Consider the following 57,136-nt stretch of genomic DNA (forward strand, 5'->3'; position numbering starts at 1 on the left):
CACACACCGAGGGCACCAGCAAGGGCATTTCGTCGTGAAATCATACGTTGATAATTTTTGTCAAAGCATAATAAAACACTCGCTCATACCGATTTCTATGCATTGAGAGCACCAGTCTCAACTTCTGGTGTACTGGAAGTTGAGACTACACCCAGTATAGAGAGCCCAGAATGCGCGATATTAGCCAATTCACCTGCTGCAAGCGCTTCAAATTGAGGTCCAGGGATCGATTTTGATTACTACTCTAACTTTTCCCCGGGTTAGTGACCGGCCGGATCAGCGCTGCCGCTGATCACCTGGCGTTCATTGGCTCAAAATCTGTTCTAGCCGATCCCAGTTTGCTTCAACAGTGTAAGGACCGTGTTTGCGGTCACAACTGGTGACCGCTTGTATTCGCCAGTCACTTCGACCTGCACAAGGAGATCGACTGTTCGCCAAATTGAGTACAGCAAGCACGCGAATGCAAAGTAGAAGAATCGAAGGACGAAATTCTTCGAGGTTGTGGCGGCCATGAACCGTTTGACGCTCTTGTAGCCACTCTCGATCTCCCACCGATATCCATACTCTCGCAACAGACTGGGATCACCATTCGTCATGAACACCGAATACTGCCGATAATCCGTACAATTGGAGTTGTTCCTTCGTCGGTACACTAGCGTCGTTTCGTGCCGCTCATCATTATTCAAGAGAAGATTGCGATTCGTCACATACCGATCCTGATCCCACTGAAGTAGCCGCCGTGCTTGGGCTTGTTCACTCGTCTGCATCCGTTTCGGCACAACATACCGGAGCCCACGCTGGTCAATTTCCTCCAGGATTTGTTGACTGTCGAACTCTCGATCCATTAGGACATTATCGACGAGGACCTGCTCTTGGGCGGAATCTAAGAGATCTCGGACAATCTCTAACCGAGAATCACCCTTCCGAACTGGCCGAGCGTCCAAGACGATGGGTACTGCATTACCGACAATCTGGATTGTTGCCCACTGGTAAGCGTACTCACCGTCTTTCGTACCAATGATTTTGTCTTCCTGCCCCGTTCGATCCCCGGTGAATGGATCGTCTTCGGTCGTATCGATTGCGACAATTCCTGCCCGATGGAACGCGTCTGTTTCGGCAACTCGGTCAAGTAACCGACCAACCGCCTCGCGATACATTTCACGGATTTCGGGGATAGAGAGATCACGAAGGTGCGTGCGGTGGGTATGTCCGAGTGGCGTCCGCTCCCGTTGTGATTCGAGTGTGAAACTTCGTGCACCTTCATTTGCGGCCAAGTTCTCGCGAAGTCCAAGATACGTCTGCAAATCCCAAAACGCGTTGGCGTGAATTTCATGGTATGAGTTACGGTTGAGCGAGAAAGCGGGATAGACGATTCGCCCAATTTGGTTGGTAAGTTTGTCAGCACGAGCTAGGAATGTTTGTTCATCAGGGTTAGTCTCGTCATCCTTTCGATAAGGGTATGATGGATGCGATAGCGTTAGCGGAGTATCGATGTTTCTTCGTTCCGCTTGTTTGAGGATGATTCGTGCACTCTCAGCAACTGTCTCCTGAAGCTCAGTTGAAAATCGATAATGCCATGTTCGCCACAACGTTGACTGGTCAGGCACAGTCTCGAAGTCTAGGTACTCGCAAAGTAACGGATGCTGGTGAAGATACTCAGCGAGGGAGGTTTCATGCTCCCAACCATGGAGTTCTTTAAGCACGAAGGTACGCATCAACTGCTCCATCTCGTAGTATGATGAGCCAGTATACCGATCATAAGGCTGGAGATCAAGATAGGCAAGTGGAAGGTTAACAACGAAGAATTCAATGGATTCGTGAACATCGTGATCGAACCAGACAGACGCAATCGTTCGAACATCTTCTTCAAGTGCATCGAGTGAACTTCGGTCGTACAACGCTGTTGTGTTGTATGCTGGCCAGTGAAAGTGTTCTTTTCTTGCAATCGTTTGGAAGACATCGCGATGGGATTCTCTTACTGTTGGCATTTTCCGAGTAGGTACATCCAGGGTTGGAAAGCCGCGCCAGTTTTGCAATTTGACTAGCCTCTAACCAATGTACTTAGACGAGATTTGTTTTAGTATCCATTCTGGAGATATTATCCATCGGAATATACTACCGACAGAGAACCCAATAAGCAAGATTGGCAGGCCGAGAATGAGAGCACTTTCCATGCCCCAGACAATCGCATCTGAGAGCGGCATCGGCCCGAAGTGCAGTCCCGGTTTATGTGGGGTCACAACAAGTACTGGGTTCCCCACCCGGTTCACGAAGAGGCCGAATATCGGCCCCATTACGAGGCCAGCAGTCGGGAATAGCCCACTGTTCAAGTATGAACTTACAGTTGCTCCAAGTAGTAATACAATTGCTCCCGAGACGAGAATCGGATGGAAAGAACCCTGGTATAAGCTCTTCCCCCAGTCGGTGAGTCGGGAATACGAAGGGGGGTGAAGAACAACATTGCTTCCGGCGGTCACTCCAGTTGGAGCGTATTGGATCTCCGTAACCGCCACGAGCCCACAAACCATAGCAGTGCTTCCCAGAGTAAGAATCCAGATCCACCGAGAGAGTCGGGAATACCGCCCTAGAAGTAGGACTCGTCTTGCAGCTAGAATTGACCACAGCCATCCCAGTCTACTCCCGCTTAATCGATTCTGAATTGATTTGGACATTGTTTTGTGTTTGTATTGATTGGGTACGTTTTAATTTTTCAACGACTCGTGTTATGCTTGTGTGAATCCATACAGGATGAGAACAAGTCCAACCACGTTCAGCAGTTGGGACGCGAGGATATTGTACGATGGGATGAGCGTTCCCGACAACTGAATTATAACTTCTATAACAAACGGAACGGTTGTCAGAAACAGAGTCCCGATAGTTAGGCAAAGAAGCCGTTGACTCTTGTTTCGGACATATCCCCGAAATCCGTGGTATGCAACAATGAGACCGACAACTGCAACGACTCCCGCAACAGCTAGTGCGACAAACTCCCACGAAAGTGCGACACGGCCCAAAGCGAGTATGATTTGATTCACCATCACTCAGTGCTCCCTCGCTCGATGAGCGAACCACACGATAGTCTCTGCTTGCTGCAACGATCGGATTTCGGTGAGTTCGCGTGTTTATGTGTCATAAATTGTAACGAGGATGACGACGAGGCCAACAAGTCGAATGAGATCGACAAACGCTGCTATTGCTGGTCCGGGCAAAGCAGTGGCCGTTACTAACACGACGTCGATACCAATGGGAGCTCCACTCAGAAGCACTATACCGATTGTGAGTAACAGGATACCTTGCTCTCGCGTTTCTACATATCGGCGGATTCCACGGTGTCCAATGACGAGTGAGAGAACAATCGAGATGAACAGACTGACAAACAGCATCAGTACCGCTCCCGCTGTCCTGGTCATCACCTGGAGGAAAAAGTGTACAATCATAGTATGCTAGATCTCCTCCACAAGGGTCGAGAACCGGTCAGCAACGCTCTTTTCTGTTCGAGTAATTTCGACAGTATACGTTCCGTCTTCGAGACGGATATTCACTGCTTCAAGCCGAGTCTCATACGTTTTGTAATGGTGACCATCCGGGTCAAGTTGCTGCTCAACCACGAGCAGGTCGTTCTCTTCGAGACGTTCGATCCGGCGGTACACCGTCGGAAGTGATGCATCGCACTGGTTGCTCAATTCATTTGCAGACATCGGTTCAATGCTGGCGGTTGCGAGGATGTCACGTGCGTACGCGTCATCGAGGAGATCAGCGATCTCTGTAAGGTCACTGTCCTCGCTCATCTGTTAATATCCAGTCGGTTGTATCCGAGTATACGAGTGGTCGTCGTGAATACACGTCTATTTGAAACACGAACAGGGGATTATAAAACCCAGTGGACGGGTTTCTGGCCGAGAAAGTGTGCAGTCCAAGTTAATGAATCATCGACAGAATCACTGTTTGATACCAGATAATGATCGAATGCAGTACAAGTAAATCATCACGGCACTACGCAGTCTCGGAAATCGCTACTGGAGAATTGTTATCTCAGACCAACTGTACCAACCATCCAGAGTGGAATTGCCTGAAGGACACCCCAATGAAAGTAACCGCACAAAATACCGGTGGGGGTTATTAATATGGCAGTTCTTGAATTACAGAACCTCACAAAACAATTCGGAGGAACCACCGTCGTAGATAACATCAATCTCCATGTCGAGCAGGGTGAAGTGTTTGGATTCCTTGGGCCAAACGGTGCAGGCAAATCAACGACCATCAACATGCTGCTCGATTTCGTTCGGCCAACAAGCGGAGACATTGCTGTGTTTGGCCAGAACCCAACACTCAGCTCTCGTGCTGTACGCGAGCGTATCGGTGTTCTCCCGGAAGGCTACAATCTATATGATCGACTGAGCGCGCGAAAGCACATCACTCTCGCCATCGAAATGAAACGAAGTAACGAAAATCCGGACGAAATTCTACAACGAGTTGGTCTCACTGCCAACGCAGAACAACCAGTCGGCAACTTCTCAAAGGGAATGCAACAGCGCCTTGCCCTCGGAATGGCCCTCGTCGGTCGTCCCGATCTTCTCATTCTTGACGAACCAACGTCTGGATTAGATCCGAATTGGGTTCACCAACTTCGAGAGATCATTAGAGACGAAGCCGATCGGGGAGCAACCATTTTCTTTTCCAGTCACGTTCTCGAGCAGGTTGAAGCGGTCTGTGACCGGATCGCGATCATGCAGAGCGGAGAAATCGTTGCTCTCGATTCTCTTGAAGGTCTTCGAGAAACGACCGGACAGAATCCCACTCTCGTACTCTCGGTTGAATCAGTTCCAAAAACCCACACCATTGACACAATCGAAGGTGTTGAAGACGTGATGGCGACCGATGATACGTTTCACATTGTTTACTCTGATTCACGAGCGAAAGCTGCGGCCATTAGTACAATTGAGGAGGCAGGGATAACTATCACGGATATTGGCGTGAAAGAAGCGTCTTTAGAGCAGATTTTCACCAAACACACACTGAATGGTGAGACGGCATGAGTCATAGTGGAAGTCGACTCCAGTCCATAATTAAAAAGGAATTTCAAAATGTTGTACGATCACGACTCCTTTGGGGGCTCGTCGGAATACTGACCATCTATGGTTGTGTGCAGTCAATTGAATTCAATCGCCAGTTAGCACAGGGAACCATGAGCGGTCCGAACCGTCTTGCGACAACGGCAATTGCCGCTAATCTTCGACCAATCATTCCGATCGTGGCACTGATCATCGGCTACAATGCAATCACCGGCGAGCGAGAATCGGGTAGTCTTCGGGTTCTTTTGAGTCTCCCAACAACCCGCCGGGAAATCGTTTTGGGAGCATATTTGAGCCGAGTTGGGGTATTAGCTCTCACGATCCCCATTGTGATACTCCTCTCTGTCGCTGTCATTGTGTATCAGATTGGGAGCTTCGCAATTGGACCACTCGTTGTTATTGTAGGGTTGGTACTGCTATATGGGTTAGCGTGGACTGGGATCGCGATTGGGATTTCAGCGGGCGTTAGTACTCGATTTCGGGCGGTTGCAGGTGTCTTCGGGATTTTTGCTGTTTTCCACATGTTTTGGAGGACAGTGATACTCCCAGTCTTCGCTCTGCTGTTTACAGGAAGTACAAGGACAGGTGGGCTAGAATTGATCGAGATTGCGAATGGACCGACGTGGTATGTGTATATACAACGGCTGAATCCGGTGAAAGCATTCGACGGTGCACGAGTCTATTTCCCGTCGCTGATGTCGAACGGGAGCATATCACTTGAAGGTCACAGTCCGGACGTGTTTGGGATCTGTATGCTGATTGGTTATGCCATACTTCCTGTTATGATCGGATATTATCGATTCAATCGTGTTGACTTGGAGTGAGTTAATGAACGACATCTCCCCCACAGGTAGGAAGTTTTGTAATCGACGGTTGGCAATCACGATAGTGGTGATTGGCGCTATTATTGGCGGAGGCTATCTAACAGTTGTTGCCCCTGATGCAACGGCAAAAGGATCGACCCACCCGGAGAATCTCGCTGGTGACTCGACGTTTGAAGTAACAGTGAAAAACACAGGATTACAGTCATGCACGTTGCAATTAGAGCTCGAACTGTATTCAGCCTCATTAGCGAGCGGATCAATGGTCGATCGTAAAATGGTTCGGAAAACGGTACTCGCTGGGGGTGAGAAGCGAACATATACAGTACGGATGCAGAACGTGCCGACATCTGCTGAGTCCGTCTTGTATCGGATTCAATGTGCCAATGCACTAGTTTGACTCGTATGTGAACCACCAGGAATGATGATTGGAGGTTCGACCAAGCGAGATTGCCGATGCAGTGAGAGAGTCAGTCTCAACTTCTGGCGCCAGTTGACTGATCGACCCAGAGCTGTGGCTCATCGACTGGCATTTATTGTATCGTACCGCAGTTCTAGCCGAATCTTGTCTGCTCCAGCAGCGTGAGAACCATGTTTGCCGTTATAAGTTTCTTTAATCTTCGTCGATCGTTAAATAGTGTCGGACAATAATGCTGTGTATGAAGTACCGCACACGGTCGCGTATCCGTATCCTTATCGGTCTTGTTGTAGCTCTCCCTATTTTTACCAACTATTGGTTTGGTTGGCCAGAGATCAAACCATATCTCGAAATGGCAGTAGTAACGATAGCTGCTTTACTTTTAGTTTTAGGATGGGCATACTACGATGTCTTCGCCCAGAGAAACTCGCAAAACACGTAGTTTGCGTCCCCCACATCGTGAACGAATTCATCGAGAACACTAATCCCAACTATTGTCCAAGGTGCATATTTGCCCCAATGATCTTGATTTTATGGCCTGCTCGATCGCCGATGAACGGATTGTCCTCCGTCAGATCAATCGCGATGATTCCAGCGTTCTAGTCATACGAGGATCCCGGAGTTAATATATGCCAAAATACTGGTTGTTATAGTATGGTTGAAGAACGGACACGGCGACTAGGTGGCTTCGCCACCCGATATGGAATCTTCTACCCGGGCCTTGCGACTGGGTGTTCCTACCTCACGAGCACGATTCTCGCGGCAAGTTTCGAAATCACCCTATTCATCGTATTCGCGATAGCCGCCGTCTTGACCGGGTTCAGCGCGATGAGTGGCCCGTCGTCGAACGATCCAGTTCATGCTCAAGGCGGGTTCTTCGGCACGGTTGACGCTGGGGAAAACTGGGGAATTACTGCTATTGTCAAACTGGTCCTGTTCGACATAGGAATGGCGGTGGTGCTCACCATCTACACTTTCGCATGAGCTAAGCCCTGGGTGAGTACTGTCGCAAGATCCTCCTCTCAACGTATTCTATATATTGAGATTGCCAACCTCAACAGTAGATCCTAAGGAAATTTCTAAAATAATGAGTCGGCTATCTGTTGTCCAATTTCGGCGTCAAACTGCAATGCTAGCGTTCGACACCGGATGGAGGGGAATACGTCGGCAAGTGATGATGGATACCTCTCGCATGCAAGCTCGGCAATCACCATACTACACTCATGTTCTGACTGTCGATTAACCGGCAATACAAGACGATCGGTACTGCACTGCCAACAAGTTGGATTGTCGTCTACTAGTAGGTATGCTCACAGCCTCTCGTCTCGATAATTTTGGCTTCATACTCGTGAGAGTGTAAATAGGACGAACGCCCTCCGTACGCAGTGCGCATTGCTCAGAGATTGAGGAATGGAAAATAATACAAACCAGACATGATAATAAAGGAGTGTATGCCATTCACCCCCTTTCACTTCGGTCCAACCCTCCTATTTGGCTATCCTCTTCGACGACGGCTCGATTTCGGAACATTTCTTATTGCAAGTGTGATCCTCGATGTTCGCGCCATACTGGTGTTCTTCGGAATTGTTTCAGGACCTAACCATGGACCGTTACATAATACCCTTCTTGGAGCATTCGCTGTTGCGCTTGTGTTTGCAGGGATTGTCGTTCTATGTTCCCGTCAGTTTCCATGGGTTGCCCAACATGTGAGTTCACGACCAGAATCAATATCATGCGTCGTCCTCGCGAGCGTGGCAGGGACATGGTCGCACGTCATCCTCGATGCCTTCACCCATCCCAACCTGCAACCGTTCTATCCACTCGCTGGAAATCCACTGTATGGCCTAGTCGACCCATTCACCATTTATGCACTTTGCGCCCTCAGTTTTGTTCTGTTTATCGGCTTGGTTGGGGTCACTTTGATCCGAACAATGCGGAAACATGGTCTCAGCTATTACAAATCCCAAGATCAAATATGGAAAGTAAGTATCACATTAGGGATTGTGATCGGGATGGTAGTGGGAGCGGCCGCCGCTGCAGGGGCAGCCTCTACAATAAGTGCGGTATCGGGGATCGGATCGCCCGACGTAACGGTCGAACGCGTTAATGAGACACATGCAGCAGTTTCATGGACGACTGACAGGCCAACGTCTGGCTACCTCAAGACAGAGGTGTCTCATCAATGCGGACCAGCATGGGGGAATAGAATATCAACGAAGAGATTTAACGACACCTCCGTGGCACGAACCCATCTTGTTGTCGCACCGATTTACGATCTCAAATCACAAGTGAACCAAACAACTATTGGTGGAGAAACACCGCTAAAATGGTACCAAGTAGAGGCAGTATCAGTTGATGGAGAAGAGGTGGTTGGAACACCTGTCGTGAGTCGCAATCTCAGTCAAACCTGCCGATGACGGCCATTCACCGTATGAAGTCAAACGTAAAACTAGTGTGGGCAAAGACACCCCGGGACACCTGCACCCGGCATGGACGGGAGCTTTTCATGTCCTCGAACGAATATTGGTTTGCCTCATAGCCGAGGGGCACCATGAGATTCTCGGAGCAGGTGACGTGCATACGAGGATAGGCTCTCGTAATCATTGTTTAGCTGCCAAGGATTGCGGGTTATGCTTTATCGATCACAACTCGTCCCAAGATTCTCGCACAGTCTCCCGAGGATTCTTGACTAGTTTTGTGAACACTCCACGCATGGCCGCTCTGGGATTTTTAGTCAATTTCACGAGGAATGGGAGAATATTATATTTTAGTGATTGCGCTGTAGTAATCAGCACCCAGCATATCGCACTTACAAACAAAACGAAACTAAGTACGATAAAAATAAGCGTGAAAGCGGGATGAGATAGTGAGATAGGGGTTGCAGAAGGGATGACTAAGCCCAAGACTATCGGAATGAACACGCTCACGCCCAGTTTCATCAATCCATTTGCACGTTTATCCCAGCGCCCCGTCTCAAATTGCTCGGCAATATTATCTTCTGTTTGTTGTTGAATCTCCGCCACCGTTCGCAAATCGATCTGTTTGAGCGTCTTCGTATCTTCTGTCCCGTCACTATATCCCTCAATGTGAGTACGGACTTCTTCAACCAACGCCTCTCGTTCAATCTCAGACTGCTCACGGAGTCGTTCAACAACAATAGTAGTGTCTGCAAGTGCTGCTCGCACCTCATCGTCGGGAATATCCTCGAGCATTACCGCAAACTGTCGGTCTGGATAGTTCGCAAGAAGTTGAAAGTCGTGGAGCCCTGATTTCACTCGATCCCGAATTCGTTGTTGATCGCGATGTCGCTTCTCTTCGTCGAGGTCCTCAAAGTCGTTACGAATCCGGTTTCGCTGTGTCTTTGTGAGTAGCGATGCCGATTTTCCGCTCATTACCCGAATATTTGTCACTCAATCCTTATTTCTGCTGATTTGAACAGGCTCAAAAGCCGACCTGTAGCGGGCTATCACGGTTTTGAGCCCTACATCCACTAAATACACAACAAAATCATCGGCAATCACTCAGCTCCAAAAATACCGGTGTAGCGGCCTATACTGGCTGAATTCGACACAAACGATATTCTGGGTTTATTACGAGCTGCAGAATAGCCATTCCACATGCCAACACTTGGTCTCCTACCGCGGTATGGACAGCTCTTCACCAGTCACCTCAGGCATCCACTCCTCAACGAAATCATGATCTTCGCAGCGGAAGGTCTCGTTTATTTGATTCCACTCGTCCTGCTCTACCTCTGGTTTACTCCCGAAGGGAAACGGACAAACTCAGCATTCCAGATGACACTCACTCTTCCCCAAGTCACGACCGAGGATGGAAAGGCAAAATCGGTGTTCATATTCATCACGATCGTCGTAAGTCTCGTCATATCATATGTGCTGGGGCAACTCTATTCCCATCCTGCGCCCTACATGGTCGGCTATGATACGCTCCTCGTAGATGCGCCGGAGAATTCATTCCCGAGCCAACACACGACTGTCGTGTTTGCGTTCGCGTGGGCGGTATGCTATGTTCAGAATCGATGGCGCGATGGACTTATTGCGGTGATGCTCGCTTCACTGGTCGGGATTAGCCGCGTTTATGTCGGTGTTCACTTTCCTATCGACATCATCGGTGCGGTCGGAGCGTCACTGCTGGGATTCATAATCGTTTATGCTGCCAGAAAGCCTGTTAGAGCCTTCGCAAATCAGTGTATTCGCATTGAGGAATACATCACAGAGATGGTGATTTAATCATGTCAGTGATTAGTCTCACAAACGTAACCAAGACGTACGGGCGAGTCACGGCGGTTGAGAACCTGGGCCTCACGGTAGAGAAAGGAGAGATCTATGGCTTCCTTGGTCCGAACGGTGCGGGTAAGTCCACAACGATTCGTATGTTGCTGGATTTCGCTCGGCCATCGAAGGGGACAGTGCAGGTGCTCGGTCACGATACCCAACATGAAATCCTCCAGATTCGCCAGCGAATCGGCGTGCTTCCAGAGGGATTCAGTGTGTATAACCGGCTAACTGGCCGCCAGCATCTGGCGTTTGCTATCGAATCCAAGGAAGTGGACGACGATCCGGATCAACTCGCCGAGCGCGTCGGCATTCCTGACGCAATCGATCGCAAAGCCGGCGGCTATTCGAAAGGAATGGCCCAGCGGTTGGTGTTGGGTATGGCGCTCGTAGGCGAGCCAGATCTCCTGATTCTGGACGAGCCATCGACAGGTCTCGATCCAGCGGGAGCACGTAAAATTCGGCAAATCATTCAAGAGGAGAACGACCGCGGCGCGACAGTGTTCTTCTCAAGCCACATTCTCGGGCAGATCGAACCGATCTGTGACCGTGTCGGCATTCTCCAAGAAGGAAGACTGGTCGCAGAGGACTCCATCGAGGGGCTTCAGCGAGCGACGGAATCGGAGGAAACGCTTGTGATAACGCTCGATAGCCTCCCGAACGATGCAACACAGAACGTAAACGAGGTCTCCGGTGTTTCATCTGTGTCGGTTGACGGAACTACTGTTCGAGTCTCATGTAGGTCTGGTTCGAAGACAGCTGTGCTCCGATCACTCGAAGATGGTGGTGCAAGCGTGGAAAGTTTCACAACAGAAGACACCTCACTCGAAGATCTATTCATCCAGTACACAACGGATGAGAATCGATCAGAGCCGAAGATACCGATGAAAACAGATATAGATGTGAGGGGCAACCAGTGAGCTTCACAGTCGTCGCAAAGAAGGAATTCAGCGATTCGGTGCGGTCAAACGTCCTGATTGGACTAACGGTGCTGTTCGTATTGTTCGCAGGCGGATTTACGTATCTCTTCTCTCAGGTTCCAGGGATACTCGGTGGGAGTGCAACAGCTTCGACACCTGCTCTGATCACTGCTATGGGAACCGCAGCAGATCTTCTTGTTCCACTAATCGGCCTGATTGTCGGCTACAAATCGATTGTTGGCGAACGTGCAAGCGGCAGTCTCAATCTCCTACTCAACTTACCGCATACACGACGAGATGTCGTACTCGGTAAATTGACGGGACGAACTGCCGTGGTCATTGTTGCGATTGTCGTGGGATTCGCAGTTGCTGGGGCTGTCGGGTTCGTGTTTTACGATAGCTTCGCGGTTGACGCGTTTGTGCTATTCACGCTTGTAACGATCCTCGTTGGGTTCGTGTTCGTTGCGATCGCAATCGCGTTTTCGTCGGCGGTTCGTTCAACCACGCTTGCGCTGGCCGGGGCAATTAGCCTGTTCGTCCTATTTCGTTTCGTCTGGGGACTCGGGTTGGAGATACTTTGGGCCGCGTCTCACGGCTTCGATGTCGATGTTTGGGGCAGCATGAGTGAGATCCCTGCCTGGTTCAGATTCCTCTCGGCGATTAATCCGATTACGGCCTACGACAACGCAGGGAGGGCGGTCATCGACGCCGTACCAGCCAACCCTGTTTTCGCCCAGAGTGATGCAATCTACGCCCAGGACTGGTTCGGCTTTGTCGTGCTTGGATTCTGGTTTCTGGTTCCGCTTACTCTCGGCTATCTTCGGTTCGAATCGACCGATCTGTAGCACGAAAGCCTGAACTCTTCCTATTTGTTCCCATTTTTTAATAATTATTTTGGTTTTTATATTTATAAATGAAACCAACAACTGCACCTTCCGTCACACTACTGGGAAGGACTATGAAGGGCGTGTTACCACCTGTTGCTGGCAAAGAGTTGTGGTGAACGAGTATGTCCGCGGTGAGGATGACTGTACCTACGAGAGTGAGACAAATGGCTCCGGCAACACTCCAAACGGCGATGGTAACAGCCTGTTCACCCCGAGAGTCGCTTGTCGCTAACCAGTATCCAGCGTAGAGTAGCACTACTGAAAGACAAAGCGGGAATACGACACCGGAGACGACTGGCATCGTATGTAAATCTTCGAGAAGATGGTCAATGTGCATCAATCCAGTTATCACTCCGATACTGCTGATAACCACCCCACTAAGCCTGCGCTGAGACGCAGGAGTTCCGATTATTGGCCTACCCATCCTTCTGGATCATCTCGAAGACGCTGGTTTTGATCATCGAACAAACGATACAGTCACTCCTTCATACATGTACGGATATGTCTTGATACACTAGAGTAAATTATTTATCACTGAATGTTTAACTGAGATATTATGGGTGCAAACGTCTCTTCCATCCTCGTTGGCCGCAACCAGCACCGCTCTCGACAGTTTTCCGTTCTAGGGGGCGCTTTTGGTCTGGGGAGTGCTTTAGCATACACCGCGATAGTGCTCGGTGGACTTCCGGATACTGTTCCGTTCATGATCGGGCCTGTGGCAGTAGTGCTTGGTGTCGCGATAATTAGCGCGTTTCTCAACGACGGGCTTCTCGTAAGTGGGTTGATTACAGGTATGTTCGCACTTGGAGGAGTCGTTGCGATGCATATCGATGCCAGTCTTGGTCCGGTTAGCTATCCGGTTTCTCTGGCAACGGACATCCGTATCATTGCGATTTTCGTCGGGCTCGGAATCGGTGGATTCGTCATCGGTGCCACCACACGACGCGCGATAACGCACATTAGATGAGAATCGGGAAGAGAAGTGGATACTGCGTGATGACCTTGGTAATGCTCTCCAGTAGTGAACTCAAATTGTAGAGAAAAGGGTGACAAACGTCGAGGTTTGCAGGCGATAACAAAAACTAACCCAGTTATGCATTTAAAAACCAAGTCTCAACTTTTGACATTGAATTCCCACAACATTGGAGGATCAAAGTGTGGTAAATTGGTTCGATCAAAGGCTGGGGAGTTAGCTCAAGAAAAGGTACTGCGTATCGATCACAATTAACTCTATACTAGAGCTTATAATATAGCTATACAATACAGAAACAATGATTTCACAACGAAGAAGAGCCCGAATTAGATTTCTTAGTGCCCTCTACCGGACGATTCAAAAGGGTACTCAGATACTGGGCAATCAAGAGGACGAATCAAGCCACTTGGATATTCGGTACTTTGTGTTCGGGTTTACGTACCAAATCGTGCACAGCTGGACGCATGACCGCGATTACGGGAAAATCCGCACAAACTACTGGCGTCGTTTTGCGACCTTTGTCGCACTCGTTGCTGTGTTCCTGAAGCTGATGATTTCGATTTCAGACTCTGAACGTGAGAGTCTCGCGCTGGGGAGCGCGATTGGAACCGTACTTTACAGACTTTGGTACGGAGTTCTCCACCCTCTTCCCAGCATAAACGGGTAGGCGAACACGCTCGATCTATGTGAAGAAGAGACTACAACGGCTGGAAAGGGCCTCAAGACAGTCCGACATAACTCACGAGTCTCAAATACGTCGAAATGCTGACTACGGTCCACTAAAAGAATTCATCTACCCAATTACATAGAGGATGGAGGGAGCAACAAAAGACACATTCAGAGCGGAAAATTATTGTTTAATTGTACTTCAGTTTTGGTATGATCTCCCGCAAAGCACGCCTCCGATACATTCCGTACGGATTGATAGTTGTTGGTTTCATAGCCATCTGGTACGGTTACTTTGAGCGTCTGCCATTCCTTCTCATCGGAGTCGCCGCCATCCTTGGAGCAGGGTCTGTCCTCGTTCGTGGATACACCGCAGCTAATCTTGCAATCATGTTTGGAATAATGGCACTAAGCGGCTTGCTTGGGGTTATCTATGCAATTGGCGTCAACGGGCCCTCAATATGGGCTATTGCTTATCTTGCAGTCGGAATTGCAGCAGGCATACGGGCCAGACAATACTGGCAGGCCCGTCCGTGGAAACCAGAAGATAGTGGCTGGTAGGGTTGTTAGATTAGTGCTCTACTAAGTAGCTGACCTAGCTACAATCTCCCCGAACAGGGTCTCAGGTAGCTCCACCGTATGCATTGAGAGCACCAGTTTCAACTTCTGTAAGAACCGTGCAAGATGAGACTACACCCAGTATAGAGTGCTCACAATGCACGACTTTAGCCACTTCATCCTTCTACAACACGTCAAACCGAACCTCGGAAGGCGTTTCTGATCATTTTTCTGATCAAGCGGGCAAGCACGTGAACGGGGCGATTGCGACAGGAATGTACACAGCGGACGGGACTTTTGATCCGATCGTGTTGAATCACTCGTGCCAAAATAGTGGTGACCCTCTACTGCTACGGTATGACAATGAAACCGTCCGCATCGGATGTGATTCTAGTTCACCTTGTCCATCCGGTTGGGAAGCACCCCATTCCCCATCTGTGTGCCACAGAATCCACACTCGAATTATTGATACCAACGTAGTTCGCATTCATATCTAATTAGCTACATATTCCCTGGACGAACCCTATCGAGTAGAATCTAAACTGACAGTACTTGTTTGCCAGCTATTTGTTTTCAGCTAGCAATGGATCGATAAGCCAGTGGTCGATCACGTCGCTTGGTATCTCTATGGTTTCATCATCGCTATGCAGTACACGGTGAAGCCGAACTCCGTCGATCGCAGCAGAAAGAAATGCAGCTGTTTGAACTGGATCTGTTTGCTTGATTTGTCCGGTTTCCATTCCTTCTCGAAGAATGTTTGCCATAAGACGGATTGCTTTCCGTTCGTTTTGAATGTATTTTTCCTCCAGTGTTTTACTATGTGGGACATGAACCATAATCTCATAGAGTGATATATAAAATTCGTCGTCTGGTGTATATTCATCGCTATAGAGGATAATTTCGATCAAGAATCGAAGACGTTCAATAGGATCATCTATATCAATTTCCCGAATGAAATCGAAATATACATTTGAAAGATAGTCATATAATTCGGCCATAAGCTCGTCTTTAGAGTCAAAATAGTGGTAAATCAATGATGGACTCTTCTCAAACTCCTCGCTGACATCGCTAATTGTTAAATTTGCATATCCATGGGTCATTAATGCTTGAAGCGTTGCATCCAGAATCTGTTGTTCCGTTTCTGATCGTTCACTCATAAACAATAGATGGAGGATCAGGTATACAAATTGATTGGGTATTCACTCAACGTTCGGCGAAATGATTATACCGTTGAATGGGCATTCAATCAATATGGTTGAAGATTCTCACCCGCCCTGCAACAGCCATCAGATAAGAAACCACGATACTGAGGGCGCCCCTGGTGATAGTTTCGACTCACGTGTGAACGGCAGTCTAAATTTCGGCCATCCAAATCGACCGGAGTCTCAAAGCACGAGACGAAAGTTCTTGAAACTAACTGGAGTTGCGGCAGCACCACTTCTCACAGGATGCACTCAACTCAGTAATAGCAGACAAACACAGGGCGAAGGTGGCATGATTACCGTCAATCCTTCTGACGGCCTTATCGACGAGCCTATCGACATCCGTCTCTCCAATTTCGAGCCGAATGAGGAGATTACGCTCCAAGCACACAAAATCGATCGCCTCGGCCAAACGTGGCTTTCGTTCGGACGGTTTAAAACCGGCAGCGATGGAACATTCTCACTCGCCGAACAGGCACCGAAAGCCGGCACCTACGAGGACGTCGATTCAAACGGGTTACTGTGGTCAATGCGAATCCCAGACGGATCTCCGAAATCGTTCAGTGAAAACGAACCGGATACCATACACTTCAGTGCCCAGCGAAACAGTACAACGGTTGCCTCAACGACGATAAAGCGACGATTCATCACGCATAGTGTTGCCGAACATGCCGTCGATGAGGAGAATCTCATCGGGACATTCTTTGAGCCGCCCGGATCTGGCCCTCACCCTGCCGTGCTTGCACTCCATGGTACTGAAGGCCAGGTGCCGTGGCTCTTAGGAGCGATGCTGGCTTCCCACGGCTACGCGACGCTCTCCCTCCAATACTTCGACCCAACAGGCAAGGAGAATCTCCCAACATCACTCGTAGAGATCCCTCTGGAGTATTTTGAACATGCGATCGACTGGCTACTCGGACAGCCGTCAGTAACCGGTGATCAGGTCGGCGTCGTTGGCCCCTCAATTGGAGGAGAACTCACGCTGCTTCTCGGTGCAACACTCTCACGAATCGGCGCCGTCGTTGCCTACGTCCCGAGCGGACTCGTTTGGCAAGGACCCGGGGGAGAGCGACCGATGTGGACGTACAATGGAGAGGATATACCATTCGTCCCTCTCAAGATCAATCGTGACAGCGTACCGAGCCTTGCTAGGGTGGCAACCAATGGAATTCGAGGTCAACCAGTTCGAGTAGCCGATCTCTTTCGGCAATCGTTTAGCGATCTCGATAGCAAATCGGTCAAGGCGGGCACGATTCCAGTCGAGGAAATCGATGGGCCGGTGTTGTTGATCTCGGGCAAGGACGACGGAATCTGGCCGTCAACAGCACTTTCAGAGATTGCTATCCAACGACTCGAAGACCATGCCCATCCGTATCCCTATAAACATCTCGCCTATGAAAACGCAGGGCATATCATCAGTCTTCCGTTTCAGCCAACCGCAGACTGGGATACATTTGAAATTATGCCAGGGGTGACCTTGAGAGCCGGTGGAACGCCATCCGGCAACGCTCACGCGGCCGCCGACTCCTGGCCCCAAGTGCTCGAACTCTTTGCCGAGGGGCTCCGATGACCCGAGACAATCGAGCGATGCTTCTTGTTCCCATTGGAAGCGGAGCCGGACACGTCCTACTCGTTCTGGGAGTGCTCACTTGGCTCGGATATCCATTCAAATCGTTCGCCACGACCGCAATTTACCAGTTCAGTTTTCTGCTCGTCGGGTTATTCCTTGTTGCATTCGTCCCAGTATTGCTCTTCACTCGTGGTAGGCTCGTAGTTCCTCTCGGAATGAGTATAGTTGGATTGAGCATTGCTCTGATTGCTGGGCTCACACCACCATACCCAGAATTCGCCACGCTCGGCGAGAACGTACTCGTCGTTGGTCCCTCTGATATGGCCGCCTATGCGAATGGCTGGTACATTTGGTTGTTGGCGTACCTACTTGGGGGTATTGTTGAATATGCCGTTCGAATGACCGTCGATAGTATTCCTAATCCACAGCAATTCAGTAGTTGGCACGTTCAGATTGACCGGCGACGAAGCGTACTCATAGGGTGTCTGATCGGCTTCGCGCAGACGGTCGTAATCATAACTCTTGGAATCAGTCACGAAGGAGCACTGCTCTCGGGATGGTTACTCGGGTGGGGTCTCCTCGGAATGGTTCTTCTGGGAATGATACCTACACTCTTCCTGCTTCGATATCAGATGATATCACCCTTCGTTGGGCTTATAACCATCATCTTAGTGATTGGAGTTGGATCACTGACAATGGTTGGTGGTACACCAGCAAGCAGCTATCTGTTGTTCTGGCCGGTCTATTTCGTGCTGATGTTGCTGCTCGCAATCGGTGAGTATGCGCTTCGATGGGGACATCATACAATGACGAAGTATCGGCGAACAGCTTGACCATCTCAGGTGGCTGAGCAGACACAAGAGAAGTGCATAGTTATTCTCGACTCTGGTGATGAATTCCTCCCGTCGTTGGTAGAATGGGGAGCTGAGATTCTCGCGACTCACAACAACGTTGGTTTCGTCTATCCTGATTACTACGAACAATTCCCAGACGGAAGCCAAGAAATCGTTCAAACCGGGGAAGATATCATGAAGACGGTCAAGGTCGGCATGATGCATCGAGCCGACCACCTCCGGCGATTCAATCTCTATGATCCCGAGATGATCTTCGCGGAGTATGATCTCCTCCTCCGCTATCTCAACGCTGGTCTGACTGGATACCATATTCCAGATCCACTATTTGTCTATCATCGACGAAGAAACAGCCAAACTGGCGATAGTGCACGAGTCAAAGCTGGCAAAGAAGAACTCAAAGACAAGTACGGCGAGGACGCCCAAATACGCGAATATCATTTCTGAAGGTTAAAGTCGGGCAGCAGTATAGACTGGTTTTATTATAGTATTGAACAATTGCATGATATACTGCCCTATGCTCAATTCCGAATTGGTTCACGAATTACAAGCCGACACACTTGCACCCGGGTTCGTTCGACCTGCTTGGGAGGATTATTGTTTCGCTAACGTTCCAGACACCATACTATCCCTTTTTGGTAACGAAGCTGCTCAACCGCTTCCTGAAAAGGTTTTCAATGGAGTCGCAACCGACGTGAAACATATCGCCGTCATATTCGTTGATGGCTTAGGGTGGAACCACTTCCAACGCATTCGACATCAACATCCCTTCTTGATGCAATTAGTTGAGCATGGGACTGTAACACCACTGACGAGCATCTATCCTACAGAAACGGCTGCTGCAGTCTCCACGATTCATACTGGTTGCCAGCCTTCCAATCATGGTGTACTTGGGTGGAATGCCTATATCGAAGCCCTTGGCGGCCATGTTCAAACACTCCCGTTTGTCAATGGAAACTGGGAACCACTCGAAAAAGTCCACGATAATCCTGATCCTGCAAAACTCATCAACGAACAACCACTGTACGAGCGGTTGGACGCTCAGTCGGTGCTCATTCAGCCCAATGAATTTGAAGATAATTTGTACGATCAACAAGTCAAACAGGGTGCCGAATTCGTTGGGCATCGAAACATACCACAAGCCGCCTACCGTGTCCGCGAACAATTAGAGAACGCTGATGAACCGACCTACTGCCATTGTTACCTCCCAACTGTCGATGCACTCTCTCACGAGAAGGGTGCAGCTCATCCAGAAACTGACGCGCAGCTCGGAGCAATTTGTACTGCCATTCAACGCGAGCTCGTCGAAAAGCTTGACCCCGCAGTGGCCGAAGAAACACTTCTACTCTTGTTAGCAGATCACGGAGAAGTCGATTCGACATCCAAGACAAGAATCGATCTCGATGAACTCGAAATTGAACCTCATATAAAGCGTGACGCATCGGGCAAGCCAATTCCCGCACTTGGTGGTCCACGGAATCTGCAATTTCATGCCCGTGATGGTCACCGATCGACCCTACAGACGAAACTTGAGCAAGGCCTTGCTCCATTGAGTCCATTGGTACTCACACGTGAGACAATTATTGAGGAAGGACTGTTCGGTACCCGCCAACCAAGTGAACGGTTTCTACAACGGTGTCCAGATCTACTCGTAGTGCCCAGAGATGGGTTTGCGTGGTACGATGATGGCCATCTCTCAAAAATTGGAATGCATGGAGGGATGCACCCCGATGAAATGCTCATCCCGTTTGCTGCTGCGCGAATGGATACCCTCCAGAACGTCAGAGGGTGACCTGAGAACCACTCATCTAATTCATCCTCCGAGAGTTGGATGTGGATGTCTCGATTTTTATATTGACGATGGAATCAAATAACTGCAGAAACGTATCAGTGAAAAGCATTGGCTTCCGAGACCGATATTACGTGAATACCTCCTTCACAAGGCGTTTCTCGGCTTTCTGGAGGTGCTCTCCAACTGTACTGGATGCACAATCGAGTACGTCGGCAATCTCTTCGTGGCTCGTTTCACTCGGCCGTTCATAGTACCCGAAGTCGTAGGCGACTTTTAGAACCTCGCGCTGCCGCTGGGTCAGTGACTGACCACGGTGGATGCCATTTCGGTAGGTGCCGACTTCACAGACGGTAACGTCAAATATCGATGGAAGCGTTTTGATAGCGCGGGAGAGGTCAGATTGTGCACCCACAACGGTGAGTTCGACGCTGTCAGGATAGAATGTCACCGGAAGAAGGACAATGAGGCTGTCTTTCGTAAACCGCTCTCGGAGGAGTCTCACCTCAAGCGGAGCATGAAATTGGACGTAGACATACACAACCTCCGTATCGGAACTTGAGATTTCCCACGCGAGAACATCAGAATCAGCCTTGAGAACCTGTCGAACGGTCTTCTCAGGGCCCGTAATCGAGAGCGTGTACGTCGGCGTATCGGTATCGAGAACGCCACCAGCCAACAGATGTACGGCTTCAATACCATCAGCTGCGGCGAGATTCGTGATTGACGTTTCGGATTCTGGAATCCCAATCCGAGCCCGGACATACTCCATTTAGGATCATATTTTCTTGATAGTATATAAACATCCAGTTGCAACCGGCAGTAAGCCCTCTGGAATTCTGACCCAACATAGAACCATGAGCGGGTCAATTCCCACGGCTGGTCAACTCCCACTGCTCGGAAGTGCACTTGAGATCGGACAAAACCCATTTCAATTTCTCGAAGAGGCACCAAAATCGTATGGCCGTGTATTTCGCGTCTCAATTCCCGGGCTATCGTTCGTCTGCTATGCCGATGCCGACCTCGTGAAACGAGTGCTCGTTGAGCAATCAGACCGGTATCAAAAAGATCCTCGTGAACTCAACGACCTTGGTAAGCTACTCGGAGATGGATTGCTCACTGCGTCTGGCGAAGATTGGGAACGCGGTCGTAAGCACGTCCAGCCTGCATTTTATCCAGGCAAGCTCACCACATATGCGCTCGATATGCTTGAGCAAACACAACACCAACTCAGCGACTGGAAAGACGGCCAGCGAATCGACGCGCATACCATAGCGACGCAACTCACACTATCCATCATCGCGACAACGATGTTTGGCGCTGACGGTATTGAAGAAACAGATGTGATTACCACCGCTGCAGATGCTATCACAGAGCGGTTCAAGCCATCGAAACTACCCGTGGAACTCCCACTCTGGGTGCCGACACCAACGAATCGCCGGTATCAGCGTGCAACCGATGATCTCGACGACGTCATTGACGAAATCCTTCGGCGACGACGAGAGCCAGAAAACACAACGTGTACCGATGAACGGACTGATCTCTGTTCGACGTTACTATCGGCCGAAGAAGCAGGGTTGCTTTCAGATACTGAAATCCGTGATCACCTTGTGACAATGCTGTTTGCTGGCCACGAAACGACTGCGATTGGGCTGACATACGCTCTCGGATTGTTAGCGACCAATCCTGAGCAACAAGAGAGGGTGATCAACGAAGTTCGAAAGCCCGAGAGTCTTTCACCGCAAACGAATCTCCCATACACTGACCGTGTGATCCGTGAAACCCTCCGACTGTATCCACCTGCATATACGCTCTTTCGCCAAACAGTGACCGCAGATACAGTTGCCGGGTACGATATCCCGGCGGGAACTCGGGTTGTCCTTCCTCAGTGGGCGATCCATCGCAGCGAGCGCTACTATGACGACCCACACGAATTTCAACCCGATCGATGGACAAAAATGTCCGAGACACACCCGGAATTCGCATACTTCCCGTTCGGAGGTGGTGAGCGCCAGTGTATCGGGCGTCGGTTTGCACTCCTCGAACTACGCCTCACGCTTGCGACACTGCTCCGATCGGTTCGATTTGAAGCAACATCTGAAACAGAGTTGTCGCCGACCCCTGCGCTTACGTGCCGTCCGAGTGAGCCGGTGTGGTTACGAGTGCGACGGGAACAAACGGGTGAGTAAGGCCATGGTGATAAGAATTGGTCGGATGCTGTCGAGCCGATTCTCTATGCATTGAGAGAGCCAATCTCAACTTCTGAGAGGAACGGAAGACGAGACTAGAGTCGATACAGCGGTTCCAGATGCACGATTTTAGCTGAACCAGCGATTCGAACCGCTTCAGACCCCGGTTTCGATGTTCATTCTAGTTAGCAATCTAACTCTCTGAATCCACATAATGCGCGTATTCTTAGAGCTAAGCAGCGTATACGACCGTCGGAGGGACATTCTCCATGAGGTCTGCATCGAAAGTTGGTAAGAATCCGCTTAGCTAATTTTGCATATCATTTGAGGAGCTCTGAATAGAAATGAAAGATAATTATTTTCGTTTATATCTCTCGAAGGTCCTCTGAAACCGGTTTCGGAGATCTGAATCGAAAACCGATGAGAAGCATTACAGATTCACCTCTATGCCGACCGCCTCAACCGGTTCGTAGGGTTCTTCGAGATATTCAACATCACTCTCGGAAAGATCGAGTTCAACTGCTTCAACAGCATCTTCGAGATGTTCAACACTCGTAGTGCCATAGATCGGTGCGGTCACGCCCTCCTTCGAAAGCTGCCACGCGAGACCAATCTGCGCCATCGACACATCGTGGTCGTCAGCGAGTTCTTGCACTCGTTCGTTGATTTCGCGACTCGCGTCGGAGTTGTGCAGGGCTGCGGCAGGCCCTTCGTCGCGTACTTCATCCTGTTCCTCGTGAGGTCGGGCGAGGTAGCCACCACCGAGGGGGCTCCACGAGAGACGTCCGATATTCTTGCTCTCACACAACGGGTTCATTTCACGCTCTTCCTCACGGTAGATGGGACTATACTGGTTCTGCATCGTAATGAAGCGTTCGAGGCCCAATCGATCACTAGTATAAAGCGCCTCAGCGAACTGGTGAGCCCACATTGAACTCGCACCGATGTATCGGGTTTTGCCGCGTCGCACTGCGTCGTCAAGTGCTCGAAGGGTTTGCTCGATGGACGTGTTCTGATCCCAGCGCGCGATCTGGTACAGATCAACAGTTTCCATACCGAGTCTATCGAGGCTGTGATCGAGTTCCTGCTCGATGGTTTTGCGCGAGAGACCACCCGAATTGGGGTCGTCGTTCATCGGGATGAAAGACTTCGTGGCGACAACCAGCTCATCACGGTCGTACTCGGAGAGAGCGTTGCCGAGAATCTCCTCGGATCCGCCGACCGAATAAAAGTTCGCGGTGTCGAAGAAGTTGATGCCGAGTTCGATCGCACGATCGATCACCTCGGTAGCCTGCTCCTCGTCAACGGTCCACGGTGCGAACAATTCGCCGCTGCCCGACCCGCCAAAGCCCATACAGCCGAGGCAAATTCGACTGACTGTCGTTCCTGTTTCGCCGAGTGTCGTATACTCCATGGTGCACTCTTAGATGAGGCCGCAAGCGACATATATTGTCGAGTATTCAACACGATACTAAGTTCGCTGGTCGAGACTAACTCCAATGTTCCGTACTTTTGGGAGAGGCGTGCTGAAAGCTGATGGGCGGGGTAAGACCTATGAATGCAGAAAGCGGACCAAAGAGCTATGAAAGAGAGGCAGCACCAAGCCAGTCAAAGGGAGTCAATCATCAAGGAGGGACAAGAGATGTTCGACTTCTTCGGCAAATCGCATATGATGAGGCTTGCAGCATTGTTTGCCAAGTCGCAGTCTCCGTGGAGATTCAATGAAATTAGGGACGAGACCGGAATCTCTCAGACTACGCTCTCAAATCGGCTTACCGAGCTCGTCGAAGAGGGTCTCATCGTTCGTCGTTCGTACGATGAGATTCCTCCACGCGTCGAGTACGAGGCAACGCAGAAACTTCGAGATCTCGGACCGATTCTCAAGGACATCTTCGCGTGGTGGCGAGACGTCGATTGACACGAGAGCATGCGTCCCTCTCTCGCTAACGTATCGATGACATGGACGAAAGCCCGAATTAGATTTCATAGTGGCTTCTACGGAGAAATACGATAGCCATGTCGTATGCATCGAGAAGACGAATCTCATCTACTGCTTGAATCCAGGAAGCTCACCACCGTTTCGGAGGATGGCTATTTTCGCGTGTTTCTGGGGCTTTCCGTGGCTCGAACAGGCCACATTGGTGGCGCATTAACTACCTTTCCAGAGAAACGTCATCGAATACGCGAAAGCAGACCAAAATTTGACCTCTCGCAGAGTGTCGCCACTCACAACAGGCAGTCCGAGCTAGTGTAGAGCGCTAGTCAGGTGGGATTAGTGCTAAGTAAACCAACTCAACACACTCACCGGCGTTGCAGATACAGATGTTCTCAATGCAGAAGCGGGCCAAGTCGGTCCACAAGTACTCTGGGAAAGCATTGGATCCGTCATGGAGCAGGTTGCTGACCTGGCTGGTGGGATGCACGATGACACCGATGGACCATCAGATCAAATGTATCTAACGTTCGAGCTTACGGATAGTGATACTCTCATCGGGCACCAAGGGGAAAATTACTCTTTGTCCACGCGCCAGCCATCAATCGCGGGGACCAAGAGGGTCGTAGGCAGTTAAGCAAGGGGCGACCGATCTCGTTCTACTAGCGAGCGAACCTGCTCATGATCCTGCAATGTGGACCTCAATCCGACATGGCGGAGTAGTCGGGGTCAGTCCTAACATGGCCATCTGGACCTCACTAAACGCCCCCGCTGATTGATAGCACTTACGCGCATGCGATCGCTGCCGGATTTTTTAACAAAAGTGTAACGTCAACAAGACACGCATCTAATCATCCTCCGAAACTTGTCTATTCAGCCATCGACTCTTCGATCGCGGAGAAGAGTCCATCCTCGGTTAGTGGTCCATCGTATCGGTTTCCATTGATGAAGAACGTTGGCGTCCCGTTAACGCCGCTGTGGATACCGTCCTTGAAATCCTCGCCAATTCGTTGCTGATATCGGTGTTCTTCGAATACGTCCCGCTCGAACTCGTTTGTATCCAATTCCAATTTTTCTGCATATTCACGTAGATCATCGTCTTCGAGCGCATTCTGGTGTTCATACAGGAGGTCATGCATCTCCCAAAATTTTCCTTCTGTGTCTGCAGCCTCGGCGGCTTCCGCCGCACGTAGTGCGTGCGGGTGCATCTGTTTTAGCGGGAAATTACGGAACACGAACTGAAGTTGTGACCCTAATCTGTCTTGGAGCCCTTTTATCATCGGATACGCCTGACCACAGTACGGACACTCGTAATCTCCGTACTGGACTACCGTGACAGGCGAATCCGATGGTCCCTGAGTATGATCCGTCTTATCGACCGATCGTCTTAGGACGGACGTATCTGAAATCGCCGTTCGATCGCTCATGTTTCGTCTCCTTCGTCCATCCCTTCGAGCGCCTGAAGAATACCGCTCGCTCCCGGATTGACACCGATCGGTGAGACGTAACTCCACTGGATGGCGCCGGATTCATCGATGACAAAGAGCGCACGATTCGTGGTCCCCTCTTCTTTTCGATATACCCCATACGATTTCGCGACTTGGCCCTTCGGTTCGAAGTCAGCGAGGAGCGGAAACCGAAGATTCCGGTCGTTCGAAAACGATTCGTGACACCAAACACCGTCGACAGACACCCCCAATAATTGTGCGTTAAGCGTTTGAAATTCATCGATCAGTTCGTTGTACAGCGTCATCTGATCACCACAGACCGGACTCCAATCGGCAGGATAAAACGCGAGGATAATTCGTTGTCCACGAAATTCGCTCAACGAAACCGTTTGGTCTGGCGTCGAATACAGCGTAAACTCAGGAGCTTTTGCTCCCGCTTCGAGTGCTTCCGCTGGAAACTGTTTTTCGTCACCGTCAGTTAGACCACAGGTAGTGAACTTCTGCTTGTAAGCGGACTTGTGCATGAGAATCAATCTCGAGACCCCGTAAGCTAGTATCCCACATATCGATTGCGATGAAGTGTACAAATTGCGGACTGATTACTGAAAATGTCTCAGACGCACCCCAGAAGCGGATATCCTTCATTCATTCCGGTTTTCCAACTAGCTCCGTGTTGTACTCCCGGGCAAGCGCCGCAGCGTTCTCTAGTTGTTTGGAAGATGAGACTACAGTAGGAATAGAGACCCGAAATGAGCGATTTAGAGCAAATTACTCCCTACAAGCGCTTCAAGCTGAATCCCAGAGGCCCTTTCTGATCACTTCTCTAATCTTTCACCGAATTACTGACTAGTCGAATCAGCGCTGCCGTTAACTACCTGGCGCTCACCGCCACAAAATCTGTTCTAACCGAGTCCAGTTTGCTTCAGCAGCGTAAGAACCGTGTTTGCCGCCACCACCGGAGACCGTGTGTATTCGCCAACCAATTTGGTTCATACAAGGAGACAAACAGCATGTCAAACCGGATAAATTAGGTTGCGTCTCTGCTATGGAGTAGATCTTCCCCTTCAGGAGCAAAGACGTCCCGAGTCTTTGACTGTAGTTCATTATGTGAATCGCATAGAGATCTCAAACAGGGCCAAGATCGGTATAGGTCCACCGTTCAGATATTAATCCGTTTTCATCGAAGTGATGGAGATCGGCAAACCCGAATTCGATATGCTCACCCTTGAGCATACCTTCAAATCGTCCACGAACTACGACTGACCGATCGTCTACATGGAGTTCGTCGACAGCATGAGAACCCTCACTAATAGGACGATGATTGAGATAAAATTCTTTGAAATCTTGGAAACCCTGAATCGTCGGTTGACCGGATCGATGGTACACAATCTCGGGAGCATAGAGATCAAACAACGACTCGTACTCTTCTGCATCAACGTACTCGTAATACGATCGAATCACCGTTTCAAGTTCCATAGTGGGCTCTTGTGCATTAGCGTAGATTAGTTTTCTCTAAAAAGGACTGTATACATCAAACGCGGCGATTTTAACTTCTGCTCAAATCACTATCCCGAAATACTGTCTTAGCCGATGTTGATTTGTTCAGTAGGGTCAAAACCGTGATCGCCGTCACAACAGGCGATCGCATGTATTCGTCGGACAATTCACGCCATACTAACACCGCTCCTCTCAAATTACCACTGACCGGAACTTTATGTCTTAACGTTTGCTTCAATGCTGTATGGAATATGACTGCTCATTCCTCACGAACCTCAAGTTGGACGGTGAGGTTTCCCAGAGTCATTCCGATCTGGGGAACCACGCGGGGGACTTTGGCACCCGAGAAGCGGACGAAGTCGAACCAGACGTTGTTGTCTTCGCCGAATCAACTGCGGACGTTGCCGCAGTCGTGAAAGCTGCGAACGATCACGGTGTCCCAGTCACTCCGTATGCTGCAGGAACGGGACTAGAGGGAAACGCCACACCGATCGCCAGTGGTATTAGTCTCGACACAACGCGGATGGATGCTGTCCGAGACATTCGGCCTGACGACCTCCAAATCGATGTGGAAGCAGGAATCATTGGCGACGAAGTGAATGAGGCGCTTGAGCGGTACGGATTGTTCTTCCCGCCGTTGCCGTCTTCCGGTGCGATTTCTACTATTGGGGGAATGATTGCTACCGACGCGTCCGGCCAACGGACCGTAAAGTACGGAGAAGTTGCTGATTGGATACTTGAACTAGAAGTGGTGTTGGCTGACGGATCAGTCATCGAAGCCGGAAGTAAAGCGGCAAAGACGTCAAGCGGGTACAATCTGAAAGAACTCCTCATCGGCAGCGAAGGAACGTTAGGCATCATCACCCGAGCAACCCTCGAACTTGCTGGGCGTCCCGAACAGGTCAAAGGTGGCCGTGCTGTCTTTCCAACGCTGAACAACGCTACTGAGGCGATCTCCGATGCAATCACGTCGGGTGTAGACGTGGCTAAAATAGAACTCATTGACGACCAGACCGCAATGCTGGCCAACGAATATGCCGATGTCGATCTACCGAAACAACCAATGGTGTTTGTGGAATTCCACGCCAACCACGGCATTGAAGAGGAGATCGACTTTTGTCGTACCATCTTTGAAGGGCACGACCTCGACCGGATGGAAATTGCTTCGGGTGAGAAGATGGAACGGCTCTGGCAAGTTCGAAAGGATATCACCTACGCCGCCGAAGAGCACGAACCTGATCTCGACATTGGGCCACCTGGCGACGTGACTGTCCCCATCAGCCGATATCCTGAGATGATCGCGGAGGTTGTTGCCGTCGCTAAGGAGTACGACTTCTTTATTCCGTGCTTTGGTCACGCTGGAGATGGTAATCTACACTACTTTGTACTCGCTGACTACGACAATCCTGACGAGGCTGCCCGCGCTCGCGAGGCGTATGCGGAACTCGTTGAACGTGCCATCGAACTCGACGGAACCGCAACCGGCGAACACGGCATCGGAATCGGGAAACAAAAATTCATGGAACAGGAGCACGGTACGGCCGCGATCGATGCGATGCGAGCAATCAAACGTGCACTCGATCCAAAGGGAACACTGAATCCTGGAAAAATCATCCCGTCCGAAAAATCTGTCGAAGACGGTCAATAGTCAGGGTCAACATAGAGACACCGACTCTATCAGTCTGTTCCTGCTGTACTGTGATCAGTTTGTGGTTTGTGATTATCGTCGGTTTTGCGAGCGAAATAAGTCGCGAGCGTGGGGCCGACGATGAGCATCCAGACGCTGAACAGTGCAGGAAGGAGCGCTGTCAGCGGACTGAAAAACGCAACTGCGAGCGCAGTCGCCAATCCCGAGTTTTGTAGCCCTACTTCAAATGTACAGGCACGAATTCGATCCTCTGGCATGTTTGCTGCGTGCCCGATCGCATACCCAGAACCAAATCCGACCGTATTATGGATGATCATCGCAGCGACCGCTATCGCACTCACGGAGAGGATATTCTCGGCGTTGAGACCAACCACAGCCGAGACGATAACGACAATAGCGATCACGCTAATCGAGGGAAAGACGACTAAGCTAGTCTCTGCGGCGGTCGGTGCCTTTCGTTCCATCAGCTGACGGATTATGACACCTGCGACGACGGGAATGAACACTACGAACAAGATCTCCTGAAACATTTCGGCGAATGTAACCTGTACATCCGCGCCAGCGAGAAAGAGTACCCACGCTGGCATCACAATCGGGGCGACGATAGTGGTTAATGACGTGATCGCAATCGAGAGTGCAACGTCTCCCTTTCCTAAATACGTCATGACGTTCGACGACGTTCCGCCCGGAGCAGCCCCGAGGAGAATGATACCAATTCCGATTTCTGTAGGCAGATTGAAAATTTGTACCAAGAGGTACGCCGTAATTGGCATGATCGTCCATTGTGCGAGCGACCCAATGACTACATCTCGTGGCCGGTCAACGATTCGTTTGAGATCGACCGGCGTCAGTGTTAGCCCCATCCCAAGCATAACAACACCCAACAACGGGGAGATATAGCTGCCAATCCATGTGAATAGCTCCGGCTGATAGAGCGCTAACAACGAAGCGACAATCACCCAGACGACGAAATATTTGTTTATAAAGTCAGAAGCGTTCTCTAATTTTGATAAAGATGTCATAGTCTCGTTATGCTCCGTTAGACCTGTTAGGCTGATTCCGGAGCCGGAGATAGAGCGTTTGAATTGATTTGGCCTCCCGGAGCATGCAAGTTTTCACAGATACCAATAAGAACTGGTGTGGTTTCAGCTGAGTATGCATTAGTAACGAACCTATACAGGGATTTAGCTGATCAATTTTTATAATTAACTATTAAGGCAGTATATTCAAGTGGATCATATTCTCTCCAATAAGACGGACCGTACTGTAGCCTTAGACACTCCAAGTGGTATGAGTCGCGACATCATTCAATAGTCGTATTAGACAAGAGACAGTCCTCAAGAAAAGGATAGAGATACTGGGCCAATCCGACTCTTGATCGGACGGTTCGCATTGCCACTTCCAAGGTTCTCAATAGGTCGATCGGTGAACCCGTCGTCACTGACTGGCACGAGTTTGCTGTGAATGCCATCAGACGGATACTCAACACGGTTATCAAACATGAACAGCGGCTGGTCTAGATGAACCATGTTGGCCTGGTTGAGGGGTTTATTGGCACGTCTTCCTGGACGATTATCCCACAGTGATTCCATTCGAATTGGACAATGCTCATCGAAGAACTTGGCAAAATCACCCTGGCCCAATTGTTGTTCTCACCGATGCCTACCGTCAACTAAGATTACACTGTCGTAATTAACGCCCGAACGTGAACCGTAATCACGCTAGACCCGTTCTCCAACCATTTTCCACCTCGAAAGTTCGGTGAGAAAAGTGAGAATAATTACACTCCACAGTAGCCGACCGTTCGTTCCGCATCAAAGGGGAGCGCAATTTGCGCCCCCCTTGTCATCTGTGGAAGAGTACTCCGGAACTGCTTCGGGGCAAGATTACGCCCCGCGTTCGAGGGATAATTACGACAGTGTAATTATCGCGTTTCGTCACCTCCCTGTTCGAGTGCAGCCCGTGACTGTTCGGCAGCGAACTCACGGAACTCGTCTGCGTCAGCAATCAACCGAGCAGCCTGTCCACCCCGCTCGCCGGGTTCGAAGCGAACGAGGTTACCCTCGTCGTCCCACTCGCCTGACGCACTCACACCACCGTCTCGCCGAGTGTGACGCGCCAGCATTTTCATTGACCGCTGCACTGTATTTGTGTTCGGATCATGAATCCCGGCACGATGTTCCAACCGACGACGGCATGCCGACGAATCAAGTTCGAGCTTCCCGCCTTTCGTCTTCTGTGCTGATTCGATGAACTCGCGCCAGAGGAACGTCATCCGATGCTTGTTCCCCGACAGAGGCGAGTCGGTATCCTCCCGCTCAGCGGCCAGTCTCGCGGCCGTCTTTCGTTGAATGTCGAGGTCGTGAGTCACATCCGAGTTGATGAGGTCGCTTACGTCCACTCGGTCGTGTTCGATGTCCTGGAGCCGTTGCTCGTGATTCTCGAACACACGCGTCGTCACGTTGTCGACCCGTGTTTCCAGCGCGTCTGTGGAAAACGTCCATTGTTGGCGGATGTGTGCAATCGCGGCGTCGGCCACGGCCTCGGCGCGGTCGGCCCGATCGTGTGCGTCGGCCAGTTCTTCCTTGACTTTCTTATGATCTTGCTCGAGCGTCTCGACGTGTTGCTGAAGCGATTTGGTCTGCTCAGCCTGCTGCTGGATTACCGCCCACATCGTTTCCCGGCTTGGGGGCTCCTGCTCTGCCGTGACCGCGTTCGATGTGTTCGGCTCTGGCACATCCATCCCAATCGCAGCGGCAAAGTCGTCGTCTAATGCCGTGTTCGCATCAATTTCGTCGGGCGACAGTCCGATCGACATCAGCACTCACCTCCGAAATCCGTCGTTCTCATTGGTGTTCCCCCAATGGTGGAAGTCCAAGATCCTCGGGTGATAGCTCTTCCAACTGATTCGCAACAGATGACATTCGTTGTTGTTCGGGATCGTATAGCTCGTACTGGATCAACCACAGGCGAGCTGTTGTCTGAGATACGTTGAAGTGAGCAGCGGTGCCAGCGATTGTTCCTGCCTGCTCGAAGGCAGCTCGCAACTTCTCTGGATCACGGTACGGATGCTGCTTGAGTTCGTTGGCTGTCGTCAGCGAGGAGACGCGCTTTGAGAGACTGTCAGAGGATGTGGAGGAGTCCGTCGACGACGAACTCGGATGATTCTGCTTCGAAGACATTGCCCACTGATCTAGGCGGCACTGCGCGTCCGATGGCGGGGAAACTTTACAAGAACTGGATTCGTAGTTTCGAGTACTCTGGGACATGATCATAGACTTGTAACTGGGTCATGCTACGCCAGAGACGGTCGGTGCGCCCGCGAACGAGTGCTTAGATCCCACAGACGTTCGCTGCTTTGCGCACCGGCAGCAGTTATCCCGAGAGCCATGCGGTTGGCGTATGCCGCCCGACAACGTCAACTGACGAGCTATCCAAGCGAGTGGGTCGGGAACTCACCTCCGGCGTGGCTATTGCTTCTCACCGGGATGTATTATTTGCACCGCCGTTTACGACGTAAAATCATATGAAATGTTTTAGAAACACAGCAGTATTTCCCACTGGGTTATTAAAACAGGAATGAACGACAAAAAGGACTTCTGAACTACCTAGCAGTCCTATTCGAGCAATATCTCGGAAGCAGGCCGTGCCTTCACTCGATAGGATTCATACAGCTCTAACCCCCAGTCAACGAGCTGGTCGCTCGAACTGATGATCATCGCAATATGCCGTCCACTTCCTACCTCGTTGTATGCTGCAACAGCGACCTTGCGATCGTCGTAGAGTCCAATTCCGAGCGTCTGGGGCCTTTCCATCACGAGCGGCCGATAGTTATCGTACCTACCACTCTTGACTGCATACCGTGTCGCTCTACTGGCAGCTGCTTCTTTGGCCGTTGGCCAGTCCAGAATGGCCTCCGATTCGATGCCGAGTTCCAGTAGTCCGCGATAAGCTTGAAAGAGAACGGGGTTATAAACCGAACAGAGGCATCGGAATTGGCTGATGTTTCGGTCATACAGTTTGAGACACGTTTCGAGAACCGACGCTGGATTGCGTGGATTAGAAACGACGAGGTCAGCATCAACGAGTGCTGCGACTGGGAACGTAGCAGCATCCAGCGGAAGTCGCTGCAGCCACGGTGCTTTTTCGATGAGTTGCTCAACGGCCGTGCACAGTTCACCGTACGCAAAACAGACGTCCTTTCCTGTGGATGTGATTCGTTGAAGACCCCCCTCGTCAGAGACCCATTCGTACTCAGCAAAGGTCGCAAGAATACGCCGAATCGTCGATTGAGACGGCAAATCACTCGAAATAGTCTGTAGCTCACTCAGTCGATACGGGTGCTTCGTAAGCGCCTGTAAAAGGATGAATGGATGCGCAGATCGGGAGAGATACGAGAGGGCTTCGATGGAGATTGTCTGCAGACAGTTTTCGATTACCTCGAGAAACAAGAGGCCACCTGCAGTCACCTTTATCCCATCCTCGTGACCGTTCACTAATCCCTGTTCCTGGAACGCAGTGAGATGAGGGGAGACAGCTTGGCGAGAGACATCGGCAGTGTTCGCAACTGCAGTTTGTGTCGTCGGGGTAGGAAGCTCCCTGAATGCACGTAAAATGGCCAAACGCGCTGATTCGACCGTCTCGCTAATGACGGAGCGAACGTCGAGGTCTTCATCAGTGAGAGGGTGTCGTACAGTGACAGTCACGGTTTGGCACCGGTGATGCACGTTCGATTTCCCGTTCTAATATAGGATTTGATTTGGGCTGAGATAATTGTATGATGTTCAGATTAATCACAAAGAATACGAAAACAGGCGACACTAATCGGCTAAATAGCTTATACAATTGTCATAGCAACGCAATCAGGTTGTAAGATGTAGAATTGAGTCAGTGGCTTTATCTGACTCCTCGATTGTTGTGGGTGTATGAATCCGGAACCGCGGCAGCCTCCCTCCCCGTCCGGTCTCCCGGTCCTCGGCCACACTCTCGATTTCGCTCGCGATCCATTCGAGTTCACGTACAATGCAATCGAAGAGTGTGGCGATATCTATCGGTTGGTTCTTCCAACCGAAGAAATCTATGTGTTAGCCCACCCCGAATTTTTTAGACAAGTCTTGATCGATGACGTTGAGGCATTCGGTAAAACAGAGGATTTCCAGATGGCGTTCGGTCAAGGAGTGCTCGCTACCGAGGGCGATCAATGGCGCCGACAGCGGAACATTCTCCAACCATTGTTTCACCGCAAGCAAGTCGCTGGCTACGGAGACTACATGGTTGAGGCAACACAGCGTCGTCTCAAGACATGGTCACCAGGCGAAACATGCGATATCGAATCGGAGATGAAAAATCTCACCCTCGAAATCCTCTTTGCGACACTCTTCGGCCGTGAGCTAGCACCAGGAGAAGGGAACGAACTCCGAGCCGCATCAGATGGTCTCAATAGCTGGTTTGCACCAACGTCCTGGTTGCTACCGAATTGGGTCCCGACACCGTCACGCCGCCACTTTTCCGAATCAAAGGAACAGCTTCGATCAGAAATTCGCAGACTGCTTTCTGAACATGGTGAAAAGTCAAAGCCTGACAGTCTCCATCAAGAAACACTCTTATCAAAACTTGCAGAGGCTCGTGAAGCGAGCGGTCAGGATCATCTGAGTACCGAGGAAGTCGAAGGACAGCTACTCACGATGCTCTTTGCAGGCTATGAAACGACTGCGGCCGCTCTTGGGTTTGCTTGGTACGCATTGGCCCAAAATCCCGAGATTCAACAAGCGTTTCACGAGGAACTCGATGCAGTACTAGACGGCAATCCACCGACACATGCGGACATCACTGACTTAGAACTCACACAGCGGATTGTGACCGAAACACTTCGTATGTACCCGCCGGTACACACGATTCCTCGCCAAACAACACAGGATGTGAACGTCGATGGATATCGAATTCCAGCGGATACACAAGTTCATCTCCCACTGTTAGCGATCCACCGCGATGAGCGATTCTATGACGATCCGTCGTCATTCCATCCAGATCGGTGGACAGGTGAGTTTGAGGACTCGCTACCTGACTACGCATTTATTCCATTCGGTGGCGGACGTCGGACGTGTATCGGGCGAGAATTCGCGACACTGGAAGCAACGCTTGTGTTAGCGACGATCGGTCAACACTGGACGCTTGAATGGATGGGAAAAGAAGCAGTTTCAATCGAACCAGAAATGACGATGAAGACAAAAAATGGGCTCCCGATGCAACTTCGGCCGCGGTAAGTATACTCGTCGGCTCTTCTGTCGGTAGATTCGGTCAGTGTGTGAGTAAGACCTATTAGTCGTCACTAGTCCTCTCATATATGAAGATAGAAGACGATGGGTTGACGGAGGGGACAGTACTCCCAGAGGAACGAGTAGCGAGATTCGAGCAACTACTGGATGAAAACACCAAGTTAGAACTCACGGAGACGATGGCCACGGTCTGTGGAGTTCATAAAGCAGCATTCCGTGTATACCTCATCGTTCTCGATCATCCCCACAGTACGATCGCTGAAATCTCGGAAATTCTCGACCGTGATCAGAGTACAATTGGGAAGCAACTGCAACCGCTGTATGACCAGGAATTGGTCACTCGGTATCCGCGCACAGTCAATAGTGGTGGTGTCAAGTATCTTCACGTCGCTCAACCACTCGCAGAAACCACGGAGTGGCTACAGCAGGAGTTGGATAGATGGACAGCTGCGGTAGTGGCCCAAATTTCGCAACTCAGTGTAAACGAGTCTAGTGTCTGCTAAGCAGTACAGTGCCATAGATGGTGGGAGGAGACCACTGTTCACCAAATAGAGGATCCTATAGGCGTGACAATAGTATAAACTATATGAATAAGAATAGACTATTCAATATGTTTAGCCATATGTCTGACGTAGCTTTATGCCTATAGGATATGCAATAGGCAAATAGGATGCCGAATACAATGCGTATTGCGTCGTTCCTTGACAAGGGAGGAGTCGGAAAGACGACCACTGTTGCTCATTTTGGCGTTGCTCTCGAAGAGGATGGGTTTGACGTCCTCCTTATCGACCTCGCCGGGAAACAGGGCGACCTCGCGAAGCACTTTGGTCTTTGGGACGAGGTACAAGCGAACGAGGAGAATTGGCCGAACATCACGACCGTGTTCCAAGATGAATGGAATATCATCGCCAAGCAAATTGACGACGCTGTTGATCAACTAGTTCTCGAAACTGGAGAAGGTCCTGATATGATCCCGGCGCATGAGGGACTTGATGGACTAGATAGTATGCTTGGAAACATCGATGATACACAGGAACGATACTCTCGTCTCGACACGTTCCTCACCGAGTTCATCGATGGCCACTACGACATCGTGCTTCTCGACTTACCAGGAAGCACATCCAACATCACCTATAATGGACTGTGGGCCGCAAAGAACGTACTCGCGCCTGTGAAAGCAGGACCGTTCGAAGAAGGCCAAGCGGCACAATTACGCGATGACCTACACGAAATTCGAGAAGAGCAAGATACAGACATCCAGCTGACAATGCTCATCCTCAATGAACTTGATGAACGTACGAATGCTGGTAAGCATTTCAAGCAGACGTTCACCGAGAACTATCCGGATGCGATTGCTCCTCGGCAGGTCAATTATTCACAAGATATTGTGAACGCACAGATAGACGGACAAACGGCATTTGCACTGGAAGAACCATCAAAGACAGCCACTCGTGCGTTAGAAGCGTATCGCGAAAATGCAGCTGAGCTCGTCACCCGACTGGAGGAACAACAATGAGCGAAGACGTTGATCTTGAGGAACTCAAACAAAAGACGCAGGTCGGGAATCGGAACCAAGAATCAGCGAAACAATCAGAATCAAAATTGTTCCGTGAAGATATTCTCGCGGTGCTCTCTGAGATCGAGAATGGAGATCGACAGAAGACAGTCTCGTTTTGGGATGGCGATACAGCAGCCCTTATTTCTGCACTCGAATCCAACCCCGAGATTCAACAGGACGTCGGTTCACGCTTGCAAGAAGAACTTGGACGAGAGGTTAATGAAGAGGCAGTTGATCGTAGTGAAGTGCTCCGACTAGCGATTCGAGCGGGACTCCAACGAGCGGCACCGGAAGTTGTTGAAACGTGGTTAGACGCCAAAGCAGAGTCTGCACGTCGCATATAGGAAGAACCATAGGAATTGCCATAGCCAATTCTATTGAATGAGGTTTAGCGATAGTAGTAGGTACAACTATAGAAAATGCTGTAGTTGGCCAACATTCGGGCGATGAAAAATAGAGGTTGTTACTGAGAAAACGATAGTAATCCGATATTGACTATAGGATATCCTATAGCCACATGAGGGGAAGAATGTTGCCTAAGACTCAACATTAGGAGGACCAATAGAAATAACCATAGGTACGCATACTCATTTGGTTATAGAATATGCTATAGTAATAGAGATAGAGAAGGCTATGGCTAAAGCAATAGGAATTCCTATAGGCGATCAGCGACCACTCAGCTAGCAAAAAGCCGGTCAAAAGTCAACGAGAGATCCAGAGGTTATAATATAATACTAACAATAGTCTGGTCTATTCACGATAAACGATTTTCGTGATTGTGCGAAAAAGGCAGATTTCTGTTAACTAGATGAATTCTTTTCCAGCGGAGTGATTCTCACTAGCCTATGGAAAATCCTATAGTTTTAGCCATAGCCATTCCTATCGTCATTTCTATTGTGTATTTCTCGCGGGAATTCCACTACTATCCCTGCGACTGCGATCCGAAGAACAGATGGATACTATTGACCTCAAGCAGTCAGATTGAGGCTACTAATCGCCCATCGTCAGACACCACTATTGCAAGTGAAGATCATCCCTACGCGACGTCATTTTGCTGTGCACGCGTTTCTAACTTCGTCAGCGTTTCTTCTAAAGATAGCACATCAGAGAGCGCTGACAGCGCACTAGAGAAGGGAACATCTAGCGCATAGCTATAGTAATTTCCACGGGAACCACTCCGATTCTCCTCGGCAGTCAGAATACCAAGCATTCGAAGATCGGATAGATGATTATGTACGGACCGCTGAGCGAGCGGATCGACGCCTGCAAACTGGCAAAGGTCGGTGTATTCCTCATAGATGCGTCGAGTACGACATGGTGTATCACCCCTTGCAGCCATTGAGACGACTGCTAGAAGAGCGAAATGACCGTTGACGGTTAGTTCCCGCATGCCTTCTTCAACACGCTCCTGTTCAAGCATCTCCTTTGCTGCCTCAACATGTGATTCTGTAATGACGTCATCGTCGCTGTTTTCAGCATGCTCTCCCGCAAGTCGAAGCAGATCGAGTGCTTGACGAGCACTGCCACTATCCTTCGCAGCTAGAGCAGCACAGAGGCGTGGGACACTATCTTCTAAGGATCCTTCTGCAAGCGCAACATCGACACGAGATTCGAGAATATTCTGGAGTTCAGGCGCGTCATACGGTGGGAAATGAAGTTCGCGCTCACAGAGCGTGTCTTGGACACGAGGATCAAGCCGGTCTCGAAACTTGAAATCATTGCTCACACCAATCAGCCCAACTTTCGTCTCGGTGAGCTTGTCATTTGACCGTGCACGAGGGAGTTCATAGAGCAGCTCGTCACGAGTGCCGATGGAGTCGATTTCGTCAAGGACGATGAGAACAGTTCCGCCAAGCTTGTCGAGTTCTGTGTAGAGCTTTTTGAAGATGGTTTGCTGTGGATATCCCGTTGAACTGATTTCAGCACCCTCTGGTCGGAGCTCGTTCACCAGTTCGATAGCAACCTGGTATGAGGAGTTGAGTGTTTTACAATTGAGTGTGAGTACATGGAGATCTATGTCGTCGTACTGTTCGATGTCTTCGCGTAGTCTATCGAGGAGGAAATCAGTGACTGCAGTTTTCCCGACTCCTGTGTTCCCGTATACAAAAATATTGTTTGGCTCCCACCCGTCGACGACGGGTTGAAGAGCGTTCATGTACGCGTCAATCTCCTCATCCCGTTCTTGGATACGCTCGGGTTGATAGGACTCGTTGAGCGCGTCCTTATTCGTGAAAATATTTTGTTTTCGGGTGAACCGCCGCATTCTGTCTCAATACTTATGTCCCATCCATATAAAACCATGGCTGCAACTGATTCAAGTGAACAGTAACACAGACACACACCACTATTACAAGTGAAACTAGAAAGAGAGAGTCTAGTAAGAGAACAACAGTGCACAATTACAACTAAAGCGCTGACATAACGTCTAACACACCACCCGTTCAAGTGAAAATGGGCGATATACAGCGTCTATATTCTGAATCTCCGGAAACTGTTGTAGTCTCCGTGGCTTTGTCTTCTTCGGTCAGTACCGAGAGTCGTTCATGGGTTCACTTGCAGTAGTGGTGTGCGACTGCTTCTTTTGTTAGTTATTTGAACGGGTTGGTCCTCTCGTTCAGTTGTATCCGTGGTTTAGATGTATTTCTCACCACCTCCCCCTTTCTGCGACTAGCTTCACTTGTAAGAGTGGTGTCTCTCTGGTTCCAGTACTCAGTCTGAATTGGTCATGCGACGATGTTCACATGCAAGAGTGGTGTGTACTGGTCACAGAATGTTGTTTTCGTTCACGTGCAAAGGTGGTGTGGCATCGTTAGGTAGAGCAAGCCGAGGTGGTGCTCACCACTGTTGGGTCAAGGAAAAAGGGCGAAAGAACGACTTGCTCATTCAACATCGAGGGCAACGTCAACTTCGTCAAGATTGTCTTTGGTTTGTGAACCGAGACGAAGCTCAACGCCTGCATCCTGGAGGATTTCCTCCATCTCCCAGCGAGTTACACCAGTGAGTCCTGCGGCCTTCCCGAGTGAAATTTCACCGAGAATATAGAGCCCAATCGCCGTCGCGAGCTTTTCTTTATTTTGCAGGTTGTGGCGGTCAGTGGGCATGAGATCTCTTTGAACTGATGTAGGATCGACTCGTTACTGTATTTCTGTGAATATCGATCCCCGATAGTCATCGGAAATGTAGACGGTGCGATGTCACACAATCGGTTCGACAACAACATGTTCGTGCCGGAGATTCGGCTTCTTCGCACGCCCATCCGTCTCGAAGCTGATCACACCATGGCGGGCCAGCGTTTCGAGGTCACGACTTACTTGCCCCTTATTGCGGTCGAGTTGTCGTGCGAGATCACGGACTGACGCAACCTCATTCTCGGAGAGGTACGTAATGAGATCGCGTCGTTTTGGAGTGAGGATTTCGGCCGCGCTCTCATGGCTCAGGACATGGACGCCTTCCATTCCACCGCGAGCAAGCGCTCGTGCCATCTGTTTTCGGCGGTCACTGGGCGTCATCTGTCGTAGGATTGATCGCTGGAAGCTCCTTTGATTGTGCAACGTCAATGAGCTTCTTGTCCGCACAAACGAACGTGAGATCTTCTACGTTGGTCGCCAGCGCACGTGCAGCCGAGAGTTGAAGACTGTCGAGTGTTCGAAGATCATCCTCAAGAATGAGCTCAAACGCATAGTCGAACAGCTGTTCGCCCAAGGGAACGATCTGGAAATCTGCGAGAGCTTCGTCGAAAAACGCTGCAAGGAGTGAATCTACCTCCTCGCGAGAGATTGAGTCTCGATTCTGCTTTCGACGAAACGCAGAGACCGTTTCGATGACTGCGAGTGAGGTGATGAGAACGTCATTCTCAGCTGGCTCGATTATCGTGTCGACCATCTCTGTCCCCTGTTCGTCGTAGTAACGCTTCACGAGGGCAGAGGTATCGAAAAAGTAAGACGGCATTCGTAGTTAGAGACGTTCGTCGCGGTCTTCAGAAACGAGATCAGAGACGGGTTTTCCTGCTGCTACTCGCTCTCGCGTTTCCTTTAGATCATCGGGGGCCTGATGCTCGGCGAGGAATGCTTTCATCCGGGCTTCGAGCGGCGTGTGCTGCGACTGCTTGAGCAGTTCTCGGCCCATATTTTCCAGATTCTTTTCCGCAGCGTCACTCATACTCACTAGTCGTTTCTCAATCGGTATACCGTTTACGTCTATTACTCGGGAAGAGCAGGAAGCTCTCTTTGAGGTACTCCAATGAACTTTATCTTTGGTGTGATCTCGAGGATTGTTGTCTGTCGTACTCGAAGGGACGTGGTTACCATAATATACTCGCTACTACCCGTTCGCTCTCAGACCTGCTCACGCCGAATCGTCACGATGTCTGCTGCCACACGCTCCGATCCTTCTGCGGCAATCACGAGCAAATTCGGCGCTGGTGTGCAGGACGCTCGATCGCCGACGTAAAATCCTGCAGCTGCAGCACCTGGGAGTTGCACCTGATAGCCATTCCCTGCGATTTGGAGCGAGGCGTTTGTAACGCGGTGGATCGAGACGGTGTCGAGCGCTGCGGTGGTCGCGAGTTCAACCATATTCTCGTCTGTGATGCGGTCGATGTCGGCGACAAGCAGGAGACCGTCGAATGCAAATACGCGAATGTCCGCGAAGCGGGTGGGCTCGTTGTCAGCTTCTTCGACGAGTCCAGCGGCTCGGGCAGGCTTTGTGACCTGGAGAGCCAGGCCATCACCGGACCGTTTGATTTTGTTGGGCATTATCGGTTAGTATTATATGCTAACTCATGAGTGTTTGCCCTGTCGATCCTGTTCTCGGCGCAGTAGTGATGGTGAGAATGGTAGAATCGAGTTTGCAGTAGGCACATTCAGTTTCACTTCCACTGTGGTTGGCTGAAGACTTTATTTGCCGGGTACCAAGCGTCGAGTGCAGTTAGCGTAACCCAGCAGACGATGTGGATTCTCGTACTCATCCCAACCCATACACCCACATCGGCTGCTTATTCCCCTTACTACACTCTCTAGTTATACGGATAGACCTTGACCAAGGGTTTACCAACAAGGTGGGTGAATTTGAGAGTACGAATGGTTCCAAATGGGAAATCGCCACTCACCCCACTCGCCCAAGATGCGCTTGATGCGCTCGCGAGAAGACTCCCTGATGAGAACGAACTCACCTACGAGCATGCCTATACGATTTTGAACGAAGAAGAGGATCTAGATCAACCTGCTGCCGAGGATATCATCGAACGACTCTACATGCGAGGCCATCTCTACGAGGTTGAGGGGGAGCTCCGGCTCACTGATTACGAATCTGAAGCATGAGACTGTGTTCAAGACGAAGGTAATCTATACCCTGAAATTGACCTCCGTACCCCCCCTTGCCTTTCTCAAGGGGCTGGGCCAAGTTGCCGATCCGCTTCGTGTTGTTTTTCTAGTGGTTTGTAGATCCGAATCGTATCGTTACTTCGGACGGCAATCAGATGGTCTTCGAAGGTAAATCGAACTTCGACATCGCTCTTCTTGGTTGTACTTGTGTCAATAATCTCCTTGAGTGCATCGGGATTCACGTGTTCATACAGATTAAGCGATGTCTGTTTTCTCTGTGGTTCTATTGTTTCAACAATTGCATTAATGACCTCCACGGCCACAGATTGATTTGAAGTAATAGAGACAGTGTGGGACAACGCATATTCTGTTGAAGTACGTGAATTCGGTGATTCGGCAGTGCTTTCAAACCAGCTAGTAGTTTCTGGGCCCATTGTGACGCTCGAGATAAATCCAACGTTACCTACAATCCATTAAGTACTTGATGATGTTTATTTCTCTCAATATACTGCGCATTAGTGTGTTTTACGCTCGTTTCTGTTGTTGTTCGACGCCTATCAGTGGCACTTGTGGAGTGTTGCTATCATCAACTATAAACTAAAATCAAATTTTGTGCTTACGGTACCTCCTTTATACCCCTGACCGTTGGTCCACATGCACTCACACAGTCCATAACAGAGCCACACTGTCTGGCGTCATCACCCAGAGACATCCTTCATGAGGGGATGTCTGTGAGCTGCCTCCCGAATTGCCGCCATCCTCCCTTTCACTGGTTGGGTTTTCCATAGTTCATCCGATTCTGGTTGTGATGAGCCCCTGGCTTTCGGAAGCGTGAATCGGAAACGGACAAATCGAGAGGGATTACTCGGTATGAGCGGGTTGTTTTGGAGTCGAATTGATGCCCGTTTTGGTGCGATATCCCAGTGCAAATCGCTTCGGCAGCATCCATCGATCTCCGAAGAACTAATCTGATCACTCATTGTGTTATCTTCGATTGATTCACTGAGTCGATTTCTCCACAAGTAGCTCCATACCGCCCAGGTTTTGCGTAGGAAGTAGACTCCTATCTAGCCGATCATGCTTGAGGTGAGTCGAATGCGTTGCACCGTTCTCACGGTGGTGTCGTCCGGTTAGAACTACCGTCAATACTGCTCTTATTTTCCTCTCATTACGGCAGTCAGCAGGTGGCGCTACCTATGCGTGTTGACGGCGGTATTTCCTGTATTGGAACCTTTGGAAACGACTCGGTCTTGCCTAAGGGATTCTCGGTGATCGTGTTTACTTGCAATGATGCAAACCAGCCAAATCACGACGGGATGGGACGCGTATCGCCGAGCACTTCGACCGACCGACCAAGCAGTCTTTGATCGACTCTTTGAGTATGCCCAGCTGCATACCGATCCCAGTACGGTTCACAAGCCCCTGTTCGTCGAGACGCCGGTCCTCATCTCGATGTTGCTCGAACAGCAAAAACAGATCGATGATTTGGAAGACCGGCTCGATCACTTAGAGGACGATTTGAACGATCGAGGATGAGGACATGGTGTACAAAATCGACTACGTCGACGGCGACGTGCTTACCTGGTCGGTGACCGAGACGGGGGTAGAGTGTAAAGTTGATGAGTCGTATACGCCGACAATTTACGTTTCTGTGCCTGGTGATGGCGATTTTTCGACAGCGCGTGATGCACTTCGTGACCATCCCGCTGTTGCTCGGGTTGCTACGGTTGATGAACGGGTGAGTTTTCGCCACGACCCCGAGCAAGTACTTCGAGTGGATGTGGTCGACCTCAAGGCAGTGAATTCAGTGGCACGAATGGTGAGCAGGTGGGGCTCGCCTGGTGAGTATCGCTGCTACAACGTTGATTTCTCGCGGGAGTTCCGCTACTGTCTCGAAACGGGGATTGACCCCTTGCCGAACCACGAACTCTCGGAAATGAAGATTACTGTCTCGGAGACGGAACTCGCGAGTAAGAGAGTCACCGAACTCACGATCGACGATGAGACGGTAGTTGGGAGTGGGGAGGACGTGTTAGCAACGCTATCGGATCGAGTAGAGTCGGTTGACCCCGACGTTCTGTTTCTAAATACCAGCGACCTCATTCCCGTTCTCTTCCAGCAGGCTGATCGGTTCGACGTCAAGTTCCAGCTGGGACGACGACCTGGGTGGCAGCAGTTGGCGGGCGAATCAACCTACGAAAGCTACGGACAAGTCGGCCACTCACCGGCACGGTACAACCTCCCTGGTCGAGTGATCATCGACGGTTCGAACACGTTCATGTGGAATCAAACGAATCTCGATGGCTGTCTGTATCTCGTCGAACAGTCGGGCAAGCCATTGCAAGAGTTGGCCTGGTCGTCGATTGGGAACATTTTGACCGGGATTCAGATTCAGGAAGCCCGCGAACGGGATGTCCTTGTCCCATGGCACTCATGGCGCCATGAGAAATTCAAAACGATGCGTCAACTCCACGACGCCGATCGCGGTGGGTTCACCTTTGCACCGGACGTCGGACTGCACGAGAACGTGCACGAACTCGACTTCTCGTCGCTGTACCCGAATATCATCGTCACACGGAACGTGAGTCCGGAGAAGATTCGCTGTGAGTGCCATGCCGGTCGGGAGGACGTGCCAGGCATCGGGTATTCGATTTGTGACGAGCGTGGGTATCTTCCGGATGTACTTGAGCCGCTGATCGAAGACCGCGATGCGATCAAAGCCGAGATTCGTGAGACTGAGGACGAAGAGCGTCGCGAGGAGTTGGAAGGCCAATCGAGTGCAATCAAGTGGATTTTGGTCTCCTGTTTCGGCTATCAGGGCTTCTCAAATGCGAAGTTCGGACGGATTGAGTGCCACGAGGCGATCAACGCGTATGCCAGAGAGATTCTGTTAGAGACGAAAGCAGTGCTCGAGGAGCATGGGTGGCGCATTGTGCATGGGATCGTCGATAGCGTGTGGGTGACGCCGATCGAAGACGAGGAACAAACGTCGCTGTCGGAGCTTGTCTCGAAGATTTCTGATCAGGTAGAGATTCGGCTTGAACATGAAGCCCACTATGATTGGATATCGTTCGTGCCGTTGCGCGATTCGGATGCTGGTGCGTTGACGAAGTACTTCGGGAAGGTGGCTGGTGAAGACGAGTACAAGTATCGGGGCATCGAGTGTCGCCAGCGAAGTACGCCGTCGTATGTCGATGGTGCACAGAAAGCGTTGATTCGAGCGGTGAATCGGTATCGTGATCCAGAGACGGTTTGTGAGGAACTGCGGTCGTGGGTTGATCGCCTTGAGCGTGGAGCGGTCGATCCGAATGAGTTGGTGATCACGAATCGGGTTTCGAAGAAGAGGGAGGATTACACGCAGTCGACACGGAGTGTGGCGGCACTGGAGCGAGCGGCTGATTTGGGGTTGGCGCGTGCGCCTGGACAGAGTGTGTCGTACGTGGTGGTGGATGATTCGAAGCAGTCGCGAGAGCGGGTGCTGTTGGCGAGTGAGGAGTTGGACGAGTATGATGTTGGGTTTTATCGGGAGTTGTTGGTTCGTGCGGCAGCGAGTGTGTTATCGCCGTTTGGGTGGCGTGAGAACCGAATAGGTCACCAAATTGAACAGTATACCGAGTCTAGTTTGCAGTCATTTGGTTGAACTCCCCATTCACTCAATTAACAATCAAAAAACAATTCTCCCGATTTACCCAAATTGACGTGACTAATCATTTTAATTTCATTTTTAGTTCATTCAGTATGATCTACCAATCGCGTATGCAACACACACGGAGACACCCATTGATCCGAGCAGCATCACTTGCAACTGTCGGCGTGGGTTCCACTCTTGTCACCGGGCAAGACGACGATGAATCGATGTGGCAAGTGGTAGAAGTCGATGCCGAAGACGAATACGTTGCATTCTAATACAAAGGTGATGATGATATCGATATTTCCGGTGCCGTAGTGGCATTCGAATATGGAAACAAGGACTACGACCAACGAAAAACCATTCCGAATGGGACTGAAGTCGAGGACCATGGTGTGATTTACGTCCATACTGGTGCCGGAAGTGGAGAATTCGATGATACAGCCGGATACAATGAAATTAGCTTTGATTACGACAATGAGGTGGTTGCTAACGACGGTTCGGACGTTATTGCGCTACTGTCGCCCGATGAATCCGGAGTGTTGTGTCGATTCGATGAAAACAGAGCTACCTCAACGACAACGAGCGAAGACACTACCACTTCAGAAGAGACCACGACCACGAGCGAAGAAACGACAACAACCGAGAGCACAGACACTACAACCACTGACGAAAACTCGGAATCCGATGACACAGGATCCGACGATCCGGGTGGGTCGGATGATGCAGACGAATCGGATGGTTCGGGTTCATCTGATGACTCTAGTGAATCCAACACTGACGATAACTCAACTGACTCGTCAGACGACGGTTGCTAACTCCGACTCTGCAATTTCAGTGTAATCGAATAGCAGTTTCGACAGTACGATTTTCTCCCGTCTCCGAACACAGTTGCGGTAGCCGGTACTTGCTCTCTCTCTCGCTGGTTTAGAAGCAAAACTTCCAGCCTTGTCAAGACGGATTCAGTGCTAGGTCTCAACGTTCGTGTAGTCAGCACGCTCTGAGACTCGTTCTCAAAGAAGCGTACTCGGCATGGGAATAACTGCGCCCGTATGGGCTACTGTCACCGCAGGTGATTCTGATAGCTTTTCAAAGGGATTGCGGTAGGACTAGTGGGAGGTGGTGACTCCATCGCCTGGGCCGTCTGGTGACAGATGATCGAATTCCTTCGTCGGAATGGTGCCGTCAGTCCAGGCCATCCGGTCTTCAGTTTTGACATCGAGCCCTTCGTACGCACCGAATCGATCGGATTCCGATTCGATGTAGTCCGTCAGTTCGCCGCTCTTCGCCGTCTCGGTGTCGGGGTAGGTGTTTGCCCATGTGAGGTGGGTTGTCTCAGTCCCGAATCGCCACGATTTGAGCTGACCTGTGATGATGTCCTTTCGGAAGCCACGCGACGTCGACCCGTTCATCGCCTCCGGGTAACACCAGAGCGCATGGGGGTCGTCAACGACTCCGAGCATCGCCGCCACATACTCGTTGCCGTCGACGTACTGGCTCGTCTCCGCCACCCGCGTGTCGATGATAGCTTTCGTGTCCTTGACTGCGTTGCCCTCACCCATCGGAGACACGGACATCAAGGCATCCTCCGAGACCGCATAGACGTGCTCCGTGCCGTAGAGGTCGAACCCCTTGTAGCGTTCCGGCTCCGGCCAGGTAGTCCGCGTTGCTGTCGTGGATGTCTGTGTCGACGCTGTTGTGGACGACTGCCTGTCATTGGTGAGCTTCTCGCCGACTGCCTCCGGATCGAACGATCCAAGGGCCAACTCCATGGCAAAGTCGATCTCGACTGTGGCATCGATGGCAGTCACATCGATGTACTCGCTGGGAACAGGAAGTCGTATCTGGTTTTTGAGTCGGGAGTAGGCGTTCTCGTGGATGGAATCTTGGTGAGCACGGATTTCTGCGATATTAAAATACTGGAACCCGTAGCCATCTTGCAGCGCGGTCGTCGTTGGATCCGGCAGCCACTGTGTGAAATCCGGTGGTGAGGTGTCATCCGATTGATTCGATGTGGTTGATTCAGTTGGACTACTATTGCCACCGGTCGATGAGTCGCTGAGGCACCCAGCTATCGACGCGAGCATCCCGCTGCTGAGTGTGAGACCTGTCGTCTTGAGAAACGTTCGTCGTGAGGAGGACATTGACGTATATCTATAGGACTGATGGCATAAGTTTTCTCCCACCTTTATTATAATAAACATTTGTGAGGTAAGATCGGGTGAAATCCCCACCGCGTTCAGACCGAGTGAGGCACATCACTTCAAGATGTTCTCAGTTCTGTCGTCTTGGACTGTCACTGGTGAAGATAGTCAATTATACCGTTGGAATGGAGAGGAATCGCGACAGCAACCTCTTCCTTTCGCAGAAAAAGACGCACTCCACTGTACCCAACATACTAGTACCATACATGTCACCGGCAAAGCGGTGTAAATCGCGTGTGGTGGCTTGATTCGAGAGAGGTTCTGCGAACCACGTGATTACAACGCAATATTCAGCGCCCTCCGTTTCCTCCCGTGTTGGCTTCGTGTGCTCGCATCCACCCGCCAAATTGAGGATGGACCTACTTTTGCTTAGGAGAGCGGAATTTACCAAAGTCGTTTTGTTGCGGATTGTACTTCCTGTTGGAACACGAGCCAAAAAGTGTACGATACCATACTGGGAACTAGAAAACTAGTAGAACGCTGGGGTAGTTTACATGGCTGGACGAATCAAACGCATTGCACGGGGGATCGACAGCATCACCAAAGCGGTCTGGGATGATTCTGGGATATTCATGAAACTCATTGTATTAGTGATTCTGATAGTGACGGCTGCTGCACTCCCTGTTATCCCGATTGCAATCATTGCCCGCTACATCGCGAACCGGTAACAAACTGAAGTCTGGGTAGTTTTATCGCGGAGGAGGAGTCTGATAGATATTTGACGAGCTGACATGAGATGTTGAGAGTACGGTTTCGTAGACCTGCTGGAGACGGTCGCCCATTTGCGAACGGCTCACAGCGTGAGCAGCGTGTCGTCCGTTCGATTCTCGAGGGTTGGCCAACACATTGACGAGCCCATTCACAAGCTCAGTATCCGTCGCACCGACGTATGAGGGTGATACGCCGGTTATACGGTCACGTATGTCGCCAACATCTACCGCGACAATCGGCAAATTGCAGGCAAGGGCTTCTTTCACTGAATTTGGCGAGCCCTCCCAGTGTGAGGTGACGAGGAGGACATCCGCTGCATTCATATACAACGGCATCCGGGTGTGAGGTTCTCCAGAAACTGTGTGGAGGGTAATCGGTTGGTTGAGACGGTCACGTGCAGCATCCACGACTCGCTTGGCACGTGGATAATTTTTCACTGTATGCGAGGGTGAGTAGGGAAAAAAGACGTGCAAATGGGTTGGATCCCAGCCAACTGCTGCTTGAGCATCGGGTTGTGGTATCGGCCGAAATTGCTCGGTATCAACGCCATGCGGAACAACATAGCAATCCTGGTCGAGTTCGTCTGCCATTGCGGTGGACATAACGATGACTGCATCACACCAGCGTGCACAGAGCTTACTGAGCCAGCCATAGGGACCGAATAAATCCGATCCCCACAGCGAGAGCACGACTGGGAGTTGTGATTGGACGAGTGCGAACGGGGCTGTCAACCCATAGTTGGCATGGAGGAGGTCGTATGATCCAGATGACTCCCTGCGGACCCGAGGCAAATACCGGAGGTAATTGATTACTGAGCGACTCCCTCCTGTGTTTTCATGCCTATGGCTACCTGGTGGCGTGAGCGTTGTGCATTGGATCCCATTTGCCTCAAGGGCGCGAATCTGATGGCTATAGAAGCTGTCGTTCGCACCAGTCACTAACTGCAAAACCTTCATTTGCAGACAGTGTCCTTTTCCTCGCGGATGTGATCAACGAGTGACTCAGCCATAGTCGCCACACTTCGCCTATGTGTTTTGTTCTATCTTCCTTAGCACTGCTAGCGTGAGTATACTCCCTCCGAGTCCCGTAGTACCTCTCCTCACACCGTTCAGGTATGTCTGCAAAATCGAGAGCTGCCTGTCGCTTTCCTATTGTCTCTTGAATTCTCTGAATAACTAGAGTAAGAGTTGGCGCAACTGAGTACTGCGAGTCTACTGACCTCGTTCAAGACTCTTCAACGCTCACACCCGAGACACATTCGGTTACTGTCGCAAATCTCATGATGATCGTTTATGCCAGGCATACTGTGGCCGTTAGGCTGTCGTAAATCGAAGATTGAGCGGGCATCAGGAGAGTATCTTGAATCCGGGTTGCAGCCATTCAGGTGAGTAAGATCTTTTGACTACGATCGCTAAAACGCCTCAAAATATATACTCAGTACGGTTAAAGAAGGTACGCTAATCGCCGGCTTCAGATTCGCCACTCTCACTGAAATGCTCCGTGACTTGTGCCAAATTATCAAGGACACGGTCGAGCTGGTGCAGAAGATCCGCAATGGTATCAAGCCACCCCTGCAAACTCATCGGCTGTTCTGTCTGAAGAGATGCCGGAGCACTGGGTACCCCGACAGCAGGTGTGACTGCCGTACTGATGACGCAGAGCATGAGGAGTGCGGTAAGAATCGTTCGGAACATGAGTACTCTACAGGTGGATCATTCTGAGAGGAGCTTGTTAATCTTCAGGCCAATTGTTAGACTAATATCATTGAGGATGTGAACCTGCTACTCAATTAGCTCTGCACTTTGGTGAAGTGAGTTCCTCACGGTAGATAGTACTGTTCGAAAGTCCACTCGGATGGAGACGTGTTTGAGTATGAGTCTTTGGAGCCGTGATCTATACTCTGAAACTGACTATTCTGTGATTTCCAGTGATCTTTGAGTTTCCGTGAATACCCACTCATCACACCTGCTAGTTCGTTCTTCGTACCTACCCCTTTCTTTGGATGATTTTCGAGGTACGAAAGGCGAGATCACAGCCTTAAAATTGCATATACCAACGGAGGGCTGATCTCTGCGTGTAAAATCGTGTTTGCAACTGATTTCGGCCCCTGGAATAGATAAATACACCGAATCCAGCCCTCTTTCTGCCAAAGACGGCATTTGATGCCAATTGGCTGTTTCATGTTGCCAATGCTATCTGAAACCGGTCATCAATCGTGCATGAAAATGAACGGGGAAAAATGGCTCACACTGCTCTATTCTCCAGTGAGTGCCCCTCAATCGTATTTGCAAATCAGTCGCTTCGAACAGTACGAATCAGCAATCTCTGAGTAGGTACTCACTGTGATAGGACGGGGAGATCATCTTCTTACAACAGGCTATCACCTGCTAAGATTTCGGGAGAATAGATGGCTCATTGTGCATAGCATCGTAGATGGCGTGTGGGTGACACCAATTGAGGAAGAGGAACAGACGTCGCCGTCTGCGCTTGTCTCGGAGATCTCTACGCAGGTGGCGATTCGACTTGAGCATGAAGCCCACTATGATTGGATAGCGTTCGTGCCATTGCGTGATTCGGATGCGGGTGCATTGACGAAGTACTTCGGGAAGGTCGCTGGTGAAGACGAGTACAAGTACCGGGGAATCGAGTGCCGTCAGCGAAGTACGCCGTCGTATATTGACGAAGCGCAGAAAGCGTTGATTCGAGCGGTGGATGCATATCGTGATTCGGAGGCCGTTTGTGAGGAGCTGCGGTCGTGGGTCGATCGTCTTGAGCGTGGGGCGGTCGATCCGTGTGAGTTGGTGATCACGAATCGTGTTTCGAAAAAACGGGAGGACTACACACAATCAACGCGGAGTGTGGCGGCACTAGAGCGGGCGGCTGATCTGGGGTTGGTGCGTGCCCCTGGGCAGAGTGTGTCGTATGTGGTTGTTGATGACTCAAAGCAGTCGCGAGAACGAGTGCAGTTGGCGAGTGAGGAGTTAGACGAGTATGATGTCGAGTTTTATCGGGAGTTGTTGGTTCGTGCTGCAGCGAGTGTGGTGTCACCGCTTGGCTGGCGTGAATCGGATATTGAGCAGGAATTGGGGCAGTATACCGAGTCCAGTTTACTCTCTTTTTAATGAATAACAGAACGCAAGCACCTCCAGAGCGCTTCAACCGCTCTTGATTCAGAAGGGCGGTGTGTATCCCTGACTGAGTGCCCAGAACCCGGCAGCTTGGAACCAGAGAATCGCACCTGCGAACGAGATCTTTGTTGTCCAGCTAAATGTCTTGGGGGTTGTAGTGTTCTTCAGCCGTGGTGAGATCACCATTGGATAGAGCCACAGGAAGAGGAGATAGAGGCCTACTCCGATTGGAAGCGCAAATAAGAGGAATCGATCTTCGGTGGGTGTGTCTTCAATTCCGGGCATTGGTTGCGGAGTGGAGAAGAGTTGGTCCCCGGCGACAAGAATTCCAAGCAACAGCACCAGCTCACCGATTGCTGCGAGCAGAACGACGAACACGTAGTTGAGCACCCAATTATTGGTGACTCCGAGGGTTTGGAAGAGGGTGCGTCCTTGTCGCAGAGCAAGAAACGGGGATCCCGCAGCAACCATGACTAATCCGAACGCTACAATATTGAGGGCTACTCCACCGGCACTGACAATATTATCCAGAAATGCTACTGCAGTACTGCCCATCTTAATATTGGGCTTGTGATTTCATAATAAAAAACTTTGCACCAGTCACGATGGAAACTATGATTTGTCGCTCTTTCGTTGCGTTCATCTATGCCGCTTGATTCGATTGACAGCGCACGGTGCCCCGAGTGTGATCAGACGATAACAACTGATGACGATGTAGGGTTTCTTCAGACGAGTGAAAGTAAGCGAGGATCTTCGGGACTGGTTGTTTGTCCTCATTGCGAACGGGTACTGGGTGGCGTTGCGACGGCTTCATACGATAGCATACTCTTCTAAAACGAGTTCTCGAATGTGTATCTCTCAGAGAACGTGGGTAGTTCCTCGGTATGATCGATGTGATAGTCACCAGTGCCCATTGCATCGTCCACACACAGCGTCCGTGACTCTTTGTAGGTCACGCCGGGGACTCGTTCGGCCATTTCTTCCATCACCCGATAGCCATCGTTCTTGTATGCACAGCCGTAGTGAGTCGCAACTTCCCGATAACCCAGTCGAGCAACCATCACGTCGTTCGTCTTGGCAACGTTCTTCGCGTGCTCAAGCACATCGAGATACTTGTCTTCGACCTGCTGACTCTCGGCACGTTTCTCGCGGAAGGTGATGAGTTCGGTGTTCTGTTCCGAGCGCTGGACTGTCTCGAAGAGCTGTCGGCCTGCATTGGCTTCTCTTGTGGCGAGAATGCTGACTAAAGAGAGAGATGCTATTTTGTTAGTTCAAGCACAAAGACACACATTCCCCCAAGTACAGTAGAAAACCAATAGGTGCCGAATCGGTAGATGAGTGCTGCTCCGAGAGCGACCTCTTCTGAAACTCCCATCGGAAGCAGAAGAAGCGTGATAGCGATTTCGACGCCACCTGTTCCTCCGGGGAGTGGTGTAACACTAGCAATTGTTGCTAGTGGAACAATGATGAGTACAATGAAAAGTGGTACTTCTGGGCTTTTCATTAGCGTTTGTACTGACACATACATAATCAGGCTCATCAGGACCCATCCAGCCGTTGCAAAGACGAGTGCAGTGATTAGATCTCGTGGATTAGTGCCAATCCGTTTAATAGCGCGAAAATAGCCATCAACTCGTTTGCTAATCACCTTTCGACTAGGGGGATGATACGAAGGAATTACTTTAGAACCGTATTGCAAAATGAGCATAAAGAAATCAGTGAGTTGGTTACTGATTTTTGCAGAGTAGTGCCACGATGTATAACCGATGATTGGAAGACCCATTATGGCACCTCCAGTGACAGCCAGAATTAGTATTACATGCCGTCCGACAGTATACCGAACAGCATAATAACTCATTCCGATCGCTGCCAGCGTCATTGATGGAATAAGGTTGAGCGCGTCAAAACTGGTTATTGAAGCAAGACCAGTCTCGTAGGCTGTTTCTGTCCTCTTTGAAATCAACAGTGCACTAAAGGGTCCACCACCGGCTTGACCAAACGGGGTGATATTATCTGCGAATGCTGAACTTGCAAATAGCAGGAATGCGGACCAAAGAGATGTTTCAGTACCCACAGCGTTCAATATTCGATGAAGAGCGAGCGACCATGAAAGCATCCACGCTAATGCCAATCCACATATCAGAATCAGTGATTGTAGTGTAAGTCGAGCGAAGGTAGTCTTGATTTTCTCGATGCCTACGAACCAGAGTAAGAGACTGAGAACAATTCCAGCACCAATGAATCCAATCCAAATATTACGAGAATTAGTCCTCATCTATTCTATCTGACGATACTATACTCCTGTAGGTCTTTCCGTTTGGATGTAATCTTGAAAACAACAGATGGTTTCTGAGAGGTTGATACAGCACTTGATCCGTTTCAACGCTATACACTGCTACTCGAATAGAGTGTGTCTATTCCCAGCTATTCATATTCCAAGATCCGGAAGCGTTGTCTCCAGACGATAGCACAACCGAGAATGCAAAGTCCGATCCCAAGGAGTGACACCATTGGGTATGCAACAAGATGGTCAATTCCAGAAGTCACGATACGAAGTGTCGCATCAAATACTACCGAGTAGAGCGATTGCTCTTTCCCATAGTAGACAACCAGCCCAACTCCGACATTGAAGAGAAAAGCCCCAATGAATGAATATGCCGTGAATCGACTCCGATTCATCTCCGTGAATCCTGCTGGGATCGATATAATCGAACGAAGTACGGGTAGGAGTCGTCCCCACAAAACTGAGCTCTCGCCCCATCGACGGAACCATCGTCGACTGCGGTCGATCTCATCCTGAGAGACATGGACGTATTCACCGTATCGCTCGGCTACTGTTGCACCCGCTGTACCAAACACATGGTATGCAAAGAGGCTCCCGATCGTTGCGCCGGTGGCGGCAACTAATGCAAATGCAACGAGTGTCGGACCGCTTGTAACTAACAGTCCGGCAGCGAATGGGACAACGAGTTCGCTCGGGAAAAATGGGAACACCATCGATGTTTCGAGGAACATGAAAACGAATAGTCCGAGATAGCCATACTGCGTTAGCAAATTGAGGACAGTTTGAGTGAGTGTCATATATTTGGTCGTTTACCAAGCAACGCAATCGATGTGGTTTACTATCTTGTCTGGGTCGTTACTCGCGATTCTAATGGTATCTCTCTTAAGTCTCCTCGACTACCCGTTGTCGCTCACGTCTCGCACGAACCTCATTGATCGAATCATTTGAGACAAGACGATCGACTTTCTGTTCGAACTCTCGTTCTGTGATTTCGCCATTCACGTATTGCTGTTTCAGGTTCGCAAGAGCCCGTTCAGCCTGTTCTTCTGCTGATGGTTCGGATGGTGTGAGTGTGTCCGATAGTCCCGTTGGCCCGAGTGGCGAGTATTTGCGCTCGAGATGCTCAACGAGTTTACCGAGTCGAGTGCTGCGTGGGAGGGATGCATTCTGAGCGATCGTCCAGAGGGCACCAACACTGGAGAGTGTGAATATTACAACAAGGACTGCGACGGTAATGATTGTCGGAACTGCGATATTGAGGAGACTCTCGACGATCGGGGTTCCGCTCACCATTCCCATATAGACGACGAGCGCGAGGTACCCGACAACGACGAGCAACAGACCTCCTGAGAGGAGCGAACCCAACATGGACACCCACAACCACTTGTTTTTGTGAAGGGCCATTGTGTAGTCAGTAGTGGGCATACAGCGTTGTATATCTGCTGTTCTCATTCCTTTATGCCGACTGTTCCTGAACGTCTCATTCTTTTGGCAGACTATCTAATGGAGTTTTCTCGTCTCAATTCGCGTAAAAGTGATGTTACTCTTCTTCAGGGCGGGGAAGTGCTACGAACGACTTTTTGACAATTTGGAATGGGTCATAAATCGACTGATGGCACGGACAATAGATTAAATTTGACGCTCCGAACTTCTTCGCCCCCGCGATTCCCTTGAATGAAGGTATACAGCAAAAATGAGTACATTTGTTGAGATTAGCGATGAACCCATTTTGTGTACTCTCCTGTAACCATTTGTTGTTGTGAGCCTGTTCTTCAACGTGTGTACTGCGGATGATCTGTGCGGTCATCGTCTCGCTTGACGGGACATCTTGTGAACGCCAGGTAACCAGAGCAGGCTTGCCGACACCGGCTTTCCCGATATCGTTCCCCCATGTTTTGTAGTCACTAAAATCGTCGATATGCACCTTATTGCCTGCACTTACCTCCTGGCTTTGCCATTCGTATTTGGCTCCTTCCTTATATCGAAAGTAGTCATCTTGGTCCGCTTTCGGATCAACCCCTGCATATGTTTGAACGCCACAGTACTGGAACCATTCGCTCGAATAAGTGATTCCCCCGATTTGTTTCTCGGCGACGGTGATTGTACGTCCTTGAACTTTCTTCTCCTCTGGTTCCGGAAAAACACCTTTTACAAATCCTTCATCGTCTATTTCGATGGGGATCTGCGGCATTCCCCGAGGAGCGGGACCATCGATATTTTTCATCGCCATGTACTCTGTACTTCCCCCTCCTTCACCTGACGGCGACGTTGATGATTTGAGCATAGCAGCACCAGCTGTTCCGACTGATGTCAGTGCCGCACTCCCAACGACACCCTTTACAAATCGCCTTCTTCTACTGCTTTCTGGATACTTATCACTCATTGTTTCAGCTCATAGGTTGTCAGAAACTCATTCAGAAGATCACTCTTGTGATTCGAATAAATCATCCTCTCTCGAGTATAGGGTCTCTCTCGAGATTAACCGGTAGTCACAGTTTTACCGACTGTAGTTGAACCAAAGCTTTATTGGGTTCTATTATCTCCTAAAAACGACCTTTCCACGCGACTAGTCGATTTCGCCATACCTATACGTCTGTCTTTCAGTAATTCTCTTGTTATTGGGAGTATTCGTTATAAATGTGTATTAATCCCAGGGACTATTCACGCCAAATGATTGCGAGCAAGTCAACGATATCTGCTCCGACCATTCCAACGATCCAAATGAGAGAAACCCGCGACACAGAAACACAAGTCGAACCGAGTGAGATTATTGATCTCGTCTCACCAGAGGTTGCACGTCGTATTCTTGCAACTGCGACTCAACAAGAATGTACCGCTGAAGAACTCGCTGAAGAGTGTGATGTTTCAGTACCGACAATCTATCGTCATGTGAATGAATTACAAGAACATGGATTCTTAGACGAATCACTTCGAATTGAACAATCCGGTAATCACCGCAAAGCGTTCGAAACCACTCTTGAACGTGTTTGTCTCACGTTCGCAGATGGACTCGTCAGCGCAGATATCCACATCCGAAAAGATTTCATTGACAAATTTAGCGAGTTTTGGCAAGATCTGGATTTCTCGAGGGTGGAATTGAGGTCATGAATTGTATCATTCCTCTCTCCAGTACCTCCGAGGTTTGGACGTTGACGATTGTTCGGATCTTGCTAGTTGGATTCGCGGGGGGATTCACTGTTATTAGTTATCTCGCCTATCGGCGTGAAGGGACGTCCTCTCTTTTCGGAGCCATTTTTGGCTTCCTTCTGATCACATTTGGGCTAATCGTTGAA

Annotated in this window: 57 protein-coding genes (1 of these 57 cut by a window edge); 30 read left to right on the forward strand and 27 right to left on the reverse strand. The window is 50.1% G+C overall.

All coding sequences use genetic code 11. The features are described from left to right. Window positions 1–323 precede the first annotated feature (323 nt). The 3 genes from LJF34_RS25315 to LJF34_RS25325 all read right to left on the reverse strand — a co-directional run bounded on the left by LJF34_RS25315 (window position 324) and on the right by LJF34_RS25325 (window position 3,788). Window positions 324–1,988: a transposase gene (locus tag LJF34_RS25315; protein WP_231188854.1), complete on the reverse strand. Its 1,665-nt coding sequence runs from the start codon at window positions 1,986–1,988 to the stop codon at window positions 324–326. A 60-nt stretch (window positions 1,989–2,048) separates the two neighbouring features. Beyond that, window positions 2,049–2,528: a hypothetical protein gene (locus tag LJF34_RS25320; RefSeq protein ID WP_231188855.1), complete on the reverse strand. Its 480-nt coding sequence runs from the start codon at window positions 2,526–2,528 to the stop codon at window positions 2,049–2,051. 915 nt (window positions 2,529–3,443) lie between these two features. After that, window positions 3,444–3,788 carry a helix-turn-helix domain-containing protein gene (locus LJF34_RS25325; protein ID WP_231188859.1) on the reverse strand — a complete coding sequence of 115 codons (345 nt, stop codon included), beginning with the start codon at window positions 3,786–3,788 and terminating at the stop codon, window positions 3,444–3,446. Window positions 3,789–4,124: 336 nt separating this feature from the next. Here LJF34_RS25325 and LJF34_RS25330 point away from each other — a divergent pair, with 336 nt between their 5' ends. The 5 genes from LJF34_RS25330 to LJF34_RS25350 all read left to right on the forward strand — a co-directional run bounded on the left by LJF34_RS25330 (window position 4,125) and on the right by LJF34_RS25350 (window position 8,728). Next, the gene (locus tag LJF34_RS25330; RefSeq protein WP_231188861.1) at window positions 4,125–5,036 is read left to right on the forward strand and encodes an ABC transporter ATP-binding protein; all 912 of its coding nucleotides are present in this window, start codon (window positions 4,125–4,127) and stop codon (window positions 5,034–5,036) included. Beyond that, complete coding sequence (locus LJF34_RS25335) at window positions 5,033–5,896, forward strand: ABC transporter permease subunit (protein WP_231188863.1); 864 nt, start codon at window positions 5,033–5,035, stop codon at window positions 5,894–5,896. Before LJF34_RS25330 ends, LJF34_RS25335 begins: the two co-directional genes overlap by 4 nt. 4 nt (window positions 5,897–5,900) lie before the next feature. Beyond that, window positions 5,901–6,293, forward strand: a complete 393-nt coding sequence (locus tag LJF34_RS25340) for a hypothetical protein (protein WP_231188865.1) — start codon at window positions 5,901–5,903, stop codon at window positions 6,291–6,293. A gap of 672 nt (window positions 6,294–6,965) precedes the next feature. After that, on the forward strand, window positions 6,966–7,295 hold the full coding sequence (locus LJF34_RS25345) for a hypothetical protein (protein ID WP_231188867.1): 330 nt from the start codon (window positions 6,966–6,968) through the stop codon (window positions 7,293–7,295). Window positions 7,296–7,762: 467 nt separating this feature from the next. Beyond that, window positions 7,763–8,728, forward strand: coding sequence for a DUF4184 family protein (locus tag LJF34_RS25350; protein ID WP_231188868.1), 966 nt, complete (start codon window positions 7,763–7,765; stop codon window positions 8,726–8,728). Between the two features lie 225 nt (window positions 8,729–8,953). Here LJF34_RS25350 and LJF34_RS25355 read toward each other — a convergent pair whose 3' ends face one another. Further along, a complete protein-coding gene (locus tag LJF34_RS25355; protein ID WP_231188870.1) occupies window positions 8,954–9,703 on the reverse strand; it encodes an ELKS/Rab6-interacting/CAST family protein in 750 nt (249 codons plus the stop codon). Between the two features lie 225 nt (window positions 9,704–9,928). Between LJF34_RS25355 and LJF34_RS25360 the strand changes: the two genes are divergently transcribed. From LJF34_RS25360 to LJF34_RS25380, 5 genes are all read left to right on the forward strand, one after another. Further along, entirely contained in the window at window positions 9,929–10,558 is a 630-nt protein-coding gene (locus LJF34_RS25360; protein ID WP_231188872.1) for an undecaprenyl-diphosphatase, read from the forward strand. Window positions 10,559–10,560: 2 nt separating this feature from the next. Further along, window positions 10,561–11,523 (forward strand): ABC transporter ATP-binding protein, encoded by a 963-nt coding sequence (locus LJF34_RS25365; RefSeq protein WP_231188873.1) that lies wholly within the window; start codon window positions 10,561–10,563, stop codon window positions 11,521–11,523. Beyond that, entirely contained in the window at window positions 11,520–12,368 is an 849-nt protein-coding gene (locus LJF34_RS25370; RefSeq protein ID WP_231188875.1) for an ABC transporter permease subunit, read from the forward strand. Before LJF34_RS25365 ends, LJF34_RS25370 begins: the two co-directional genes overlap by 4 nt. A 598-nt stretch (window positions 12,369–12,966) precedes the next feature. Next, entirely contained in the window at window positions 12,967–13,377 is a 411-nt protein-coding gene (locus LJF34_RS25375; RefSeq protein ID WP_231188876.1) for a hypothetical protein, read from the forward strand. Window positions 13,378–14,262: 885 nt separating this feature from the next. Next, window positions 14,263–14,610 (forward strand): hypothetical protein, encoded by a 348-nt coding sequence (locus LJF34_RS25380; RefSeq protein WP_231188877.1) that lies wholly within the window; start codon window positions 14,263–14,265, stop codon window positions 14,608–14,610. Window positions 14,611–15,170: 560 nt separating this feature from the next. Here the strand turns inward: LJF34_RS25380 and LJF34_RS25385 are convergent. Next, on the reverse strand, window positions 15,171–15,764 hold the full coding sequence (locus LJF34_RS25385) for a TetR/AcrR family transcriptional regulator (protein WP_231188882.1): 594 nt from the start codon (window positions 15,762–15,764) through the stop codon (window positions 15,171–15,173). Window positions 15,765–16,101: 337 nt separating this feature from the next. Between LJF34_RS25385 and LJF34_RS25390 the strand changes: the two genes are divergently transcribed. The 4 genes from LJF34_RS25390 to LJF34_RS25405 all read left to right on the forward strand — a co-directional run bounded on the left by LJF34_RS25390 (window position 16,102) and on the right by LJF34_RS25405 (window position 20,022). Then, entirely contained in the window at window positions 16,102–17,379 is a 1,278-nt protein-coding gene (locus tag LJF34_RS25390) for an acyl-CoA thioesterase/bile acid-CoA:amino acid N-acyltransferase family protein (RefSeq protein ID WP_231188883.1), read from the forward strand. After that, window positions 17,376–18,212, forward strand: a complete 837-nt coding sequence (locus tag LJF34_RS25395) for a hypothetical protein (protein WP_231188884.1) — start codon at window positions 17,376–17,378, stop codon at window positions 18,210–18,212. Before LJF34_RS25390 ends, LJF34_RS25395 begins: the two co-directional genes overlap by 4 nt. Window positions 18,213–18,221: 9 nt before the next feature. After that, window positions 18,222–18,677 carry a hypothetical protein gene (locus LJF34_RS25400; RefSeq protein ID WP_231188885.1) on the forward strand — a complete coding sequence of 152 codons (456 nt, stop codon included), beginning with the start codon at window positions 18,222–18,224 and terminating at the stop codon, window positions 18,675–18,677. A gap of 70 nt (window positions 18,678–18,747) precedes the next feature. After that, window positions 18,748–20,022 (forward strand): alkaline phosphatase family protein, encoded by a 1,275-nt coding sequence (locus LJF34_RS25405; RefSeq protein WP_231188887.1) that lies wholly within the window; start codon window positions 18,748–18,750, stop codon window positions 20,020–20,022. Between the two features lie 127 nt (window positions 20,023–20,149). On the opposite strand, the gene LJF34_RS25410 is transcribed toward LJF34_RS25405, so the two are convergent. Continuing rightward, complete coding sequence (locus LJF34_RS25410) at window positions 20,150–20,791, reverse strand: helix-turn-helix domain-containing protein (RefSeq protein ID WP_231188888.1); 642 nt, start codon at window positions 20,789–20,791, stop codon at window positions 20,150–20,152. Window positions 20,792–20,876: 85 nt separating this feature from the next. On the opposite strand from LJF34_RS25410, the gene LJF34_RS25415 reads away from it, so the two are divergent. Beyond that, window positions 20,877–22,208: a cytochrome P450 gene (locus LJF34_RS25415; RefSeq protein ID WP_231188889.1), complete on the forward strand. Its 1,332-nt coding sequence runs from the start codon at window positions 20,877–20,879 to the stop codon at window positions 22,206–22,208. Between the two features lie 430 nt (window positions 22,209–22,638). On the opposite strand, the gene LJF34_RS25420 is transcribed toward LJF34_RS25415, so the two are convergent. Further along, window positions 22,639–23,622: an aldo/keto reductase gene (locus tag LJF34_RS25420; protein ID WP_231188890.1), complete on the reverse strand. Its 984-nt coding sequence runs from the start codon at window positions 23,620–23,622 to the stop codon at window positions 22,639–22,641. Between the two features lie 168 nt (window positions 23,623–23,790). Between LJF34_RS25420 and LJF34_RS25425 the strand changes: the two genes are divergently transcribed. Continuing rightward, entirely contained in the window at window positions 23,791–24,126 is a 336-nt protein-coding gene (locus LJF34_RS25425) for a helix-turn-helix domain-containing protein (RefSeq protein ID WP_231188891.1), read from the forward strand. Window positions 24,127–25,010: 884 nt separating this feature from the next. Here LJF34_RS25425 and LJF34_RS25430 read toward each other — a convergent pair. From LJF34_RS25430 to LJF34_RS25440, 3 genes are all read right to left on the reverse strand, one after another. Then, window positions 25,011–25,568, reverse strand: coding sequence for a DsbA family protein (locus LJF34_RS25430; RefSeq protein ID WP_231188892.1), 558 nt, complete (start codon window positions 25,566–25,568; stop codon window positions 25,011–25,013). Further along, entirely contained in the window at window positions 25,565–26,113 is a 549-nt protein-coding gene (locus tag LJF34_RS25435) for a redoxin domain-containing protein (protein WP_231188898.1), read from the reverse strand. Before LJF34_RS25435 ends, LJF34_RS25430 begins: the two co-directional genes overlap by 4 nt. 601 nt (window positions 26,114–26,714) lie before the next feature. Then, window positions 26,715–27,065: a nuclear transport factor 2 family protein gene (locus tag LJF34_RS25440; protein WP_231188900.1), complete on the reverse strand. Its 351-nt coding sequence runs from the start codon at window positions 27,063–27,065 to the stop codon at window positions 26,715–26,717. A 265-nt stretch (window positions 27,066–27,330) separates the two neighbouring features. Between LJF34_RS25440 and LJF34_RS25445 the strand changes: the two genes are divergently transcribed. Continuing rightward, window positions 27,331–28,734, forward strand: a complete 1,404-nt coding sequence (locus tag LJF34_RS25445; protein ID WP_231188902.1) for an FAD-binding oxidoreductase — start codon at window positions 27,331–27,333, stop codon at window positions 28,732–28,734. 29 nt (window positions 28,735–28,763) lie between these two features. Here the strand turns inward: LJF34_RS25445 and LJF34_RS25450 are convergent, their stop codons facing one another. From LJF34_RS25450 to LJF34_RS25460, 3 genes are all read right to left on the reverse strand, one after another. Further along, the gene (locus LJF34_RS25450; RefSeq protein WP_231188904.1) at window positions 28,764–29,756 is read right to left on the reverse strand and encodes a bile acid:sodium symporter family protein; all 993 of its coding nucleotides are present in this window, start codon (window positions 29,754–29,756) and stop codon (window positions 28,764–28,766) included. Window positions 29,757–30,658: 902 nt separating this feature from the next. Continuing rightward, the gene (locus LJF34_RS25455) at window positions 30,659–31,552 is read right to left on the reverse strand and encodes a hypothetical protein (RefSeq protein WP_231188906.1); all 894 of its coding nucleotides are present in this window, start codon (window positions 31,550–31,552) and stop codon (window positions 30,659–30,661) included. 799 nt (window positions 31,553–32,351) lie between these two features. Beyond that, the gene (locus LJF34_RS25460; RefSeq protein ID WP_231188908.1) at window positions 32,352–33,230 is read right to left on the reverse strand and encodes a hypothetical protein; all 879 of its coding nucleotides are present in this window, start codon (window positions 33,228–33,230) and stop codon (window positions 32,352–32,354) included. Window positions 33,231–33,659: 429 nt separating this feature from the next. Here LJF34_RS25460 and LJF34_RS25465 point away from each other — a divergent pair, with 429 nt between their 5' ends. The 4 genes from LJF34_RS25465 to LJF34_RS25480 all read left to right on the forward strand — a co-directional run bounded on the left by LJF34_RS25465 (window position 33,660) and on the right by LJF34_RS25480 (window position 36,911). Next, window positions 33,660–34,997: a cytochrome P450 gene (locus tag LJF34_RS25465; RefSeq protein ID WP_231188910.1), complete on the forward strand. Its 1,338-nt coding sequence runs from the start codon at window positions 33,660–33,662 to the stop codon at window positions 34,995–34,997. A gap of 80 nt (window positions 34,998–35,077) precedes the next feature. Further along, a complete protein-coding gene (locus tag LJF34_RS25470) occupies window positions 35,078–35,512 on the forward strand; it encodes a helix-turn-helix domain-containing protein (RefSeq protein ID WP_231188912.1) in 435 nt (144 codons plus the stop codon). A gap of 167 nt (window positions 35,513–35,679) precedes the next feature. Then, window positions 35,680–36,525 (forward strand): ParA family protein, encoded by an 846-nt coding sequence (locus tag LJF34_RS25475; RefSeq protein ID WP_231188914.1) that lies wholly within the window; start codon window positions 35,680–35,682, stop codon window positions 36,523–36,525. Beyond that, the gene (locus LJF34_RS25480; RefSeq protein ID WP_231188915.1) at window positions 36,522–36,911 is read left to right on the forward strand and encodes a hypothetical protein; all 390 of its coding nucleotides are present in this window, start codon (window positions 36,522–36,524) and stop codon (window positions 36,909–36,911) included. The genes LJF34_RS25475 and LJF34_RS25480 overlap by 4 nt, the downstream gene beginning before the upstream one ends. Window positions 36,912–37,603: 692 nt before the next feature. Here the strand turns inward: LJF34_RS25480 and LJF34_RS25485 are convergent. From LJF34_RS25485 to LJF34_RS25510, 6 genes are all read right to left on the reverse strand, one after another. Then, complete coding sequence (locus LJF34_RS25485; protein WP_231188916.1) at window positions 37,604–38,830, reverse strand: orc1/cdc6 family replication initiation protein; 1,227 nt, start codon at window positions 38,828–38,830, stop codon at window positions 37,604–37,606. A gap of 616 nt (window positions 38,831–39,446) precedes the next feature. Continuing rightward, the gene (locus LJF34_RS25490; protein ID WP_231188917.1) at window positions 39,447–39,668 is read right to left on the reverse strand and encodes a UPF0175 family protein; all 222 of its coding nucleotides are present in this window, start codon (window positions 39,666–39,668) and stop codon (window positions 39,447–39,449) included. Window positions 39,669–39,761: 93 nt separating this feature from the next. Further along, window positions 39,762–40,022, reverse strand: a complete 261-nt coding sequence (locus LJF34_RS25495) for a helix-turn-helix domain-containing protein (protein WP_231188918.1) — start codon at window positions 40,020–40,022, stop codon at window positions 39,762–39,764. A 40-nt stretch (window positions 40,023–40,062) separates the two neighbouring features. Next, window positions 40,063–40,515 carry a type II toxin-antitoxin system VapC family toxin gene (locus LJF34_RS25500; RefSeq protein WP_255666497.1) on the reverse strand — a complete coding sequence of 151 codons (453 nt, stop codon included), beginning with the start codon at window positions 40,513–40,515 and terminating at the stop codon, window positions 40,063–40,065. 6 nt (window positions 40,516–40,521) lie between these two features. Then, window positions 40,522–40,725: a hypothetical protein gene (locus LJF34_RS25505; RefSeq protein WP_231188920.1), complete on the reverse strand. Its 204-nt coding sequence runs from the start codon at window positions 40,723–40,725 to the stop codon at window positions 40,522–40,524. A 176-nt stretch (window positions 40,726–40,901) separates the two neighbouring features. Then, on the reverse strand, window positions 40,902–41,321 hold the full coding sequence (locus tag LJF34_RS25510) for a hypothetical protein (protein ID WP_231188921.1): 420 nt from the start codon (window positions 41,319–41,321) through the stop codon (window positions 40,902–40,904). A 324-nt stretch (window positions 41,322–41,645) separates the two neighbouring features. Here LJF34_RS25510 and LJF34_RS25515 point away from each other — a divergent pair, with 324 nt between their 5' ends. Continuing rightward, a complete protein-coding gene (locus tag LJF34_RS25515) occupies window positions 41,646–41,885 on the forward strand; it encodes a hypothetical protein (RefSeq protein ID WP_231188923.1) in 240 nt (79 codons plus the stop codon). A gap of 65 nt (window positions 41,886–41,950) precedes the next feature. Here LJF34_RS25515 and LJF34_RS25520 read toward each other — a convergent pair whose 3' ends face one another. Continuing rightward, the gene (locus tag LJF34_RS25520; protein ID WP_231188925.1) at window positions 41,951–42,322 is read right to left on the reverse strand and encodes a HalOD1 output domain-containing protein; all 372 of its coding nucleotides are present in this window, start codon (window positions 42,320–42,322) and stop codon (window positions 41,951–41,953) included. A gap of 856 nt (window positions 42,323–43,178) precedes the next feature. On the opposite strand from LJF34_RS25520, the gene LJF34_RS25525 reads away from it, so the two are divergent. From LJF34_RS25525 to LJF34_RS25535, 3 genes are all read left to right on the forward strand, one after another. Then, window positions 43,179–43,424: a hypothetical protein gene (locus LJF34_RS25525; protein ID WP_231188927.1), complete on the forward strand. Its 246-nt coding sequence runs from the start codon at window positions 43,179–43,181 to the stop codon at window positions 43,422–43,424. A 4-nt stretch (window positions 43,425–43,428) separates the two neighbouring features. Further along, on the forward strand, window positions 43,429–45,528 hold the full coding sequence (locus tag LJF34_RS25530) for a type B DNA-directed DNA polymerase (RefSeq protein WP_231188929.1): 2,100 nt from the start codon (window positions 43,429–43,431) through the stop codon (window positions 45,526–45,528). 305 nt (window positions 45,529–45,833) lie between these two features. Next, window positions 45,834–46,334: a hypothetical protein gene (locus LJF34_RS25535; protein WP_231188930.1), complete on the forward strand. Its 501-nt coding sequence runs from the start codon at window positions 45,834–45,836 to the stop codon at window positions 46,332–46,334. 291 nt (window positions 46,335–46,625) lie between these two features. On the opposite strand, the gene LJF34_RS25540 is transcribed toward LJF34_RS25535, so the two are convergent. Continuing rightward, on the reverse strand, window positions 46,626–47,327 hold the full coding sequence (locus tag LJF34_RS25540) for a hypothetical protein (protein WP_231188931.1): 702 nt from the start codon (window positions 47,325–47,327) through the stop codon (window positions 46,626–46,628). 887 nt (window positions 47,328–48,214) lie between these two features. On the opposite strand from LJF34_RS25540, the gene LJF34_RS25545 reads away from it, so the two are divergent. Next, window positions 48,215–48,388: a hypothetical protein gene (locus LJF34_RS25545; RefSeq protein ID WP_231188935.1), complete on the forward strand. Its 174-nt coding sequence runs from the start codon at window positions 48,215–48,217 to the stop codon at window positions 48,386–48,388. Window positions 48,389–48,409: 21 nt separating this feature from the next. Here the strand turns inward: LJF34_RS25545 and LJF34_RS29115 are convergent, their stop codons facing one another. Beyond that, a complete protein-coding gene (locus LJF34_RS29115) occupies window positions 48,410–49,387 on the reverse strand; it encodes a glycosyltransferase (protein ID WP_255666498.1) in 978 nt (325 codons plus the stop codon). 1,461 nt (window positions 49,388–50,848) lie between these two features. On the opposite strand from LJF34_RS29115, the gene LJF34_RS25560 reads away from it, so the two are divergent. Then, a complete protein-coding gene (locus tag LJF34_RS25560) occupies window positions 50,849–51,553 on the forward strand; it encodes a DNA polymerase domain-containing protein (RefSeq protein WP_231188937.1) in 705 nt (234 codons plus the stop codon). Window positions 51,554–51,601: 48 nt separating this feature from the next. On the opposite strand, the gene LJF34_RS25565 is transcribed toward LJF34_RS25560, so the two are convergent. Then, on the reverse strand, window positions 51,602–52,114 hold the full coding sequence (locus LJF34_RS25565; RefSeq protein ID WP_231188939.1) for a hypothetical protein: 513 nt from the start codon (window positions 52,112–52,114) through the stop codon (window positions 51,602–51,604). A gap of 467 nt (window positions 52,115–52,581) precedes the next feature. Here LJF34_RS25565 and LJF34_RS25570 point away from each other — a divergent pair, with 467 nt between their 5' ends. Next, window positions 52,582–52,806 carry a hypothetical protein gene (locus LJF34_RS25570; protein WP_231188940.1) on the forward strand — a complete coding sequence of 75 codons (225 nt, stop codon included), beginning with the start codon at window positions 52,582–52,584 and terminating at the stop codon, window positions 52,804–52,806. 11 nt (window positions 52,807–52,817) lie between these two features. Here the strand turns inward: LJF34_RS25570 and LJF34_RS25575 are convergent, their stop codons facing one another. The 4 genes from LJF34_RS25575 to LJF34_RS25590 form a co-directional block, all read right to left on the reverse strand. Further along, the gene (locus LJF34_RS25575; RefSeq protein ID WP_231188942.1) at window positions 52,818–53,834 is read right to left on the reverse strand and encodes a lysylphosphatidylglycerol synthase transmembrane domain-containing protein; all 1,017 of its coding nucleotides are present in this window, start codon (window positions 53,832–53,834) and stop codon (window positions 52,818–52,820) included. Window positions 53,835–53,983: 149 nt separating this feature from the next. Continuing rightward, the gene (locus tag LJF34_RS25580) at window positions 53,984–54,640 is read right to left on the reverse strand and encodes a DedA family protein (RefSeq protein ID WP_342765909.1); all 657 of its coding nucleotides are present in this window, start codon (window positions 54,638–54,640) and stop codon (window positions 53,984–53,986) included. 85 nt (window positions 54,641–54,725) lie between these two features. Beyond that, entirely contained in the window at window positions 54,726–55,268 is a 543-nt protein-coding gene (locus LJF34_RS25585) for an SHOCT domain-containing protein (protein WP_231188944.1), read from the reverse strand. A 115-nt stretch (window positions 55,269–55,383) separates the two neighbouring features. Next, entirely contained in the window at window positions 55,384–56,226 is an 843-nt protein-coding gene (locus LJF34_RS25590) for a ubiquinol-cytochrome c reductase iron-sulfur subunit (RefSeq protein ID WP_231188946.1), read from the reverse strand. 287 nt (window positions 56,227–56,513) lie between these two features. Between LJF34_RS25590 and LJF34_RS25595 the strand changes: the two genes are divergently transcribed. Both LJF34_RS25595 and LJF34_RS25600 read left to right on the forward strand, forming a co-directional pair. Further along, window positions 56,514–56,951, forward strand: coding sequence for a helix-turn-helix domain-containing protein (locus tag LJF34_RS25595; protein WP_231188948.1), 438 nt, complete (start codon window positions 56,514–56,516; stop codon window positions 56,949–56,951). Further along, window positions 56,948–57,136: the 5' portion of a hypothetical protein gene (locus tag LJF34_RS25600; protein WP_231188950.1), read on the forward strand. The gene runs 132 nt beyond the window's last position; only the first 189 of its 321 coding nucleotides appear in the window; the start codon lies at window positions 56,948–56,950; the stop codon falls past the right edge of the window. Before LJF34_RS25595 ends, LJF34_RS25600 begins: the two co-directional genes overlap by 4 nt.

It is taken from the genome of Haladaptatus sp. DYF46 (genome assembly GCF_021083305.1).
Classification (GTDB): domain Archaea; phylum Halobacteriota; class Halobacteria; order Halobacteriales; family Haladaptataceae; genus Haladaptatus.

Excerpts from the sequence above, each read along its gene's own strand:
- LJF34_RS25315 (WP_231188854.1), bottom strand. The coding sequence starts at position 1,988 with ATGCCAACAGTAAGAGAATCCCATCGCGATGTCTTCCAAACGATTGCA.
- LJF34_RS25320 (WP_231188855.1), bottom strand. The coding sequence starts at position 2,528 with ATGGTTTGTGGGCTCGTGGCGGTTACGGAGATCCAATACGCTCCAACT.
- LJF34_RS25325 (WP_231188859.1), bottom strand. The coding sequence starts at position 3,788 with ATGAGCGAGGACAGTGACCTTACAGAGATCGCTGATCTCCTCGATGAC.
- LJF34_RS25330 (WP_231188861.1), top strand. The coding sequence starts at position 4,125 with ATGGCAGTTCTTGAATTACAGAACCTCACAAAACAATTCGGAGGAACC.
- LJF34_RS25335 (WP_231188863.1), top strand. The coding sequence starts at position 5,033 with ATGAGTCATAGTGGAAGTCGACTCCAGTCCATAATTAAAAAGGAATTT.
- LJF34_RS25340 (WP_231188865.1), top strand. The coding sequence starts at position 5,901 with ATGAACGACATCTCCCCCACAGGTAGGAAGTTTTGTAATCGACGGTTG.
- LJF34_RS25345 (WP_231188867.1), top strand. The coding sequence starts at position 6,966 with ATGGTTGAAGAACGGACACGGCGACTAGGTGGCTTCGCCACCCGATAT.
- LJF34_RS25350 (WP_231188868.1), top strand. The coding sequence starts at position 7,763 with ATGCCATTCACCCCCTTTCACTTCGGTCCAACCCTCCTATTTGGCTAT.
- LJF34_RS25355 (WP_231188870.1), bottom strand. The coding sequence starts at position 9,703 with ATGAGCGGAAAATCGGCATCGCTACTCACAAAGACACAGCGAAACCGG.
- LJF34_RS25360 (WP_231188872.1), top strand. The coding sequence starts at position 9,929 with ATGCCAACACTTGGTCTCCTACCGCGGTATGGACAGCTCTTCACCAGT.
- LJF34_RS25365 (WP_231188873.1), top strand. The coding sequence starts at position 10,561 with ATGTCAGTGATTAGTCTCACAAACGTAACCAAGACGTACGGGCGAGTC.
- LJF34_RS25375 (WP_231188876.1), top strand. The coding sequence starts at position 12,967 with ATGGGTGCAAACGTCTCTTCCATCCTCGTTGGCCGCAACCAGCACCGC.
- LJF34_RS25380 (WP_231188877.1), top strand. The coding sequence starts at position 14,263 with ATGATCTCCCGCAAAGCACGCCTCCGATACATTCCGTACGGATTGATA.
- LJF34_RS25385 (WP_231188882.1), bottom strand. The coding sequence starts at position 15,764 with ATGAGTGAACGATCAGAAACGGAACAACAGATTCTGGATGCAACGCTT.
- LJF34_RS25390 (WP_231188883.1), top strand. The coding sequence starts at position 16,102 with ATGATTACCGTCAATCCTTCTGACGGCCTTATCGACGAGCCTATCGAC.
- LJF34_RS25395 (WP_231188884.1), top strand. The coding sequence starts at position 17,376 with ATGACCCGAGACAATCGAGCGATGCTTCTTGTTCCCATTGGAAGCGGA.
- LJF34_RS25405 (WP_231188887.1), top strand. The coding sequence starts at position 18,748 with ATGCTCAATTCCGAATTGGTTCACGAATTACAAGCCGACACACTTGCA.
- LJF34_RS25410 (WP_231188888.1), bottom strand. The coding sequence starts at position 20,791 with ATGGAGTATGTCCGGGCTCGGATTGGGATTCCAGAATCCGAAACGTCA.
- LJF34_RS25415 (WP_231188889.1), top strand. The coding sequence starts at position 20,877 with ATGAGCGGGTCAATTCCCACGGCTGGTCAACTCCCACTGCTCGGAAGT.
- LJF34_RS25420 (WP_231188890.1), bottom strand. The coding sequence starts at position 23,622 with ATGGAGTATACGACACTCGGCGAAACAGGAACGACAGTCAGTCGAATT.
- LJF34_RS25425 (WP_231188891.1), top strand. The coding sequence starts at position 23,791 with ATGAAAGAGAGGCAGCACCAAGCCAGTCAAAGGGAGTCAATCATCAAG.
- LJF34_RS25430 (WP_231188892.1), bottom strand. The coding sequence starts at position 25,568 with ATGAGCGATCGAACGGCGATTTCAGATACGTCCGTCCTAAGACGATCG.
- LJF34_RS25435 (WP_231188898.1), bottom strand. The coding sequence starts at position 26,113 with ATGCACAAGTCCGCTTACAAGCAGAAGTTCACTACCTGTGGTCTAACT.
- LJF34_RS25440 (WP_231188900.1), bottom strand. The coding sequence starts at position 27,065 with ATGGAACTTGAAACGGTGATTCGATCGTATTACGAGTACGTTGATGCA.
- LJF34_RS25445 (WP_231188902.1), top strand. The coding sequence starts at position 27,331 with ATGGAATATGACTGCTCATTCCTCACGAACCTCAAGTTGGACGGTGAG.
- LJF34_RS25450 (WP_231188904.1), bottom strand. The coding sequence starts at position 29,756 with ATGACATCTTTATCAAAATTAGAGAACGCTTCTGACTTTATAAACAAA.
- LJF34_RS25455 (WP_231188906.1), bottom strand. The coding sequence starts at position 31,552 with ATGTCGATCGGACTGTCGCCCGACGAAATTGATGCGAACACGGCATTA.
- LJF34_RS25465 (WP_231188910.1), top strand. The coding sequence starts at position 33,660 with ATGAATCCGGAACCGCGGCAGCCTCCCTCCCCGTCCGGTCTCCCGGTC.
- LJF34_RS25470 (WP_231188912.1), top strand. The coding sequence starts at position 35,078 with ATGAAGATAGAAGACGATGGGTTGACGGAGGGGACAGTACTCCCAGAG.
- LJF34_RS25475 (WP_231188914.1), top strand. The coding sequence starts at position 35,680 with ATGCCGAATACAATGCGTATTGCGTCGTTCCTTGACAAGGGAGGAGTC.
- LJF34_RS25480 (WP_231188915.1), top strand. The coding sequence starts at position 36,522 with ATGAGCGAAGACGTTGATCTTGAGGAACTCAAACAAAAGACGCAGGTC.
- LJF34_RS25485 (WP_231188916.1), bottom strand. The coding sequence starts at position 38,830 with ATGCGGCGGTTCACCCGAAAACAAAATATTTTCACGAATAAGGACGCG.
- LJF34_RS25490 (WP_231188917.1), bottom strand. The coding sequence starts at position 39,668 with ATGCCCACTGACCGCCACAACCTGCAAAATAAAGAAAAGCTCGCGACG.
- LJF34_RS25495 (WP_231188918.1), bottom strand. The coding sequence starts at position 40,022 with ATGGAAGGCGTCCATGTCCTGAGCCATGAGAGCGCGGCCGAAATCCTC.
- LJF34_RS25500 (WP_255666497.1), bottom strand. The coding sequence starts at position 40,515 with ATGCCGTCTTACTTTTTCGATACCTCTGCCCTCGTGAAGCGTTACTAC.
- LJF34_RS25505 (WP_231188920.1), bottom strand. The coding sequence starts at position 40,725 with ATGAGTGACGCTGCGGAAAAGAATCTGGAAAATATGGGCCGAGAACTG.
- LJF34_RS25510 (WP_231188921.1), bottom strand. The coding sequence starts at position 41,321 with ATGCCCAACAAAATCAAACGGTCCGGTGATGGCCTGGCTCTCCAGGTC.
- LJF34_RS25515 (WP_231188923.1), top strand. The coding sequence starts at position 41,646 with ATGGTTCCAAATGGGAAATCGCCACTCACCCCACTCGCCCAAGATGCG.
- LJF34_RS25520 (WP_231188925.1), bottom strand. The coding sequence starts at position 42,322 with ATGGGCCCAGAAACTACTAGCTGGTTTGAAAGCACTGCCGAATCACCG.
- LJF34_RS25525 (WP_231188927.1), top strand. The coding sequence starts at position 43,179 with ATGCAAACCAGCCAAATCACGACGGGATGGGACGCGTATCGCCGAGCA.
- LJF34_RS25530 (WP_231188929.1), top strand. The coding sequence starts at position 43,429 with ATGGTGTACAAAATCGACTACGTCGACGGCGACGTGCTTACCTGGTCG.
- LJF34_RS25545 (WP_231188935.1), top strand. The coding sequence starts at position 48,215 with ATGGCTGGACGAATCAAACGCATTGCACGGGGGATCGACAGCATCACC.
- LJF34_RS29115 (WP_255666498.1), bottom strand. The coding sequence starts at position 49,387 with ATGAAGGTTTTGCAGTTAGTGACTGGTGCGAACGACAGCTTCTATAGC.
- LJF34_RS25565 (WP_231188939.1), bottom strand. The coding sequence starts at position 52,114 with ATGGGCAGTACTGCAGTAGCATTTCTGGATAATATTGTCAGTGCCGGT.
- LJF34_RS25575 (WP_231188942.1), bottom strand. The coding sequence starts at position 53,834 with ATGAGGACTAATTCTCGTAATATTTGGATTGGATTCATTGGTGCTGGA.
- LJF34_RS25580 (WP_342765909.1), bottom strand. The coding sequence starts at position 54,640 with ATGACACTCACTCAAACTGTCCTCAATTTGCTAACGCAGTATGGCTAT.
- LJF34_RS25585 (WP_231188944.1), bottom strand. The coding sequence starts at position 55,268 with ATGCCCACTACTGACTACACAATGGCCCTTCACAAAAACAAGTGGTTG.
- LJF34_RS25590 (WP_231188946.1), bottom strand. The coding sequence starts at position 56,226 with ATGAGTGATAAGTATCCAGAAAGCAGTAGAAGAAGGCGATTTGTAAAG.
- LJF34_RS25595 (WP_231188948.1), top strand. The coding sequence starts at position 56,514 with ATGATTGCGAGCAAGTCAACGATATCTGCTCCGACCATTCCAACGATC.